At 44.8% G+C, this 57,671-nt stretch carries 55 protein-coding genes, 1 tRNA gene and 1 pseudogene (2 of these 57 cut by a window edge); 27 read left to right on the top strand and 30 right to left on the bottom strand.

Going from position 1 to position 57,671, the window contains the following annotated elements; all coding sequences use genetic code 11:
• From sufD to BLT07_RS17370, 4 genes are all read right to left on the bottom strand, one after another.
• Positions 1 to 114, bottom strand: partial view of a Fe-S cluster assembly protein SufD gene (sufD, locus tag BLT07_RS17355; protein ID WP_091872519.1) — the 5' portion only. The gene continues 1,203 nt to the left of window position 1, outside the view; the window shows 114 of its 1,317 coding nt (coding positions 1–114); the start codon lies at positions 112 to 114; its stop codon lies off the left edge, out of view.
• A gap of 235 nt (positions 115 to 349) precedes the next feature.
• Positions 350 to 1,102 carry a Fe-S cluster assembly ATPase SufC gene (gene sufC, locus BLT07_RS17360; RefSeq protein ID WP_091872522.1) on the bottom strand — a complete coding sequence of 251 codons (753 nt, stop codon included), beginning with the start codon at positions 1,100 to 1,102 and terminating at the stop codon, positions 350 to 352.
• Between the two features lie 73 nt (positions 1,103 to 1,175).
• Positions 1,176 to 2,621, bottom strand: a complete 1,446-nt coding sequence (gene sufB, locus BLT07_RS17365) for a Fe-S cluster assembly protein SufB (protein WP_091872526.1) — start codon at positions 2,619 to 2,621, stop codon at positions 1,176 to 1,178.
• Positions 2,622 to 2,684: 63 nt separating this feature from the next.
• The gene (locus BLT07_RS17370; protein WP_091872529.1) at positions 2,685 to 3,014 is read right to left on the bottom strand and encodes a HesB/IscA family protein; all 330 of its coding nucleotides are present in this window, start codon (positions 3,012 to 3,014) and stop codon (positions 2,685 to 2,687) included.
• 229 nt (positions 3,015 to 3,243) lie between these two features.
• Between BLT07_RS17370 and BLT07_RS17375 the strand changes: the two genes are divergently transcribed.
• From BLT07_RS17375 to BLT07_RS17385, 3 genes are all read left to right on the top strand, one after another.
• Positions 3,244 to 4,704, top strand: a complete 1,461-nt coding sequence (locus BLT07_RS17375; protein ID WP_091872534.1) for a Gfo/Idh/MocA family protein — start codon at positions 3,244 to 3,246, stop codon at positions 4,702 to 4,704.
• Positions 4,705 to 4,897: 193 nt separating this feature from the next.
• Positions 4,898 to 5,947 (top strand): thiamine-phosphate kinase, encoded by a 1,050-nt coding sequence (thiL, locus tag BLT07_RS17380; protein WP_091872539.1) that lies wholly within the window; start codon positions 4,898 to 4,900, stop codon positions 5,945 to 5,947.
• Between the two features lie 130 nt (positions 5,948 to 6,077).
• A complete protein-coding gene (locus BLT07_RS17385) occupies positions 6,078 to 7,121 on the top strand; it encodes an alpha/beta fold hydrolase (protein WP_091872543.1) in 1,044 nt (347 codons plus the stop codon).
• Between the two features lie 20 nt (positions 7,122 to 7,141).
• Here BLT07_RS17385 and BLT07_RS17390 read toward each other — a convergent pair whose 3' ends face one another.
• From BLT07_RS17390 to BLT07_RS17410, 5 genes are all read right to left on the bottom strand, one after another.
• Positions 7,142 to 9,397 carry a S9 family peptidase gene (locus BLT07_RS17390; RefSeq protein ID WP_091872547.1) on the bottom strand — a complete coding sequence of 752 codons (2,256 nt, stop codon included), beginning with the start codon at positions 9,395 to 9,397 and terminating at the stop codon, positions 7,142 to 7,144.
• A gap of 9 nt (positions 9,398 to 9,406) precedes the next feature.
• A complete protein-coding gene (locus BLT07_RS17395; protein WP_091872552.1) occupies positions 9,407 to 10,798 on the bottom strand; it encodes an aminopeptidase P family protein in 1,392 nt (463 codons plus the stop codon).
• Positions 10,799 to 11,134: 336 nt separating this feature from the next.
• Positions 11,135 to 12,232 carry a sulfatase-like hydrolase/transferase gene (locus tag BLT07_RS17400; protein WP_091872555.1) on the bottom strand — a complete coding sequence of 366 codons (1,098 nt, stop codon included), beginning with the start codon at positions 12,230 to 12,232 and terminating at the stop codon, positions 11,135 to 11,137.
• Positions 12,233 to 12,765: 533 nt separating this feature from the next.
• Positions 12,766 to 12,839, bottom strand: a tRNA-Ala gene (locus BLT07_RS17405).
• Positions 12,840 to 13,001: 162 nt separating this feature from the next.
• A complete protein-coding gene (locus BLT07_RS17410) occupies positions 13,002 to 13,802 on the bottom strand; it encodes a universal stress protein (protein ID WP_091873024.1) in 801 nt (266 codons plus the stop codon).
• 49 nt (positions 13,803 to 13,851) lie between these two features.
• Here BLT07_RS17410 and BLT07_RS17415 point away from each other — a divergent pair, with 49 nt between their 5' ends.
• The 5 genes from BLT07_RS17415 to BLT07_RS17440 all read left to right on the top strand — a co-directional run bounded on the left by BLT07_RS17415 (position 13,852) and on the right by BLT07_RS17440 (position 18,432).
• Positions 13,852 to 14,355 (top strand): GNAT family N-acetyltransferase, encoded by a 504-nt coding sequence (locus BLT07_RS17415; protein WP_091872558.1) that lies wholly within the window; start codon positions 13,852 to 13,854, stop codon positions 14,353 to 14,355.
• A 48-nt stretch (positions 14,356 to 14,403) separates the two neighbouring features.
• Positions 14,404 to 15,738: an MATE family efflux transporter gene (locus BLT07_RS17420; RefSeq protein WP_091873027.1), complete on the top strand. Its 1,335-nt coding sequence runs from the start codon at positions 14,404 to 14,406 to the stop codon at positions 15,736 to 15,738.
• Between the two features lie 174 nt (positions 15,739 to 15,912).
• Positions 15,913 to 16,680: an enoyl-CoA hydratase/isomerase family protein gene (locus BLT07_RS17425; protein ID WP_091872562.1), complete on the top strand. Its 768-nt coding sequence runs from the start codon at positions 15,913 to 15,915 to the stop codon at positions 16,678 to 16,680.
• A gap of 417 nt (positions 16,681 to 17,097) precedes the next feature.
• The gene (locus BLT07_RS17435; RefSeq protein WP_091873031.1) at positions 17,098 to 17,463 is read left to right on the top strand and encodes a DUF1801 domain-containing protein; all 366 of its coding nucleotides are present in this window, start codon (positions 17,098 to 17,100) and stop codon (positions 17,461 to 17,463) included.
• A gap of 45 nt (positions 17,464 to 17,508) precedes the next feature.
• Positions 17,509 to 18,432: an AraC family transcriptional regulator gene (locus tag BLT07_RS17440; protein WP_091872569.1), complete on the top strand. Its 924-nt coding sequence runs from the start codon at positions 17,509 to 17,511 to the stop codon at positions 18,430 to 18,432.
• A gap of 26 nt (positions 18,433 to 18,458) precedes the next feature.
• Here BLT07_RS17440 and BLT07_RS17445 read toward each other — a convergent pair whose 3' ends face one another.
• Complete coding sequence (locus BLT07_RS17445) at positions 18,459 to 19,364, bottom strand: Brp/Blh family beta-carotene 15,15'-dioxygenase (protein WP_091872572.1); 906 nt, start codon at positions 19,362 to 19,364, stop codon at positions 18,459 to 18,461.
• Between the two features lie 113 nt (positions 19,365 to 19,477).
• On the opposite strand from BLT07_RS17445, the gene BLT07_RS17450 reads away from it, so the two are divergent.
• From BLT07_RS17450 to BLT07_RS17465, 4 genes and pseudogenes are all read left to right on the top strand, one after another.
• A complete protein-coding gene (locus BLT07_RS17450) occupies positions 19,478 to 20,209 on the top strand; it encodes a bacteriorhodopsin-like (protein WP_091872576.1) in 732 nt (243 codons plus the stop codon).
• Positions 20,210 to 20,246: 37 nt separating this feature from the next.
• Positions 20,247 to 20,417 (top strand): annotated as a pseudogene (locus BLT07_RS17455) (GyrI-like domain-containing protein); the annotation flags it as partial.
• A 366-nt stretch (positions 20,418 to 20,783) separates the two neighbouring features.
• Complete coding sequence (locus BLT07_RS17460) at positions 20,784 to 21,242, top strand: 6-pyruvoyl trahydropterin synthase family protein (RefSeq protein ID WP_091872584.1); 459 nt, start codon at positions 20,784 to 20,786, stop codon at positions 21,240 to 21,242.
• An 84-nt stretch (positions 21,243 to 21,326) separates the two neighbouring features.
• On the top strand, positions 21,327 to 22,094 hold the full coding sequence (locus tag BLT07_RS17465; protein WP_091873035.1) for a UDP-2,3-diacylglucosamine diphosphatase: 768 nt from the start codon (positions 21,327 to 21,329) through the stop codon (positions 22,092 to 22,094).
• A 66-nt stretch (positions 22,095 to 22,160) separates the two neighbouring features.
• Here BLT07_RS17465 and BLT07_RS17470 read toward each other — a convergent pair whose 3' ends face one another.
• From BLT07_RS17470 to BLT07_RS17480, 3 genes are all read right to left on the bottom strand, one after another.
• A complete protein-coding gene (locus BLT07_RS17470) occupies positions 22,161 to 23,420 on the bottom strand; it encodes an MFS transporter (protein ID WP_091872589.1) in 1,260 nt (419 codons plus the stop codon).
• A gap of 126 nt (positions 23,421 to 23,546) precedes the next feature.
• Positions 23,547 to 25,235 carry a single-stranded-DNA-specific exonuclease RecJ gene (gene recJ / locus BLT07_RS17475; protein WP_091872593.1) on the bottom strand — a complete coding sequence of 563 codons (1,689 nt, stop codon included), beginning with the start codon at positions 25,233 to 25,235 and terminating at the stop codon, positions 23,547 to 23,549.
• A 436-nt stretch (positions 25,236 to 25,671) separates the two neighbouring features.
• The gene (locus BLT07_RS17480) at positions 25,672 to 26,100 is read right to left on the bottom strand and encodes an OsmC family protein (RefSeq protein ID WP_091873040.1); all 429 of its coding nucleotides are present in this window, start codon (positions 26,098 to 26,100) and stop codon (positions 25,672 to 25,674) included.
• Between the two features lie 263 nt (positions 26,101 to 26,363).
• On the opposite strand from BLT07_RS17480, the gene BLT07_RS17485 reads away from it, so the two are divergent.
• Positions 26,364 to 26,966, top strand: a complete 603-nt coding sequence (locus BLT07_RS17485) for a carboxymuconolactone decarboxylase family protein (protein WP_091872598.1) — start codon at positions 26,364 to 26,366, stop codon at positions 26,964 to 26,966.
• An 81-nt stretch (positions 26,967 to 27,047) separates the two neighbouring features.
• On the opposite strand, the gene BLT07_RS17490 is transcribed toward BLT07_RS17485, so the two are convergent.
• From BLT07_RS17490 to BLT07_RS17505, 4 genes are all read right to left on the bottom strand, one after another.
• Complete coding sequence (locus tag BLT07_RS17490) at positions 27,048 to 27,407, bottom strand: nuclear transport factor 2 family protein (RefSeq protein ID WP_091872603.1); 360 nt, start codon at positions 27,405 to 27,407, stop codon at positions 27,048 to 27,050.
• A 110-nt stretch (positions 27,408 to 27,517) separates the two neighbouring features.
• Positions 27,518 to 28,099, bottom strand: coding sequence for a uracil-DNA glycosylase family protein (locus BLT07_RS17495; RefSeq protein WP_091872608.1), 582 nt, complete (start codon positions 28,097 to 28,099; stop codon positions 27,518 to 27,520).
• Between the two features lie 128 nt (positions 28,100 to 28,227).
• The gene (gene rsmI, locus BLT07_RS17500) at positions 28,228 to 28,899 is read right to left on the bottom strand and encodes a 16S rRNA (cytidine(1402)-2'-O)-methyltransferase (protein WP_091872612.1); all 672 of its coding nucleotides are present in this window, start codon (positions 28,897 to 28,899) and stop codon (positions 28,228 to 28,230) included.
• 440 nt (positions 28,900 to 29,339) lie between these two features.
• The gene (locus BLT07_RS17505; protein WP_091872616.1) at positions 29,340 to 30,029 is read right to left on the bottom strand and encodes a hypothetical protein; all 690 of its coding nucleotides are present in this window, start codon (positions 30,027 to 30,029) and stop codon (positions 29,340 to 29,342) included.
• Positions 30,030 to 30,297: 268 nt separating this feature from the next.
• Here BLT07_RS17505 and BLT07_RS17510 point away from each other — a divergent pair, with 268 nt between their 5' ends.
• The 7 genes from BLT07_RS17510 (at position 30,298) to arfB (ending at position 37,896) form a co-directional block, all read left to right on the top strand.
• Positions 30,298 to 30,942 carry a thymidine kinase gene (locus tag BLT07_RS17510; RefSeq protein ID WP_091872620.1) on the top strand — a complete coding sequence of 215 codons (645 nt, stop codon included), beginning with the start codon at positions 30,298 to 30,300 and terminating at the stop codon, positions 30,940 to 30,942.
• Positions 30,935 to 32,044 carry an alanine racemase gene (gene alr, locus BLT07_RS17515; RefSeq protein ID WP_091872623.1) on the top strand — a complete coding sequence of 370 codons (1,110 nt, stop codon included), beginning with the start codon at positions 30,935 to 30,937 and terminating at the stop codon, positions 32,042 to 32,044. Before BLT07_RS17510 ends, alr begins: the two co-directional genes overlap by 8 nt.
• Positions 32,045 to 32,318: 274 nt before the next feature.
• Positions 32,319 to 32,726, top strand: a complete 408-nt coding sequence (gene mscL, locus BLT07_RS17520; RefSeq protein WP_091872627.1) for a large conductance mechanosensitive channel protein MscL — start codon at positions 32,319 to 32,321, stop codon at positions 32,724 to 32,726.
• A 340-nt stretch (positions 32,727 to 33,066) separates the two neighbouring features.
• On the top strand, positions 33,067 to 34,056 hold the full coding sequence (locus BLT07_RS17525; protein ID WP_091872632.1) for an aspartate-semialdehyde dehydrogenase: 990 nt from the start codon (positions 33,067 to 33,069) through the stop codon (positions 34,054 to 34,056).
• Between the two features lie 155 nt (positions 34,057 to 34,211).
• The gene (locus BLT07_RS17530; protein ID WP_091872635.1) at positions 34,212 to 36,362 is read left to right on the top strand and encodes a prolyl oligopeptidase family serine peptidase; all 2,151 of its coding nucleotides are present in this window, start codon (positions 34,212 to 34,214) and stop codon (positions 36,360 to 36,362) included.
• 146 nt (positions 36,363 to 36,508) lie between these two features.
• Entirely contained in the window at positions 36,509 to 37,492 is a 984-nt protein-coding gene (locus BLT07_RS17535) for an ABC transporter ATP-binding protein (RefSeq protein ID WP_091872639.1), read from the top strand.
• The gene (gene arfB, locus BLT07_RS17540) at positions 37,492 to 37,896 is read left to right on the top strand and encodes an alternative ribosome rescue aminoacyl-tRNA hydrolase ArfB (protein ID WP_091872644.1); all 405 of its coding nucleotides are present in this window, start codon (positions 37,492 to 37,494) and stop codon (positions 37,894 to 37,896) included. The genes BLT07_RS17535 and arfB overlap by 1 nt, the downstream gene beginning before the upstream one ends.
• 7 nt (positions 37,897 to 37,903) lie before the next feature.
• On the opposite strand, the gene dinB is transcribed toward arfB, so the two are convergent.
• Positions 37,904 to 39,004, bottom strand: coding sequence for a DNA polymerase IV (dinB, locus tag BLT07_RS17545; protein WP_091872647.1), 1,101 nt, complete (start codon positions 39,002 to 39,004; stop codon positions 37,904 to 37,906).
• 87 nt (positions 39,005 to 39,091) lie between these two features.
• Between dinB and BLT07_RS17550 the strand changes: the two genes are divergently transcribed.
• Positions 39,092 to 39,568: a CYTH domain-containing protein gene (locus BLT07_RS17550; protein WP_091872651.1), complete on the top strand. Its 477-nt coding sequence runs from the start codon at positions 39,092 to 39,094 to the stop codon at positions 39,566 to 39,568.
• Between the two features lie 48 nt (positions 39,569 to 39,616).
• On the opposite strand, the gene BLT07_RS17555 is transcribed toward BLT07_RS17550, so the two are convergent.
• The 8 genes from BLT07_RS17555 to purN form a co-directional block, all read right to left on the bottom strand.
• Complete coding sequence (locus tag BLT07_RS17555) at positions 39,617 to 41,014, bottom strand: efflux transporter outer membrane subunit (RefSeq protein ID WP_091872654.1); 1,398 nt, start codon at positions 41,012 to 41,014, stop codon at positions 39,617 to 39,619.
• Positions 41,015 to 41,043: 29 nt separating this feature from the next.
• A complete protein-coding gene (locus BLT07_RS17560) occupies positions 41,044 to 44,247 on the bottom strand; it encodes an efflux RND transporter permease subunit (protein ID WP_091872656.1) in 3,204 nt (1,067 codons plus the stop codon).
• A 21-nt stretch (positions 44,248 to 44,268) separates the two neighbouring features.
• Positions 44,269 to 45,411 carry an efflux RND transporter periplasmic adaptor subunit gene (locus BLT07_RS17565; protein WP_091872659.1) on the bottom strand — a complete coding sequence of 381 codons (1,143 nt, stop codon included), beginning with the start codon at positions 45,409 to 45,411 and terminating at the stop codon, positions 44,269 to 44,271.
• A gap of 13 nt (positions 45,412 to 45,424) precedes the next feature.
• Positions 45,425 to 45,925, bottom strand: a complete 501-nt coding sequence (locus BLT07_RS17570) for a GbsR/MarR family transcriptional regulator (RefSeq protein ID WP_091873043.1) — start codon at positions 45,923 to 45,925, stop codon at positions 45,425 to 45,427.
• 203 nt (positions 45,926 to 46,128) lie between these two features.
• Entirely contained in the window at positions 46,129 to 46,524 is a 396-nt protein-coding gene (locus tag BLT07_RS17575; protein ID WP_091872661.1) for a hypothetical protein, read from the bottom strand.
• 84 nt (positions 46,525 to 46,608) lie between these two features.
• Entirely contained in the window at positions 46,609 to 47,628 is a 1,020-nt protein-coding gene (pheS, locus tag BLT07_RS17580) for a phenylalanine--tRNA ligase subunit alpha (protein ID WP_091872665.1), read from the bottom strand.
• A 133-nt stretch (positions 47,629 to 47,761) separates the two neighbouring features.
• Complete coding sequence (locus BLT07_RS17585; protein WP_091872667.1) at positions 47,762 to 48,397, bottom strand: ribonuclease H1 domain-containing protein; 636 nt, start codon at positions 48,395 to 48,397, stop codon at positions 47,762 to 47,764.
• Positions 48,398 to 48,518: 121 nt separating this feature from the next.
• On the bottom strand, positions 48,519 to 49,103 hold the full coding sequence (gene purN, locus BLT07_RS17590; protein ID WP_091872671.1) for a phosphoribosylglycinamide formyltransferase: 585 nt from the start codon (positions 49,101 to 49,103) through the stop codon (positions 48,519 to 48,521).
• A gap of 370 nt (positions 49,104 to 49,473) precedes the next feature.
• Here purN and BLT07_RS17595 point away from each other — a divergent pair, with 370 nt between their 5' ends.
• From BLT07_RS17595 to pyk, 5 genes are all read left to right on the top strand, one after another.
• Positions 49,474 to 49,707, top strand: a complete 234-nt coding sequence (locus BLT07_RS17595) for an acyl carrier protein (protein ID WP_008269813.1) — start codon at positions 49,474 to 49,476, stop codon at positions 49,705 to 49,707.
• A gap of 93 nt (positions 49,708 to 49,800) precedes the next feature.
• Positions 49,801 to 51,054: a beta-ketoacyl-ACP synthase II gene (gene fabF, locus BLT07_RS17600; protein WP_091872674.1), complete on the top strand. Its 1,254-nt coding sequence runs from the start codon at positions 49,801 to 49,803 to the stop codon at positions 51,052 to 51,054.
• 5 nt (positions 51,055 to 51,059) lie between these two features.
• Positions 51,060 to 51,797 carry a ribonuclease III gene (gene rnc / locus BLT07_RS17605; RefSeq protein WP_091872678.1) on the top strand — a complete coding sequence of 246 codons (738 nt, stop codon included), beginning with the start codon at positions 51,060 to 51,062 and terminating at the stop codon, positions 51,795 to 51,797.
• Between the two features lie 15 nt (positions 51,798 to 51,812).
• Positions 51,813 to 52,349: an IPExxxVDY family protein gene (locus BLT07_RS17610; protein ID WP_245726585.1), complete on the top strand. Its 537-nt coding sequence runs from the start codon at positions 51,813 to 51,815 to the stop codon at positions 52,347 to 52,349.
• 4 nt (positions 52,350 to 52,353) lie between these two features.
• Positions 52,354 to 53,796 carry a pyruvate kinase gene (pyk, locus tag BLT07_RS17615; protein ID WP_091872682.1) on the top strand — a complete coding sequence of 481 codons (1,443 nt, stop codon included), beginning with the start codon at positions 52,354 to 52,356 and terminating at the stop codon, positions 53,794 to 53,796.
• A 126-nt stretch (positions 53,797 to 53,922) separates the two neighbouring features.
• On the opposite strand, the gene BLT07_RS17620 is transcribed toward pyk, so the two are convergent.
• On the bottom strand, positions 53,923 to 54,435 hold the full coding sequence (locus BLT07_RS17620) for a PAS domain-containing protein (RefSeq protein WP_091872687.1): 513 nt from the start codon (positions 54,433 to 54,435) through the stop codon (positions 53,923 to 53,925).
• Between the two features lie 198 nt (positions 54,436 to 54,633).
• Here BLT07_RS17620 and BLT07_RS17625 point away from each other — a divergent pair, with 198 nt between their 5' ends.
• On the top strand, positions 54,634 to 55,092 hold the full coding sequence (locus BLT07_RS17625) for a COG2426 family protein (protein WP_091872690.1): 459 nt from the start codon (positions 54,634 to 54,636) through the stop codon (positions 55,090 to 55,092).
• A 43-nt stretch (positions 55,093 to 55,135) separates the two neighbouring features.
• Here BLT07_RS17625 and BLT07_RS17630 read toward each other — a convergent pair whose 3' ends face one another.
• The 3 genes from BLT07_RS17630 to accC all read right to left on the bottom strand — a co-directional run.
• A complete protein-coding gene (locus BLT07_RS17630) occupies positions 55,136 to 55,585 on the bottom strand; it encodes a 3-oxoacyl-ACP synthase (protein WP_091872694.1) in 450 nt (149 codons plus the stop codon).
• A gap of 144 nt (positions 55,586 to 55,729) precedes the next feature.
• Complete coding sequence (locus tag BLT07_RS17635) at positions 55,730 to 56,842, bottom strand: NAD(P)/FAD-dependent oxidoreductase (protein WP_091872697.1); 1,113 nt, start codon at positions 56,840 to 56,842, stop codon at positions 55,730 to 55,732.
• A 9-nt stretch (positions 56,843 to 56,851) separates the two neighbouring features.
• Positions 56,852 to 57,671: the 3' portion of an acetyl-CoA carboxylase biotin carboxylase subunit gene (accC, locus tag BLT07_RS17640; RefSeq protein WP_091872701.1), read on the bottom strand. 533 nt of this gene lie beyond the right edge of the window; the window shows 820 of its 1,353 coding nt (coding positions 534–1,353); its start codon lies off the right edge, out of view — the gene reads right to left on this strand; the stop codon is at positions 56,852 to 56,854.

The raw sequence follows: 57,671 nt of genomic DNA on the forward strand, positions 1-57,671 counted from the left end.
CCTGGTCTCAAAATTCTTCATGGCCGCCGTACGGATATCGTGTACCGAGTGTTCGACGTCGATATTGTTTTCGAACGCCATAAAGGATGATATTAACTTGTCTTTTAAATCCATCTATAAGATAATTTATTGTCATTCACGCCCTTCGGCTCCACTGAGGACAAACTACAGCGGGAATCATTTTCAATTAGCCCTTAATTTTGTTCAACGGATTGCCCTATGGCTCCATTCAAGATAAAACAAGGCGGGAATCTTTATCAAATATTGTTAAATACCGTGTAGGTATTATGAAGTATTTTCAGGTTGACTACTATGATCTGTCTACCTTCACTTCGACTGCCCATTTCTTTTAAACTGCAGCTTCTTGTTTTAACCAATCGTAGCCTTTATCCTCTAATTCCAAGGCCAACTCTTTGCCGCCGGACTTAACGATTTTGCCATCGTGGATAACATGAACGAAATCGGGAATAATATATTCCAACAACCGCTGGTAGTGCGTGATTAGGATTGTAGCCTTATCATCACTGCGCAATTTATTGACGCCATTGGCCACAATTCGAAGCGCATCGATATCGAGTCCGGAATCGGTTTCGTCCAAAATGGAAAGCTTAGGTTCCAACATGGCCATCTGAAAAATTTCGTTCCTTTTTTTCTCGCCACCGGAAAAGCCTTCGTTAAGCGAACGGGAAAGAAACTTTCTATCGATGTCCAGCATTTCTGATTTCTCACGGATAAGTTTCAGCATTTCTTTAGCGGGCATATCTTCCAAGCCCTTAGCCTTCCGTGATTCGTTGATAGCCGTTTTCATGAAGTTAGTAACCGAAACCCCGGGGATTTCTACCGGATACTGAAAAGAAAGGAAAACACCTTTGTGCGCCCGCTCTTCGGGAGAAGCTTCGTCAATGTCTTCTCCTTCAAATTCGATGGAACCTTGGGTTACCTCAAACTCCTCCTTTCCGGCAATAACCGAGGCCAAAGTACTTTTACCTGAGCCATTCGGGCCCATAATGGCGTGTACCTCGCCAGCATTGACTTCAAGGTTGATTCCCTTTAATATTTTTTTACCTTCTACGCTTGCGTGTAGATTTCTGATTTTTAGCATGTTGTTACTTATTTACGTATTTTTTCAAAATTGAGTCAGTTTCCTCCGACCTATATCGGTCGTTCCGGACAACCTATCCGACGGATCCTTCTAAACTGATTTCCAATAATTTTTGCGCTTCCACGGCGAATTCCATAGGCAGTTTGTTCAATACCTCCTTGCTAAACCCATTTACAATAAGTGCGATAGCCTTTTCCGTATTGATGCCGCGCTGATTACAATAGAAAATCTGGTCCTCGCCGATTTTACTGGTCGTGGCCTCATGCTCTATCATCGCCGTTGGATTCTTTGCTTCGATGTAAGGAAAAGTATGCGCCCCGCATTCGTTACCCATTAACAGGGAATCGCATTGGGAGAAATTCCTGGCGTTGTCGGCACGGCTATGTACCTGAACAAGGCCTCGATAACTATTTTGGGATTTTCCTGCGGATATGCCTTTGGATATGATAGTACTACGGGTGTTTTTTCCCAAGTGCACCATTTTTGTACCGGTATCGGCTTGCTGAAAATTGTTGGTCACGGCAATGGAATAAAACTCGCCGATAGAATTGTCGCCTTTTAGGATGCAGGATGGATATTTCCACGTCACTGCGGATCCCGTCTCAACTTGCGTCCAAGAAATTTTGGCATTCTTCTCGCACAATCCTCTTTTAGTCACGAAATTGAACACTCCGCCTTTACCTTCCTTATTACCTGGGAACCAATTTTGTACCGTTGAGTATTTTATCTCGGCATCATCCATGGCGACCAGTTCGACTACGGCGGCGTGCAATTGGTTCTCGTCTCGCGATGGTGCGGTACATCCTTCCAAATAACTGACATAACTGCCTTCTTCGGCAATGACCAAGGTTCTTTCGAACTGGCCTGTACCCGCTTGGTTAATTCGGAAGTAGGTGGACAGTTCCATGGGGCAGCGCACGCCTTTCGGGATATAACAGAAACTACCATCGGAAAAAACAGCGGAATTCAATGCCGCATAAAAATTATCCCGCTTGGGCACGACTGAACCCATATATTTTTTCACCAATTCCGGATGCTCTCGTATCGCCTCTGAAATTGAGCAGAAAATAATACCCTTTTCCGCCAAGGTCTTTTTAAAGCTCGTCGCCACAGAAACGGAATCCATGACAATATCAACGGCAACACCGCTCAATTTCTTCTGCTCGTCTACCGAAATCCCAAGTCTTTTGAAGGTGTCCAGCAATTCTGGATCTACGTCATCGAGACTGTCGTATTTGGGCTTACTGTTCGGTGCGGAATAATAGGATATAGCTTGAAAATCGGGCTTTTCGTAATGTACGTTAGCCCATTCCGGCTCTTCCATTTCCTTCCAATACTTGAAGGCTTCCAAACGCCAAAGCGTCATCCATTCCGGCTCTTCCTTCTTTTTGGAAATGGCGATAACGACCTCTTCGTTCAGTCCCGGGGGGAAGGTATCCGATTCGATATCCGTGTAGAAACCGTATTCGTATTCCTTCGTCTCCAACTCTTTTTTAAGTTCTTCTTCTGTATATGCCATGTTTTTTGATTAATCGATTTAAACGGGTCAATTAACGAACGGATCCCGATTCAAATTTTCAAATTATAGGGAGAAACTTTCTCCGCAACCGCAAGTACGCTGCGCGTTGGGATTGTTGAACACAAAACCTTTTCCGTTCAGGCCCCCTGAATATTCCAAGACCGTACCTACCAGGTATAGGAAACTCTTCTTATCCACTAGAATCCGAACATCGTTGTCTTCAAACACCTTATCGGAGTCATCTTTCTTGTTGTCGAATTTCAATTCGTAGGAAAGTCCACTACACCCGCCGCTCTTTACACCCACGCGAACGTAGTCTTTAGTAGCATCGTAACCCTCTTCGGTCATGAGATTGACTACCCTTTTTTTAGCTGTTTCAGATACTTGAATCATAGTTCATTGATATTGCACGAAATAGTCTACAAATATACGTGTTTCATAGGGTTTAACCATAGATAGTAACATTATTATAACGTATGGGGCCATTGGAAGTTTTTATGATGTAATCGCCATCTGGCAGGTTGATATTAATAAACGGCACCAAGGTTTTTTTTATTGGCAGTAAAAAATAATTCAAGTACCTTGTTCGCTACTTTAGTTTTTCTAAAACCAAAATCATAGTATGTCAAAAAAGAAAAAAAGTTCGATTACGAGCAAATCGCGTAGAAATTTTGTAAAACACTCGGGGCTTGCCGCCGCAGGATTCATGATCGTACCTCGACATGTACTCGGCGGGCCGGGCTTTGTTGCGCCCAGTGACACGCTTAATATTGCCGGTATTGGCGTAGGAGGCAAAGGTGAGGGCGATCTGGCCGCATTTGCAGAAAGTCCGAACGTAAACATCGTGGGACTTTGTGATGTCGACGATCGGCAGGCCGTTAAATCCAGGGAATCTTTCCCCAAGGCCAAATATTACAGTGATTTCAGGGAAATGTTGGATAAGGAAAAGAACAATATCGATGCCGTTTCCGTTTCCATTCCCGACCATAACCATGCCGTTGCCGCCTACAAGGCCATGGAAATGGGGAAACATGTATACGTACAAAAACCCCTTACCCACGATATTTGGGAAGCTCGAATGCTTACCGAGGCGGCCAAAAAGTTCAAGGTCGTCACCCAAATGGGCAACCAAGGTGGGTCGGGAGACGGCGTACGCAAAATGAAGGAAATTTATGAGGCCGGATTAATCGGCGACGTTCATACCGTGCAATGCTGGACGAACCGTCCTATTTGGCCACAAGCACTGGAAACTCCTACCAAAAAGAATAAAATACCGAAAGGTTTGGACTGGAATCTTTGGTTGGGTACTGCGGAAACACGGGACTATAACGATGCTTATCTGCCTTTTGACTGGCGGGGCTGGTCGGACTTCGGTACGGGAGCCCTTGGTGATATGGCCTGCCATATCATGGATCCGGTGTATCGAATTCTTCCCATTCTCTATCCTACGACCGTTGAGTGTAGTGTTTCCAACTCTTTTAAAGGAAAATTCGAGACCGCCGACTACCCGAAAAGCTTTCCCAATTCCAGTACGATATACTTGAAATATCCAAGAACGGACGGTAAAGGCAGTATCGATGTCAGTTGGATGGACGGTGGCCTGCGTCCTGCTAGGCCCGATGAGCTCGGCGATGACGAAGCCTTCGGAAACTGGGACGGGGGTGTCCTTTTTATCGGTTCAAAAGGAAAGTTATTGGCAGATTGCTACGGTGCCGATCCCCGATTATTGCCCCTGTCGCTCAATGAGCAGATCAGCGTTAAAGAAACCATTCCACGTGTGCCCGAAGGCCATTACCTACAATGGGTGAACGCTTGTATGGCGGGATACGGCAATGCGGAAACCAGTTCGTCTTTTGATTATGCCGGGCCGTTTACCGAAAGTATTTTAATCGGAAACCTAGCATTGAAATCATATTTCGAAGTCGACCCCAATGCCGAAAATAAAGGGTTCTGGGGCGGCGGCGCCCAATTCCAGGGTAGAAAACGCCTGCAATGGGATGCCGACAACATGAAAATCACCAATTTCGAACCTGCGAACAAATATGTTAAGCGTACCTATCGGGATGGGTATTCCGTTGGATAACACCGAGATTTTAAATTCCAAGCATCAAATCCTCAAATTTTTTTGCGAGGTAAATGTGATAGACTGGAGCTTAACCGCTCCAGTTTTTTTGCGTTGATTTTTTCAAAGAAAACCCTAATTCTAGCAAAAGTCAACCTTTTTTTTGGAATTTGGAATTTAGAATTTGGTGCTTTTATTGCCTTACCTTTGCCCTATGCTAGAAGACAAAAACCAAGAACGTACCGCACTTGAACAATTGGGCGAGTTCGGACTGATCGACCATCTGACCCAAAATTTTGCGATTTCCCGTAAATCTACCCTAAAAGGCATTGGTGATGATGCCGCGGTGCTGGATTTCAAGGATAAAAAAACAATCGTCACCACAGATATGCTCATCGAGGGAGTACACTTCGACCTGAGCTATATGCCCTTGAAGCATTTGGGCTACAAGGCCGTCATGGCCAATCTTTCGGATGTCTACGCCATGAACGCCACCGCTACCCAAATCGCAGTTTCCGTAGCCGTCTCGAACCGATTCCCCTTGGAAGCCTTGGAGGAACTTTACGCGGGCATTGCCCTAGCCTGCCAAATTTTTAAGATAGATCTCATCGGGGGCGATACGACCTCGTCGACCACCGGAATGTTGATCAGCATCACCGCTTTGGGGGAGGCCGACGAAGCTGAAATCGTATATCGCAGCGGGGCCAAGCCGAACGATCTTTTGGTCGTCAGTGGCGATATCGGTGGCGCCTATATGGGATTACAAGTGCTGGAACGCGAAAAGGAAGTTTTCAAGGTGAACCCCAACACGCAGCCCGATCTATCGCCTTATTCCTATATCGTCGAGCGGCAACTAAAACCTGAAGCCCGAAAGGATATCGTCGAACTTCTGAAAAAACTAGAGGTGCAGCCAACGGCAATGATCGATGTCAGCGACGGATTATCCTCGGAAATTCTCCACCTTTGTAAAAACAGCGCCGTCGGCTGTAACCTTTTCGAAGAAAAGATTCCGCTAGACCCCACCGTAATATCCGCTTGTGAGGAATTTAAAATGGACAGCACTTTAGTAGCCCTCAGTGGCGGTGAAGATTACGAACTCTTGTTCACTATCGACCAAAAAGATTTCGATAAGATCAAGGGCAACCCCAATATGACCATTATCGGGCACATGACGGAGGAAAGTGAAGGTGCGCATTTAGTAACGCGGGGGAATACCAAGATTCCGCTGACGGCACAAGGATGGAATTCTTTTGGTAAGGAATAATCACCACTGACTTTCCTTATAAACGTTAGTTTGGCCGCAATTGGTGAAGTTAAATGGAAGTCATACGTAATGCAAGCCTCCGCATCGGGGGAATGCTATTTTTACAGAAAGCAATCCATCCAAAGAAAAAATGAAACCGTTACGAAAACTCCTTAGACTTTTAGGCATGGTATCGTTGACCCTCTGCGTCGGTGCCAGCATGTATTCCTGTGCCTCGGTACCCAAAGTATCGAAAGAAAACAAAGAAACAATTAAAGAGGTCATGCGGAGTCCTATTCTTGAAATGGTAAAAGGAAAAGCCGGCTTTGCCAACTCTCAAGATTGGAAAGTTTGGTACGAAGACATCGTCCCGAAAGATTCCGTAAAAGGCACTGTGGTATTGGTGATGGGTGCGGCCAACGATGCCCTGAGCTGGCCCTTAAATTTTATCGCCAACTTTACCGATGCTGGATATCGCGTCATCCGCTATGACCACCGCGGCACGGGGCTTACCGATTCGGAGGAGGGTTGGGACAGGAAAAACCCCTATTCCCTTGCCGATATGGCCCAAGACCCTATCGCCATATTGGATACACTGGGTATTCAAAAGGCACATTTTGTTGGTGCTTCTATGGGAGGGATGATTGCGCAGATCATGGCCATTGAACATCCCGAGCGCACGCTTAGCCTCACCTCGATTATGTCGACAGGAGATATTTTGGATAGCGAACTGCCCCAAACCGATCCGGAAATCCTTCCCAAGATGATAAGTGCCGTGATAAAGCATGGTATCCTTGGGGGCAAAAAGGGAAAGATCAAGCTTCAGTTGGTGCATAAGAAAATCTTGATGGGCGAGGCAACGGGCGACATTGCCGTAGAACCCATCGCCGAAGCAGCTTTTTACAACCTAAAAGAACGTAAGGGCTATCACTTTATAGCGGGCCGGCATCATCAAAAGGCCATTGAGGCGTCAGGTTCACGATATGAGGCCCTTGCCCAATTGAAAATTCCTGTTTTGATTATACATGGGGAGCAAGATCCTGTAATTCCTATCGCCCATGGGCGAAAAATGGCCGAGACCATTCCTTACGCCGATAGCCTTTGGTTGGACAATATGGGGCACGACCTTCCGGATGCGCTATTGGATACGATTGCGAAACGTAGCATTCGAAATTTCGAGAAAAGTGGGACGTAAAGGAATATGTTTCTCCCCCCTTACTCTTCCATCCCATTATGTTCCATCAAATAATCGGTAAGCAATGTATACAGATGGCGACTCGTATTCTCACCTTCATAAATACCGTGTGAACGGTTCGGGTAGGCCATCATCGTAAACTTTTTGTTCTGGCGGATAAGCTCATTGACCAGATACTCCATATTCTGGTAGTGGACGTTGTCATCGCCGGTGCCGTGCACTACCAAAAGGTCACCCTCGAGGTTCTTGGCATAGGTGACCGGTGAGCCCTCGACAAAATCTTCCTTATTCTCTTGGGGAAGGCCCATATATCGCTCCTGATAGACATTGTCATAAAAAAGCTGATTGGCCACTGCGGCCACGGCCATTCCGGTCTTGTAGATTTCGGGGTAGCGGAACATTAGGTTGAGGGTCATTGAGCCACCGCCGCTCCAGCCCCAGACGGAGACCCTTTCCTTGTCTAAATACTCCCATTTTAGGACTTCTTCCGCGGCCTGCGCTTGGTCCCGCGAGTTCAACACACCCACTTTTCGGTAAATGCTTTTGCGCCATTCGCTTCCTTTTAAGGAAGGTGTGCCGCGATTGTCCATGTTAATAACAACAAATCCCTTTTGGGCGAGGAATATCTCATAGAGTCCTACCCAAGTGTCCGTTGCTACTTGGCCCCAAGGCTCTCCGTAAACGTGAAAAAGCACGGGATACTTTTTGGAAGCGTCGAAGTCCAAAGGCTTGGTCATCCGGCCATCGATATCGATCCCATCAGCCGTGGTGACACTGAAAAATTCGGTTTTCGGCAGTTCAAGAGTCTTGAGTTTTGAGTTTAGTTCCGTATTGTCGACCAGTTCGGTAAGAATTTTATGGTCGGGCAGACTGACCAAACGCGTCGTTTTGGGCGATGCGACATCGGTATGGTGGTGTATCGCATACTTGCCGTTCGGGGAAATCTGATACGTATTTACCCCGCCAAAAGTTTCGGGGGTGATACGTTTTGCTTTGCCCTTGCCATTGATTTTTGCGCTATACAGATAGCGCTGGGTGGGGTTTTCGGGGGATGCGCTAAAATAGACCTCCTTGTCCGTAGCCGCATAAAAGGCGGCTACGTCATAATCACCAGGAGTCAAAAGTGTCTTTTTTCCGGATGCGATATCCACTTTATACAGATGCCGCAAGCCATCGGTCTCTGTCATGCGGATAAAGGCGGAATTGCCATCTACCAACAGCAGGCTATTTGAACCCCACTGATTGGATGAGATATCAGGATAACTCAAATCGACCCAAGTGTCCTCGGTCTCGATATACACTTTTTTCAGTTCTTCGCTCGATGGCCGATAGGTAAAAATGTTCAGGATATTCTGTTTTCGGTTAAGCTGTTGAATAAGCAACAGGTCTTCATCGACCCACTGCATAGCGGGAATATAATGCTGTACGGCATCCCCGGGCACCGGAATCCACTTCGTTTTATCGTTTCTTGCATCGACTAGTCCCACTTTGGCAGAGGAGGGGTCGTACCCCACTTTAGGATATTGCAGCGGCACCGGCTCGGAATACACCGAATCGGTGTTGTTGATCATATAAAAAGTTTTTATCTCGGAGGCATCCAACTGCCAATAGGCGATCTGTTGGGCATCGGGACTCCAGCTAAAACCATCCCGTGCCCCGAATTCTTCTTCGTAGACCCAATCGAAGGTTCCGTTGATGATGTTGCCATCGCCATCTTCGGTCAACTGTGTCATTTCGCCGGACTTAAAATCCTCTTTATACAGATTGAACCCAGATACATAGCCCACAAAGGTATTGTCGTCAGAGAACTTGGCGAACATCAGGGAAGATGAGGGCAATTCTTTTCCGATTTGGCTTAACCTGTTGGTATCAAAATCGTACACCCAATAATCGCCCTTGGTGTTCGAACGCCATACCCGGCTGGTATTGGTGAAGATCAGCACTTTGCTGCCGTCTTTCGACAGGCTGAAATCGGATACCGAGAGGGGTTTGCCGTTTTTTGGTGTAAGCTGCTCCGTGGAAAGAAAGCTGCTTTGGGTGTTGTCTCTACTGAGATATTTGACCAGTTCATCGACGCCCTCGCTGTTTTTTTCAATGGTGATAAAGGCGTTTCCGTTATCGACCCAAGATATCGGGCGTTGACTTTCGCCCCTGAACTCGTTTGAGTTAAAGATACGGTCAAGGGTTAGAAGCGATGTTTCGGTTTCTTGGCCCTGTAGGAGAAGGGACGAAACTAAAAGAAGGAGAACGAGTAAGGCGGTGGACTTTGTTTTCATTTTTGTGTATTACGAATTTTTCAGTTCTTCGATTGCTTCTGGCGTTTTCGCCAGTGGTTTTCCTAAAAGACGACTTCCAGACGCAGTGATGGCAAAATCTTCTTCAACCCGTATTCCGCCGAAATTTTTCATTTTTTCTAATTCGTCGTAATTTACAAAATCGGTGTATTTGCCTTCCGCCCGCCAAGCATCAATTAAAAAGGGATTGAAATAGAGTCCGGGTTCTACAGTAACCACGAAATTCTCTTTTAAAGCCTTGCCCAAACGCAGGGATTTTAATCCGAATTCGGTGCTTTTTTTTAAATCGGGAGTGTAGCCCACGTAGTGTTCCCCCAAGTTCTCCATATCGTGGATGTCAAGGCCCATCATATGGCCGAGTCCGCATTGGAAAAATAAAGTATGCGCCCCGGCCGCGACCGCGTCATCAGCATTACCTTTCATCATGCCCATGTCGGTCAGGCCTTCCACCAGTTTTTTAGCGGCTAGCAGATGCAAATCTTTGTAGTGAACGCCCGGCTTTAGAGCAGCGACGGCGCTGTTATGGGCATTAAGCACGATATCGTAAACGTTGCGCTGTAAGGCGTTGAACTTTTTACCAGCGGGAAAAGTGCGGGTCATGTCCCCTGTATAACCCATGGCATTCTCGGCACCGCAATCACAGAGTACCAGATCGCCTTCGGAAAGGGTGTTCTGGGTGGCGTGAACGTGCAAGTACTGTCCATTTTTGGTCAGAATTATGGGAAAGGCAATATTTCCGCCACCTCCTATGGCAATGGACTGCAGTTCACCCGCAATTTGGAGTTCGGTTCTGCCAGGCCGGGTGTTTTTTATCGCATGTGTATGCATGGCCACGGTAGTATTTACCGCCTTTTCGATTTCGACCAGCTCTTCATCGGACTTAATCTCGCGCTGGGCGACGATGGCCTTAATCAGATTGACGGATTTATTTTTATCCACCTCGGCCAGCTTTATGCCCAAGAGTTCGGCCAATCGTATTTTAGTATCCGCACGGTATGGGGACAAATAATGTATCTGTTGCCCCTTTTGCTTTTTCTGTCTTACATAAGCTTCAAGTTCATTCACCACCTTAACGGAAGTAATCCCAGATTTTGCGGCTAAATCCGCCATAGGTGCAGCGGCGCCCGTCCAGACCATTTCTTCGGGCGTGGCATCGTTGCCGAAAAGGATATCGCGATCGTTGTCGATATCGATTAAAAAATACAGATTGGGAATGCCGTTGATTCCGGTGTAATAAAGAAATGAACTATCCTGCATAAACGGATACCAATTGTCTGCATAGTTCATGGGGCTTTCCGCGTTTCCGGGAAAAATAACTAGTCCAGATTTTAAGGTTTTTTTGAGTTGATAGCGTCTTTCGATATATGTTTTTGATGGGAACATAAAGATGTTTTTGATTTCAGCAAATATAAAGAGTTTACCAAAGCCTCTTCAATAACAGCGCGAAAGGTTTACTATGGAGGTGGAAAATCCGATTGAACTCCTCTAAAATGAAGAACTTTTTCAACGCATGATGGCAGAATTTCAAACGCTTGTAAACTAAAAAAGGGGTAAAAATTTTGGATTAGAAGAGAACACTTGAAAACCATGAATAAAAAAACCGATGTACGAGACACATCGGTTTTATTAAACTAACTTAAATAATCAGTTGCTAAATTCGAGGTTTGATTCCGGTTACGGGTTAAGTGAACGTGAGGGTATCATTAGTAAAATCCACATTTAATTAGTGGATAGCTCTATCGATTCCCCCTTCATTTGGACCGGGTCGATCTTAAGACCAAGCCTCTTTAAAATCGTAGGTGCAATCTGGTTGCTGTAAAACTGTTCTTGATGATCTACTTCCCCCTTTGGGGATACATCTTTCCCAAAGAGAATCATCCAGACACTTCCGGCGCCTTTGACATCACTACCGTGGCCTTTCCAGCTTTTTAAAGGTTCGGTGCCACGACCATGATCGGTGGTGATTATAAAAAGAGTGTTGTTTTTATAGAAGGGGTCGCTCTGGGTAAAATACCATAGCTGCTCTATTAAAGCATCGGTAGTATGGGCCGATTTCAAATACGAATCATATTCTCCATCGTGCGCAAAATCATCGGTTTCACCATAGGAAATGTACACAAATTCCGGGTGGTCTTTCTTCATTTTTTCCAAGGCGTAGTAGTGCGTAAAGGCATCGAAACGAACGGAGGACCAAGGACTGGGGACTTTCGGCTGTAATTCGTTCAGGAACATTTCGCGATCGGTCAAATCCTTACCTTGAGCCAGTTCGAAACCGGCATTGACCGGCACGTCCGCGCGTTCTTCGTTGACGATGTACGGGAATACGTCCCAACTTCCGAAAGCGGCGACCTTACCTTTATATTTTGAATCTGTATTGGCAATTTCGAGAATAGTCGTGTTCGGATTTGGAATTTTATCATTGCTGTCGATGCGGGCATCATCCGCTTTACCGGTCAAAATTTCGTTGTAGCCGGGATAAGAAAACCACATTTTGTTGGTCAAGTCCACTTGGCTACCCAGCATCCTATTGCCGTGAATCTGTCCCATTTTTGAAACTTCCTTCCAAAAAAAGGGCATTAGGGCTTCCCGTCTTGCCTTGGGTGTTTCTTTCCAAAAGCGTTCCTTTAAATCGGTGGTATCGTTTACATATTCCGAATTGGCGATCAACAGCGAATCGGCGCCAGTAAAAAGATCTTGCCAACGGAAGCCATCCAAAGTAATCAGTATTATCTTGGTATCATCGGTTTTTTGGGCACTGCACAGCATTGGAATTGAAAATACCATGGTAAGAATCAGCTGTACCAATTTTCGTCGCATAGTTTTGTGTTTACGTATATTATACCAAATTACAATTTTCCCGCCTATTAAAAAAGTAGTTCACAACGTGCCGTATCTAGCATTGACAAGAACAGGACCGAATTTATCCGGACGGGTATCAAATACCCGTATTGACCAAAAAAAGAAATCTGAACTTTACCCCTGATTTTTAAAGCTCCAGCGCTACCAAGAACTACAGCGAAGATTCCCCGCTCAAATCGACATCAACACCCTAATCATCTACTAAGTTCACGAACAGCGCAGGAAAAACAGGGTCGAATAATGGGCAATCCATTTCATTGGCATCATCATCCGTACAGGAGAACAGCATACTGAATATTAATATAACCAGAAGAAATCTCTTCATCTTAAAAAGATACGTAAAACGCGAAACGGTTGCGTGGGTTCGCCTGTATTCTATTGCAGTGCCCCGACACTGCAAGGACAGTAACCGCCGCGCGTTACCGTACAAATTATAGAAACGAAAAACCCCAACAGTTTTATAATCAAACAGTTGAGGTTTTAATAATCTGTGGAGAATACCGGAGTCGAACCGGTGACCTCTTGCCTGCCAGGCAAGCGCTCTAGCCAGCTGAGCTAATCCCCCTTTTGGCTGCGCAAAGGAAATACATTTTGGGAAAGTATCAAAATACTTGTTAAAGTAATTAAACAATATACTCGTTATAGCCTAGAATCAATGCAAGCTGCAAGAATCAAGAACCAGCGCTTTATTTGGTTTTAAACGCTAGATCGGAAACTTGGCGCCTCCTTAATCCTTCTTAACGCTCAGCACCAATACGGGTATCCGCGCCGAAAATTCCGCTTTTGGTATCGTACTCTTTTCCCAAAGATTTTTAAAAAATCCTCTTTTTCTCCTGAACACACATAAAAGATCCGGCTGCTGTGCTTGCAGATGCTCCAGTACGCCCAAATAGGTGCTGGGCGCTTCGGTGAGTGTCAGTTGAGAACTGATATCCATCAAGGCTGTGTTGATTTTTAGGTCATCATCGGAATAACCCGGGGTCTTCACCATAAGCAGATTGACCTTGGCGTCGAACTTTTGTTTAATGGCTATCAGGGGATCCAGTATCCTTTTACGCTTTAAAATACCCGATTTAAATGCGGTCAAAATAGTTTTCATCGGCTTGAGGGTGGTGCCCTTGGGCACTATCAGCGTGGGAATATTGGTTCTTTTAACTATTCTTCCGGAAGTATATCCTAAATAAAGTTCTTCTTTGACATCGTTGCTTCTTGGGGCCATAATTATAAGGTCTATGCCCAGTTCTTTATCGATATCCTTTAAGCCGTCAACAAGATCTCCATTATAAGTAGCAATCTTAATTTTTATATTTTTGGAATCTATTTTATCGATGACCTCCTTTACATGTTCCTTACTGCTTTCGGCCACTTTTTGCTCGACGTTGGCCAAACTTTTACCTGCTCCGACCGAAACGTTGAACACTTCCATAACATAAATGTTGGCCGAAAACTCCGTGGCGAAATTCACGGCATACTGCAAAGTGTGAAAGGAATCGGGGGATGCACCTATGGGTACCAATATATTTTTTATCATAACGGTCAGGGTTAAAGCTTTAAATTTACAATAAAATCGTTCAAAGATGATTCGACAGGGAAAAATATTCGAAATACCTGAAATTCTTGCTATTACCGCGGCCTGTTCGAAGCACATGATCGAAAAGGATATTTTTCAATGGAATCAGCATTACCCGTCAAAGCAGATCTTTGAAAAAGATGTAGACCGTTCGGAACTGTATGTGCTGGAAATGGCTGGCCAGATTATCGGAACGATTGTGGTTTCTATACATAGGGATGACGAATATGCCCAAGTCGATTGGCTGACCCCTAACAAAGACAATATCTACGTCCACCGATTGGCGGTACATCCTGATTTTCAAGGCAAAGGTTTTGCACGGAAATTGATGGATTTCGCGGAAAAACACGCCCGTGAAAAAGGATGCCTCTCCGTTAGATTGGATACATTTAGCAAAAATCAACGCAATCAAAGGTTCTATGAGGCGAGAGGATACCAAAAGCTGGGCGATATCATCTTCCCGAAACAGAGCGAACATCCGTTTCATTGTTATGAGCTGGTGCTTCAATAGTGTCATCTCAACTTGACATGACACTAAATTCCGCATACCTTGCCGCCCTTGAAAACAACTATAAATTTTAAAGCCATCAACCGTTTGGCGATTCCTGCGACCATCGCGGGCATTGCCGAACCCCTCTTGTCGATTACCGATACGGCCATTGTGGGCAATATTCCGGTTGACGGGGTCGAATCGCTTGCCGCTGCAGGAATTGTCGGCTCGTTTCTATCGATGTTGATCTGGGTGCTGGGCCAGACCCGTAGCGCTATTTCAGCTATTATTTCCCAATACTTAGGAGCCGGAAGGATCGAAGATGTAAAAACCTTACCCGCACAGGCCATTTTTCTCAATATTTCCTTGAGCCTGCTTATTTTGGGTTCCACCATTTTTATCGTCGAGGATATTTTCAAGTTGTTCAATGCCTCCGGTAAAATTTTGGACTATTGTGTCTCGTATTATTCCATTCGTGTCTGGGGCTTTCCATTGACGCTCTTCGTTTTCGCCGTGATGGGTATCTTCAGGGGATTACAAAATACCTACTACCCCATGATTATCGCCATCACCGGGGCCGTGCTCAACATCGGACTCGATTTTCTTTTGGTCTATGGAGTAGAAGGATGGATTCCCGCCCTGTATCTCGATGGCGCCGCCTATGCCAGCTTGATTGCGCAGGGCAGTATGGCCGTTATGGCGTTTATTTTACTGTACACGAAAACCGATATTAGCCTAAAATTAAGATTCCCCTTCAACCCCGAGCTCGGGAGACTGATCGGTATGAGCCTCAATCTTTTTGTGCGTACCATCGCCCTGAATACGGCCATGCTCTTGGCTGTTCGGGAGGCTACCGATATGGGACCCAGATATATTGGCGCCCATACCATCGCCATTAACCTATGGCTGTTTTCATCATTTTTTATCGATGGATATGGTGCGGCGGCAAATATCATGGGCGGACGGCTTTTAGGTGCTAAGGATTATAACGGATTGTGGACCTTGGCCAAAAAGATAACCGGATACGGCTCCGTTGTCAGTTTAGTATTGATGCTGGCCGCTTTTCTATTCTACGACCCTATAGGGAATGTTTTCTCCAACGAGACCATCGTACTCGAAACTTTCTATGCCGTTTTCTTTATCTTGATTCTGGGATTGCCCATCAACACGGTAGCTTTTGTTTTAGATGGATTGTTCAAAGGATTGGGAGAAATGAAATATCTGCGGAACACACTACTAGCGGCCACATTTCTAGGATTTATCCCCGTACTTTATTTGGGGAAGTACATGGATTGGAAACTCTACGGCATCTGGATGGCATTCACGGTTTGGATGCTTATCCGCGGGGCCGCTTTGGTCTGGAAGTTTCGAAGAAAGTTTCGGCCGTTGTTGCAAAACGCTTAAATTTGATATAAAGGATTACATTATGTATTAATTACCGGTAATTTCTGGTCGAGCGTGGTCGAGATCTAAGTCGCAAATTGCCCAGAGGTCTAGACCGCGCTCGACCCGACACCGGAAACCCTCTAGTCTCCTAATTCACAAACTTCACCTTTACAACTTCTATAATTTCACCCTATGGCAACAGACAGACAAAACGGAAGCTTATACACCCATATCACTGGAAAGGTCGCTACCTTAGAATTCGGCCATCCTGCCGGCAATTCGTTCGTGCTTGAAATGTTGGATCGATTTGCGGCTGAAATCCAGAAACTTTCCATTAATGACACCATTTTGGTAATCGTTCTTAAATCAGAGGGCGATAGGGCCTTTTGCGGGGGAGCATCCTTTGACGAACTGATGGCCATATCAAATCTAGAGGAAGGCAAGGTCTTTTTCAGCGGATTTGCCAAGGTCATCAACGCCATGCGCAAATGCACAAAGGTCATCGTAGGCAGGGTTCAGGGCAAGACCGTTGGTGGCGGCATCGGGCTTGTATCCGCATGTGACTATGTCTTTGCTTCAGAAGCGGCATCCATTCGATTATCGGAACTTTCGATCGGTATCGCCCCACTGGTCATCGCCCCTGCGGTAGCACGAAAAATCGGAACCGCTGCCCTCTCCGAAATGTCGCTCTCCCCCACCGAATGGAAAAGTGCCTATTGGGCGCAGGAAAAAGGACTCTTTTCCAAAGTATTCGACAACATCAAGAAACTGGACAAGGAACTGGACTTTTTTGCAAACCAGCTCTCCAATTATAATCCAGATGCTTTAGCAGAATGGAAAGCCGTGCTGTGGGAAGGCACTTCGCATTGGGATGCCTTATTGACGGAGCGCGCCGCCGTCACCGGAAAATTGGTATTATCCAAATTCACAAAAAACGCACTTTCGAAATTTAAAAAATGAGCTCGTTTCAACTTTTTGTTTGGAACCGATATTTTCGGCTTTTGTTTCCTAATGTTGTCATTTTTTTATGGCATAGCCTTTGCCCCGGAACTCAAATATGAGGAAATTAGGGTGCAAAATGTGGAAATCGCAGGTAAAAGAAAATGTTTAAACGAGTTCAATAACTCAAATTCAATTAGAATGAACGGAAATATTATATTCCTACTTCTTGCAGTTATCGTAATCGTCATCTGGATCTTTAATCGTTGGCGGGGGAACAGGATGCACGGGAAGTGAGTTTGAAAAATGAACTTCAAATATCCATGCACCAAAACTGATTTAAAAATCGGTGACAATGAAAATAAATCGACATTTGCTCGAATGACTTGGTTACCAGTAAAAATTTCTTCACCAAACTGTTCGATTTCACTGAAGACCATGACAGAAAACGACAACTTCTACCTCAATCAAGAAGAACCAAATAAAAGCTGCCTGCTCGCCTTACGAAGAATCATTTTGGACCAAGACGCAGCGGTTGCCGAAACCAGAAAATGGGGCATGCCCTGCTTCTGTTATCAAAAAAAAATGTTCTGCTATCTGTGGACAGATAAAAAAACGAAGGAACCCTATCTACTTTTTGTGGAAGGCAAATACCTTGACCATCCTAAACTAGAACAAGGAAATCGTTCCCGGATGAAAATTTTTAGGATAGCGTCCCGTAAGGATTTACCCATTGAAACCATTGAATTGTTGCTGATTGAGGCTTTGGATTTGTATAGGAAGGGGAGGGTTAAAATCAAATAGAACACAAGTCCCCCTGAACAATTAAGCGTCTGATTTACCAAGCTTATGACATCCGAAGAAAACCGTATACATCCCGAATATCTACACCGCATAAATAAAGCCTTGGCATTTATTGACCAAAATCTCGACACCCATTTGACCTTGGAATCGGTCGCGAACATCGCCTGTTATTCCCCATATCATTTTCACAGGTTGTTCAAGGCCATTACGCGAGAAACCTTGAACGCTTATATTGCCCGCAGAAGCATTGAAAAAGCCGCATCCATTTTAATGCATAAAAAAGAAGTATCCGTCTCGGAGCTTTCGTTGCAATATGGTTTTTCCAGCAACTCATCCTTTACCCGGGCCTTCAAGAATTTTTATGGGGTGCCACCTACGGAATTCAGAAAAAAACACGTTGACCGACATAGCAAGATACGTCAAACGGAAAGCAAGAATGGACAAGAAAATCATCTCTTTGAAAAATACATTTGCAACATTGATAACCTAATACAATGGATTACAATGAACTCTAACATTGAAATCAAGGAAACGCCCGAACTACATCTGGCAAGTATTACCCAAATTGGGGTCAATGGTATCGAACAGGCCTTTGAACGCCTGATACGTTGGGCGACCCCTAGGGGTCTAATGAACAGCAACGAAGCAAAAATGGCCCGTATTTTTCATGACAGCTTTAAAGTTACCGGACCGGACAAGGTGCGCATGACTATTGGTTTACTTACCAATGCGCCTTTCAAAACCGCTGGTGAAATCCACAAAGCAACTATTGAAAAATCAAAATGTATCGTCGGCCACTTTGAAATAGCACCTGACGGATTCGAGAAAGCCTGGAGCGGACTTTTTATTTGGATGAACGAAAACGGCTATATAAAAGCGGAAGAACATCCCTTTGAAATTTATCAGAATGATTTTAGGGAACATCCTGAGGGAAAAGCTATGGTGGATATGTACATACCTATCGAGTAGAAGAAAATAACAAAGACAAAAAAGGATCAAATCCTATCGTTCTTGGAATTCCTAGTCTTGAACATTTTGTGAATCGCGATCGAATGTGGAAACGTAACTGCCGCTAAGAAGGAGAAAAACAATGCATAGAAAATCTCAAGGTCTTTGAATACATAGTATAGTGCTACAATCCCAATTACGGAAATCAGCCAAAATGGTAGCGCCATTTTCCAATAATCCCAAACTCCTTTTTTATCGACCCTATTATTAAGAAAATAAATTTGGTCATACAGTGACGGTAAGCTATGCCAAAAGACAAAATAGATGGCAAATCCCCATATGAGTGAAGAAACCTTGAAAATAATGGTAAAAATAACAAGATAAAATAGTTCGGCCAGTACTTGTTTCCTAACGATGTTGTCTCTTACTATTAAGAATAGCCACAGCGGTACCAATACAATCAAATCAGAGTAGAACACGTATGAAATGAACGCTTCCGAAACATCATACCCGCTGATAGCAACTACAACTTCATTGACCTCTTCATTTTTTAGCCAAAATAACAGGCTAAGTATAAACATCCCATAGAGTAAGTAAAAAAAACGCTTCCAGATACCCTCGACCAGCGTAAAATCATTTTCCCAGTGCTGTTCCCCAAAGTGGTAGGCACTGCATAGAATGAATATCGAAAGTGCAACAATCGGGGCAAAATAAAAAAGGCCCAAGGCCAAAAGGACAAATACAACATAAAAACTTAAAACGCGACCATAAGATGTGAGCGGACCGGATTCCCAAATTTTGGAAATTAAAAAAATATCATTGGACCCATGTAAAATACCAAAAGACAAAATGAGAAAAAAACTTAAGATAATCTCATATTCGCCATGAATGTAAGAAGTCAACCAGATACAAAAAAAACTGGCCAGAATAGCTATTTGTCTCAAATTTTTCAAAAAATCGGATTATTCATCAATTTATAATAATTCTTTTGAAGGTTTCATAAATATTTTGTTTAACTTTAAACGATTTTGGTTAAACAAACATATAACTTTAAAAAACAATTACTATGAATTCATTACTTATTTTCGCCGATGTAAGCAGCAAACTAGATCCTACCGATTACGTGGGATTTACTTTTTTTGTAGGCAGTATGGCCATGATGGCAGCCTCTGCTTTCTTTTTTCTTTCCTTAAGTCAATTTGATACCAAATGGAGAACCTCTATTCTGGTATCTGGTTTAATTACCTTTATAGCGGCCGTACACTACTTTTATATGCGGGACTATTGGTTTTCAAACTTAGAGTCGCCGACTTTTTTTAGGTATGTAGACTGGCTGCTGACCGTACCCTTAATGTGCGTGGAGTTTTATCTTATCCTGAAGGTGGCCGGTGCCAAAAAATCGCTGATGTGGAAATTGATTTTTGCCTCCGTTGTAATGTTGGTCACCGGGTATTTCGGTGAGGCCGTATTCATGAGCCAAGCAGCGCTGTGGGGTGGTATTTCAGGTCTAGCCTATTTTTATATTGTATATGAAATCTGGCTCGGAGGCGCCAAAAAACTTGCAATTGCCGAGGGTGGGGATGTATTGAAATCACATAAGATCTTATGCTGGTTCGTACTCGTCGGATGGGCCATATATCCGCTGGGATACATGCTCGGTACTGACGGTTGGTATACCAGTATTATAGGGACCGGTAGTGTTGATGTTGTCTACAATATTGCGGATGCTATCAATAAAATCGGTTTCGGACTTGTCATATACGCATTGGCCGTTAAAAAACAAGCGGTACATAGTTAAAAAAATCAGGCTGAAAAAGGCGTGATTCTCTTGGAATGGGGGTCACGCCTTTTGTTTTGAAGTTCGGAGAAAGCTTTTTATTTGGATGAACGAAAACGGCTATAAAAAAGCGGACGAGCATCCCTTTGAAATTTACCACAACGATTTTAGGAAACATCCCGAGAACAAATGTATTGCCGATTTCTATATTCCTATTGAGCGGAAATAGGTGGTACATAAGTTTGAAGAGGATGAAAAAGTATGTTAAATACTGAAAAACATAGTTCTGTTTGTCCTAATTTTGATGTCCGAATGTCACTAAATGATGTGAATTGCCGATAAGCACATCCTAAAAACCGATATTTTAGTACTAAAATATACTAATCGCTTTTCGGCCACGTTGTACCCTTTAAATTTATAAGATGACTATCCTAAATTTTCTGAACGGCAACCTTATCTTTCCGATTTTAGCCCTCTTTGTGCTGGTTATCTTCTTTATTAACCGCCAACGGATGCGGAGGAAATATAAGCGTTAGACGCAAAGTCGCCTATCTTCTTTCCAAGAATCGCTACCTTTGCCCTTTAACCGAAATACATGGGCAAAATACGCATTACCAAACAGTTCAATTTCGAGACGGGTCACGCCCTGTACGGCTATGACGGCAAGTGCCGCAATGTGCATGGGCATAGCTACAAGCTTTCCGTTACCGTTATCGGTACACCGATTTCGGACACCTCGAACGTGAAATTGGGTATGGTCATCGACTTCGGGGATCTCAAAAAAATCGTTAAGGAAGAGATTGTCGACCAGTTCGATCACGCCACTGTTTTCAATAAAAATACGCCCCATGTCGAATTGGCCAAAGAATTGATAGACCGAAACCATCAGGTCATCTTGGCCGATTATCAGCCTACAAGCGAAAATATGGTCATCGATTTTGCAGTGAAAATTAAAGCGAGATTGCCTGAAAACATACAATTGTATTCCCTCAAACTTCAGGAAACCGAGACGTCGTATGCGGAGTGGTACGCCGTTGATAATACGCCCCTTTAATCCTCACACGAGCACAAAAATCCGCTACGCCCCTTTCTTTTGGATTAAAAAATGCAACGGGGCTTTTTCCTATATTTGCCTTCCATGACTACGATTAACATTTCACAGGGCAAAAAGATCTATTTTGCCAGCGATAACCACTTGGGAGCCCCAAATCATGAGCAAAGTTTACCTCGGGAAAAAAAATTCGTGGCCTGGTTGGACGAAATTAAACACGATGCGGCCGCCATTTTTTTATTGGGCGATCTTTTCGATTTTTGGTTCGAATACAAAACGGTTGTCCCCAGAGGCTTCACGAGAACCCTTGGTAAGCTGGCAGAAATATCCGATTCCGGTATTCCTTTGTTCTATTTTGTAGGCAATCATGACCTTTGGATGCACGGGTATTTTGAGGAAGAGCTGAATATTCCTGTTTTTCACCAACCCGAGCAATTCGAAATTAACGGGGCCTCTTTTTTTATAGGGCATGGTGATGGCCTCGGCCCTGGCGACTTCGGTTTTAAACGAATGAAAAAGTTCTTCACCAATCCTGCTGCCAAATGGTTTTTTCGTTGGATTCATCCGGATATCGGAGTTCGGTTGGCGCAGTACTTCTCCGTAGAGAACAAATTGATTTCTGGTGACGACGACGCCAAATTTTTGGGAGAGGATAAAGAATGGCTGGTGCAATACGCCAAACGCAAACTGGAAACCCGGCACTACGACTATTTTGTGTTCGGCCATCGCCACCTTCCTTTGGAAATCGACCTAAATGGCAACTCAAAATATGTGAATCTGGGGGATTGGATCCAGTATTTTACGTATGCGGTTTTTGATGGCGAAAGGCTTCTGTTGGAAAAATTTAAAAGGTAATCGATAATACGCTATTTTTTGACTCCGCTCTAATCGCCACTTTCAAAAGATAAGAAAAAAGCAGCGCTAATTGCTCTCCTCATGTTCCTCGACATCTTTTTTCAAATCCAAATTCCTAAAGGTCGGCGAAACAAAGGCCGTAATTCCCACCGTTAATAAGGTCATCGTTCCCCCGAAAACTACTGCCGTTACCGTTCCCATAAGTTTAGCGGTCGCCCCACTTTCGAAGGCACCCAGTTCGTTCGAAGACCCCACGAACATCGAATTGACTGAGGCGACACGGCCCCGCATATTGTCCGGTGTTTTCAGCTGCAAAATAGTCTGGCGGATAATCATGGAAACACCATCGACCCCACCGCTTAAGAACAAAGCGACTACAGACAGCCAAAAAGAGGTCGAAAGTCCGAATACGATAATACAGATTCCGAAACCGAACACGGCCAATAGCAATTTTTTTCCAGCATTCCTATGCAATGGAAAACGGGTCGATGCGAACATAATCAATGCCGCCCCGACCGCTGGGGCCGCCCTTAAAATTCCAAAGCCTTCCGCACCAACCTGTAGGATATCTTGTGCGTAAATTGGCAATAGTGCTACGGCTCCACCAAAAAGTACGGCGATCATATCCAAGGTCAATGCGCCGAAAACAGCTTTAGAACCAAAAACGAACTTTAAACCTTCTTTTAAGCTCTGAAAAACAGGTTCGCCTATGTTCGGGTTCATAATCGGCTTCTTTGATATTTGAAAGAGGAAAATCAACGCCAAAACCGAAAACCCAAAAATTAGACACATCGACCAGTGCACACCGATCAAGCTGATTGAAAAGCCCGCTAAGGCAGGCCCTAGCACCGAGGCCATCTGCCAAGTGGTACTGCTCCAAGTGGCCGCGTTCGGATATATCTTTTTTGGAACAATCAGGGCAATCAACGAAAAAATGGTCGGGCCTAAAAATGCGCGCACGATTCCCCCTAAAAAGACCAAGAAATATATACCGTATAGCAGGTTTAGGGTCTCCGTTTGGGCCAGAACTGAAGGAAGGCTCAAAATAAAGAGTCCAAAACTAATGACCGAAAAACCTAAGATACATTTAACCAAAAGATTGCGCTTTTCCTTCTGGTCGACAATATGACCTGCGAAAAGGGCGGTCGAGACTGCTGGAATCACTTCCATCAAACCGATAATCCCTAATGAAAGTGGGTCTTTTGTCATAGAATACACCTGCCATTCGATAACGATAAACTGCATCGACCAGGCAAAGACCATGGCAAAGCGGACCAACAAAAAGATATTGAATTCTCTATAGCGGAGTGCGGCGTACGGGTCCATGGTTTACTTTCTCGTAAAAAATTGGCTGCAAAGATAACATTCCAGCCAATTGGAGTAGTTTGTAATAGCTTTAATTTTAGTCGTCCTGTTTTTTCGAAATCGATTGATTGGTCGATTTTAAAGTCCTCACCTCAGATCTCGCAACTTCAACTGTAAACTAAGATTCCCCTGCCATTCATTTTCATCCAAAGAAAAAACGGCACGGAACGATTTTCGTTGAGCGACCAAAGGCAGTTTGTCTCCAAGGTTGAAACCAATAGCGCTTATTGGGCCGATACCGTACTGGGTAATGGAGAGTTTCAAATGCGCCCCGTTTTCGCCAACCCCTTTGGCATATCCAGTATCCTTTAAATACTCGGCCATAAAAATTGGGGCCCGATTCCCAGGACCAAAGGGCGCGAACTGACCAATAATACGCAACAGCTTAGGCGTAATTTGTTGAAACTCGATTTGTGCGTCCACGGCAATTTCGGGTGTGAGCAAATGAGGGTCGATACTTTCGGAGACCACTTTTTCGAACTGCGCCTTGAAAGGTTCGAACTGTTCTTCAAGCATGGTCAGGCCCGCAGCATACTTATGGCCCCCGAACTGCTCGATACAATCGGCGCAGCCTTGAAGGGCATTATACACATCAAAACCTTTAACAGATCGGGCCGAGGCGGCCAGTTTATCTCCACTTTTGGTAAATACCAGCGTCGGCCGGTAATAGGTTTCCGTCAGGCGGGAGGCGACTATGCCGATGACCCCTTTGTGCCACGATTCGTGGTATACGACGGAAGTGAAACGTTCTTCCTCCTTGTTTTCCCGAATCTGAATCAAGGCTTCTTGGGTAATCTCTTTATCAAGACCACGGCGGTCGGTATTGAATTTTTCGATTGTGGACGCAAAGACCTTCGCCCGTTCCATATTGGTTTCTGTCAGCAGGTTTACGGCGTGTTGACCATGCTCCATACGCCCGGCGGCGTTGATGCGGGGGGCGATGATAAAGACCACATCGGTAATGGTCAGCCGTGGTTTTTTTATCTGTTCGATAATAGCCTTAAAACCGATTCGGGGGTTCGTATTGATAACTTGTAGCCCGTAATAGGCCAACACCCGATTTTCTCCCGTCATGGGAACAATATCAGCCCCAATGGCCGTAGCTACCAAATCGAGATAGGGAATCAAATCATCAATGGACTCGCCCCGAAGTGATGCCAGTGCCTGAATTAGTTTGAAACCGACCCCGCAGCCACATAGCTCGTCATAGGGATATAGACAATCTTCTCGTTTGGGGTCTAAAATGGCCACGGCATCCGGCAGATTTTCACCGGGTCGATGATGATCACAGATGATGAAATCAATACCCTTTTCCTTGGCATAAGCGACCTTATCGATAGCCTTTACGCCACAATCAAGTGCGATAATGAGGGTAAACCCATTGTCTTCTGCAAAATCTACACCTTGAAACGAGACACCATAACCTTCGGTATATCTGTCGGGAATATAGGTCGCCACATTGGGATAGTAGCTCAGTAAATAGGATGAGAGCAAGGCAACGGAGGTCGTGCCATCTACGTCATAATCACCATACACCAGAATATTCTCACCCTTCGCTATCGCCGTTTGGATGCGATTTACGGCGACATCCATATCCTTCATCAAGAATGGATCGTGCAGCTCGGATAGCTGCGGGCGGAAAAAACTTTTGGCATTGTCGTATGTTTTTATTCCGCGTTGTATCAGTAATTGCGCTATCAGGCCGTCAACGCCCAAAGCTTTTGAAAGGGTGTTGATGTCGGTCTCAGCTGATTTGGGTCTTATCGTCCAACGCATTTCGCAAATACAAATTCAAAAGTCAAACACAAATTCAAGTAGTGGTCTTAATCTTTATTTTTAATTCTTGTGGCAAATATCTTAATTAACAGTTCGACTTCACCTAAAAAGTCGTTTCATTTCAAACCTGCACCAAATTCAATCTTCGAAAGGATTTTCAAATTCATTCATAACTCTTTCACTACTTTCAAGAAAATAGTAGCCTTGTTCTAAAAATACTTTTCTGATTGCATCTCCTGCATTTCACCAAGATTAAATGTAGAACTACCACTCGAGCGCAATAATTGGTTTCCATAATACGGCCCGGTAAAATCATTCGGTATTGCGACAAAAGATAGAAGCGTTCGCTAAAGAGTTAACAGTCCTTTTTCAAGGTTATAAGGCCTATCTGACATCGGTTTAAATTTACGCTTGACTTTTTGTGTTCGTCTTTGTTTTAAACAGAGTGAAACACTGTTTTAATCTCCATTTCCGCAAACTGGCGAAACATCTCCATCACCCCACAGTACTTCTCAACCGATAGGTTTACGGCCCTTTGCAGTTTTTTCTCTTCGAGATTGTTCCCGTGAAAATGGTATTCGACAACGACCTTATCATAAAATTTCGGATGCTCGTCCGTAAGATGGGCAATCGTTTCGATATGGAAATCGTCGACCTCTAGTTGCATTTTTTTAATAAGTCCGGCAACGTCTAGGCCAGAGCATCCTGCCAGACCCGATAGCATCAGTGCTTTCGGTCGAAACCCCTTGCCTTCTCCGCCGTCATCGGGGCCTGCATCGATTTTCAGGTCTAAACCTGACGGATTATTGCTTTCAAAGGCCATTTTACCGAGCCATTTCGTAGTAATATGATTTGTGGTGGACATAATTTTTCGTTTCTTGTTAAGGTACAAAAGTATGATAATCCGGCTTGTCATTTCGAGCCTTTCGACTTTAGTCTGTGATGAGCGCGGGCAAAGTACTCAATATAGATACACTAAAGTCGAGAACTTAGGAACACGCATCTCGATTATACCTGCCCGCCGGCAATAAACCTTAGCTATGACGCCAATAACAAAGAAACTATGCCACCTATAAACCTAAACTCTGATTACGCATACAAACTCTTGACCCTTATAACAATGCAACTATGCCACTAGTAAACCCCCTATCCCCAGACCATAGTCCCGAGACCAAAAAACTCGCGGAATTCTTCAACGAAACGCTCGGATTTTGTCCTAATTCCGTGTTGACCATGCAGCACCGGCCTGCTATTTCAAAGGCCTTTATCAACCTCAACAAAGCGGTGATGGCCAACGAAGGCAAAGTCACCTCGGCCCTAAAGCGTATGATTGCCTGGGTAAGTAGCAATGCCACCGGCTGCCGGTACTGCCAGGCCCATGCCATTCGCGCCGCCGAACGCTATGGGGCGGAACAGGAGCAATTGGAAAATATTTGGGAATACCGCACCCACCCCGCCTTTTCGGAAGCGGAACGTGCCGCATTGGATTTTTCGCTTGCCGCGTCACAGGTACCTAACGCGGTCAACACCGAAATCAAATCGCGTTTGTACAAACACTGGAACGAAGGAGAAATTGTCGAAATGTTGGGTGTAATTTCTTTGTTCGGATATCTCAACCGCTGGAACGATTCTATGGGAACATCCATAGAGAATGGTGCTGTGGAAAGTGGGAATCAATATCTAGGAAAACATGGATGGGAAAAGGGGAAGCATGACGGATCAAGATACTAGACCTACTTCGCATGACTGTTTTATAAAAAAAGAACCTTGTCTTTCGGCAGGGTTCTATATATCATGATATCGAGCTGAAAACTACTGCTCGGTATTGTAATAAAATCGTTCGTGTACGATATGGTCACCTTTCCAGCGTTGAACGGCTACCTGTTCCATTTTAGCGCGTTGGCCTCCTTTGAAGGTAACGTCCATAACCGATTCGATAAATGTAACGCCCTCTTCTACATCAGACGCCAAATTCACGATTTCCAAAGAGTGGAATTCTCCTATACTAGCCAAAAATTGCTCTTCATACTGGCGGCATTCGGCCTTACCCGTTCTAGTACCCCGTGGTTCTGTCATGATGATATCATTTCCATAATACTGGTCGAAGGCATCCAAAAGTTTATCTTGTTGTAACTGATAGTAGATATCCTTTGCTTTTTCTTTATAATTCATGATGTTAATTTTTAAGTTCCTTCAAGCATACAAATATTATCCATACAACATTTGTATGTACAAGTTATTAATTTATGATTGATAGATTTCGTACTGATAGGCGACCTATTTCAAGCCCTAACCGATAAAAGTTCTGAAACGCGTTTTCGCAACTCCGGCACAACATCAGCCTCGAACCACGGATTCCTTATTGTCCAAAAACGGTTGACGGGCGACGGGTGCGGAAGTACAAAGTAATCAGGCAGGAATTCCGTATAATTCGTGACATTCTCGGTAAGGTTCTTTTTTGAGGTCTTCCCTAGGTATTGATCCTGCGCATATTTTCCGATCAAAAGAGTCAATTTTACCCCCTTCAACCTCTTCAAGACCGCATCGTGCCATAAGGGCGCACATTCTTTCCGGGGCGGCAGGTCTCCTGATTTTGCCTTTCCCGGATAGCAAAACCCCATCGGCAGTATCGCAAAATTATCAGGATTATAAAATTGCGCTTCGGTAACTCCGAGCCATTCCCTAAGTTTTCTTCCGCTGGGGTCTTTAAAAGGCAAGTTATGTTCGTGGGCTTTACGGCCCGGGGCCTGGCTGATTAGAACGATCTTTGAATTTTGGGTACCGGCCACGATTGGTCGCGGTCCTAGAGGCAGGTATGCCTTGCAGACCTCGCAGTTCCTGATTTCGGAGAGTAGTTTTTGCACATTGCTAATTTTGACGATGATAAAATGGTAAAGTCCATAGTTGTATCACGCCGGTTTATGAACATAGGTAATTGTACTAAAAATCGTTTATACCTATGAATATCTTAGTTTTTGAAACCACAAAACGACTACTTCCTACCTCCAACGACCACAACAATCTCCCCCTTCGGCGGTTTTTCAGTATAATGCCGCAAAACTTCCTCCGCGGTACCACGAACCGTTTCTTCATAGAGCTTGCTTAGTTCGCGTGAAACCGAAACAGGGCGATAAGCCCCAAAATACGTCACAAAATCAGTAAGGGTCTTGATTAGCTTATAGGGAGATTCATAAAATAGTATCGTCCGGGTCTCCTCGGCCAAAATTTTTAACCGCGTCTGCCGGCCTTTTTTGGGGGGAAGAAATCCCTCGAAAACGAATTTGTCGTTGGGAAGTCCGCTATTCACCAACGCGGGAACAAAGGCCGTAGCTCCAGGAAGGCAATCCACCTCGATATGTTGTTCTAAACAGGTGCGGACCAACAAAAATCCGGGGTCTGAGATGGCCGGGGTGCCCGCATCGGAAATCAGGGCCATGGTCTCCCCGGCCTGCATGCGTTTGACGAGACCGTCTACCGTCTTGTGCTCATTGTGCATGTGATGGGATTGCATCGGGGTCGCAATCTCAAAATACTGCAGAAGCTTCCCGCTGGTGCGGGTATCTTCGGCGAGAATGATATCGACTTCTTTTAGAATGCGGATGGCCCGTAAGGTCATATCCTCTAAATTGCCGATTGGGGTCGGCACCAAATACAATTTTCCCATTGAATTGATTTATACCTTTTGTATTTAAGCGAAAATTAGTGATTTTTTGACCATTTGAAGTCCTTTTTGAGTTACATAGCAGGGCTACGAACCGAAAAAAAAGCGAAAAAGGACAATTTTTTAGCGAATGAAAAAGATTTTAAATCAGTTCATGGGAAAAATGAGAAGCCGGAATTCGTTCAAGCGATTTCCGGTTACAATTTTTCAAAGGGATTGATAATTTAAGGGCAAGTTTAAAAACAATGTAAACTAGAAATCAAAAGTTTGAGGTGCTGGCTATACATTAAACCCAACAGAGATTAAGCCCAACAGAGATTAAATCGGTCGAATATCGATATACGGAACCCATTTAATTTGATGCCAAGGTTCTCGAAATACCGATTTTCAGGAAGCCAGATCATTAAATAAACGCCAAGGAAAACATACGCCAAGGGCAAACTTTACGAAAACCTCCGCTCGATCAAGAACATAAACCGTTCTTCATATTCTTCTTTGCCCGCCCAATGATTATAGTCGGGTTTGACCATATTTTCTATAAACGAAATCGAACGCTCATGGCTATCGATGGTGTTCAGTTGAGAGAGTACGCGATTGTAATCTTCGGTACTGCCGTTAAACAAATGTTTTACGAAAGCCAAGCGGTTGTTCAGGTCGACCTTGAGCAATTTGTTCGTGCCTTTATCATTAAGCGATTTCGTTCGAATCTCTTTTCTTGAGGTGATATCCTCCTGTGGCATAAAGAGTTCTTTATCGTTCTTCATGTATTCCGGTTTGGCCAGAAATTCCGCTAACACTTCATCTACGGGAATATTGCCGGGCATTTCCGAGACCATATCCTTGATGGTGTCGATACCGGGTATCATAATATCCTCTTCATGTGGATTGCTTTCGGGTACGGAAGAGTTTTCGCTGAGCACAGCATTGGCCATTTTTTCGAACTTGGCGGCGATGACGTTTTTGGACCCGTCCACTTCCACATGATTCAATTTTTCCTCGATAAAACGCAGTACAGCCAACTTTTCGTACAAATTTTTGGCCGCCTCATACAGCTCCCCAATATTTTTCATATCGCGCGAAGTGATGATGTCGGTGGATAACTTCCGTAGTTCTTCCTTCAATTTTTTCTTCATCGTTCCTTTTTTTTGGTATCTGTAATTAAGCTAGCGCTATCTTTTTTACCTTTATCCTTCTATAGTAACAACGGAAAACACTTTAATTTCGTGTTGAGAGACCGTTTTAAAATGGATCAATTGCTTTTTTATATCTCTTTTTGCACATAACTTCGTTAAAAAAATATACCGTAGCCCTGCTATTCTTGAAACTTTTGCCTTGTTCTTTACAAAAATAGTCAATAAAAAATTCAATCGTAGGCTTCAAAACGGTCTTTAAAATTACAAAATGTTTCTCGAAAACACGGTCAACCCCAAGGAACAATTCGGATGGATCGAGGTCATATCCGGCTCGATGTTCTCCGGAAAGACCGAAGAGCTCATCCGCAGATTGAAGCGAGCCAAGTTCGCCAAGCAAAACGTCGAGATTTTTAAACCCATTGTCGATAACCGCTATGATGAGGATAAGGTGATTTCTCACGATGCCAATGAAATCCGGTCTACCGCCGTTCCCGCTGCGGCCAACATCCGTATTTTGGGAGATACCTGCGATGTGGTCGGTATTGACGAGGCCCAGTTTTTCGATGATGAGATTGTAACCGTTTGCAACGATTTGGCCAACAAAGGCATTCGCGTCGTGGTGGCCGGCCTTGATATGGATTTTAAGGGAAACCCCTTCGGCCCCATGCCCGCCCTAATGGCGACTGCCGAATATGTAACAAAGGTTCACGCCATCTGCACCCGCACCGGTAATCTGGCCAATTATAGCTTCCGTAAATCGAATAACGACGCCCTGGTACTATTGGGGGAAACGGAATCGTATGAACCTTTGAGCCGGGGGGCCTTCTACAAGGCCATGTTGAAGGAAAGAGTAAGCCGGTTGGATGTTGATATAGAGGATGTTACTGCGAGTATAAAAAAATCGGATGTCTAAAGCGACCGAGACCGTTCTTGAAATCGACCTTCGGGCCTTGGAACATAATTATCTATATCTAAAAGGAAGGTTACGGCCGGAAACTGGCTTTTTAGGTGTTGTCAAGGCCTTTGCTTACGGAAGCGACTCGATTATCATAGCCAAAAAACTGGAAGCCCTAGGTGTGGACTATCTTGCCGTCGCCTATGCAAAGGAAGGCGTGGTATTACGGGATGCTGGCATCCGGACGCCAATTTTGGTGTTGCACCCGCTACCGGTCAACTTCGATGAAATGATAGAATGCTGTCTGGAACCCAGTCTGTATTCCCAGAAAATTCTAGAGGGATTTCTGGAAGCTGCGAAAAGAAAGGTCCAAAAGGATTATCCCGTACATTTGAAATTTAACACGGGGCTCAATCGGTTGGGATTTGTAGGCAGTGATGTTGATTATCTCGCCGCACAGCTGAACGGTCGGGAAGAACTTAAGGTGGCATCCATCCTTTCGCATTTAGCGGCCTCTGAAGATCTCAATGAAAAAGCGTTTACCCAGAACCAAATCGAAGCTTTTGAAAAAATATCCGTTAAAATCCATAAAAAACTGGATGCGCGTCCCTTTCGTCATTTACTGAATACTTCGGGCATTATCAACAACCCTGAGGCCCAATACGATATGGTGCGCAGCGGTATCGGCCTGTACGGGTTCGGCAACGATGTCAAAATTGATAAACAACTGAGGCCCGTAGCTACCCTTAAAACCGTGATTTCACAAATCCATAGTATTGCGCCCGGCGAAAGTATTGGCTATAACCGGGCCTTCGTCACCCATTCCCCCCGGGTCACCGCGACTCTGCCCATTGGCCATGCGGACGGAATCGGACGGCAGTATGGCAACGGAAAAGCACATGTGACCATACGGGGAAACAAAGCACCTATCGTTGGAAATGTCTGTATGGATATGATTATGGTAGATATCACCGATATCGATTGTCAAGAAGGGGATGAGGTCATTATCTTCGGGGGAAATCATACGGCAAACGAATTCGCCCGTGATGCCGCTACCATTTCCTATGAGCTTTTAACCGGAATTTCCCAACGTGTAAAAAGAAAGATTCTATCCGAATAATTATGAGTTAACATTTCGTTGTGAAATCTTTTTTTGTACTTTGCGCAAGTATTGCGTTAAGTTTCGTGTGTTGGCTAAGCGGTCGTCGTTTTTTGCCAGGTTAAGGCACGACATCGCGAAAGCTGTGGACGAGTCGAGGCGAAGGCAAGGCTTAGCCGTAGCTATGGAACGATTTTTTAACGCAGGGGTTTTAAAAAGGAACAAAGCATGTGCCGACCATAACAAGCTTAACATACCAATACTATAAACAGTTAACACCTAAAAACACAAGACCATGTGGAAAGAATTTAAGAATTTCATTATGACCGGCAATGTTATCGACTTGGCAGTTGCCGTAATTTTGGCAGGTGCCGTCGGACTCGTTGTCAACGGATTTGTAAATGATATCATGATGCCCATAGTTGGTTATTTTGCCGGAGGAATGGATTTCGCCGATATGAAAGTGATACTTTCCGAAGCTGTAATGGCCGCGGACGGGACAGTGGAAAAACCGGAGAGTGCCATCCGTTACGGAGCTTGGATCAATTCGATTATCAACTTGATCATTGTCGGATTTGTACTTTTCATGATCGTGAAATCGTACAACAAGGTACGTGCACCAAAGCCTGCACCTGCACCAAAAGGTCCAACCGCCGAAGAGTTGCTTGCTGAAATTCGCGATGAATTGAAAAAGCAGAACTAAAATAGCATCCGCGTTCCGGTTTAACCGGAATATCACCGCTACATTACATTTATAACCGTAAACCGTCAGTGGGAATTCGCAATTTCCATTGGCGGTTTTTATATTGGGATTTTACTTCAAAACTATGTGGTGGAACCGGATAGGCAGGTGGGTAAGCCTTTAGATGGCTACCAATTTTGGCGAAGTACCGCATGTAAGTTGAGTCTCATTGTGTGCCAATTACATCCGAATTCAAAATTGTTGCAAACACAACATTTTGTTGTAAAATTAATATTCTGATGAGGTATCTTGCCCAATAACCCGCATTGATTTACCTTTGTCCTTCAAAATTCAATACAAGATGAAAGTAGCCGTTGTAGGCGCCACCGGAATGGTAGGCGAAGTAATGTTGAAAGTACTGGCCGAACGTAATTTTCCGATTACGGAACTTTTATTGGTTGCCTCGGAACGTTCGGTGGGCAAAAAGTTGGCCTATAAAGGAAGGACTTATACCATTGTAGGCTTGGCAGATGCCGTTGCGGCTCATCCCGATATCGCCATTTTTTCCGCTGGTGGGGATACTTCGTTGGAGTGGGCTCCAAAATTCGCGGAGGCAGGCACGACCGTAATCGACAATTCCTCGGCCTGGCGCATGGATGCGGACAAGAAATTGGTGGTTCCCGAAATCAATGCGAATGCTTTGACCAAAGCCGATAAAATCATAGCCAATCCCAATTGTTCCACTATACAATTGGTTATGGTATTGGCACCACTGCATAAAAAGTATAAGATGAAGCGAGTCGTTATTTCAACATACCAATCGGTGTCCGGAACGGGCAGTAAGGCGGTAAAGCAACTTGAGAATGAAATGGCCGGTATACAAGGCGAAATGGCCTATCCCTATCCCATAAACCGGAACGCCCTGCCCCATTGCGATGTTTTCTTGGAAAATGGCTACACCAAGGAAGAAATGAAACTCGCCCGCGAACCACAAAAGATATTAGATGACCGCACTTTTTCTATCAGTGCTACCGCTGTGCGTATTCCTACGTCAGGAGGGCATTCGGAATCGGTCAACGTGGAATTTTTGGAAGATTTCGACCTGAACGATGTCCGTAAATTGTTAAATGATACGCCCGGTGTGACGGTTCAGGACAATCCGGATACCAATACCTACCCCATGCCCATTTACGCCCATGACAAAGATGATGTTTTTGTAGGCCGTATCCGCCGCGACGAGACCCAACGTAATACTTTGAATATGTGGATCGTAGCCGATAACCTTCGAAAAGGGGCGGCGACCAATGCGGTTCAGATTGCCGAGTATTTGGTAGAAAACGGATTGGTTTAGTTTCAAAATTTAAAATATTCCACAAGGTCTCTGACAAAATTCTAAAATGTCGAGGGGAAGCTCAGTGGCCAAACTACGTGTTCCAAAATTTAGGTTAAAACCTACCATCTGTCCATTTCATGATGGTATTTTTAGCGAATATCAATCCGTAGCCTATGCCAAAGACCCTAACTATAGTATTGGTAATAATTTTTTTGATACCCAATTCCTCCAAAGCCCAAAACGAAACTAGTAAAGTGAACTATCCCGATACCAAAAAAGTCGATACCGTTGATACTTATTTCAATACCGAGGTCAAAGATCCGTATCGCTGGCTAGAGGACGATCGTAGCTCAGAAACAGAGGCCTGGGTGAAAGCAGAAAACAAAGTCACCTTTGGATATCTGGAAAAAATTCCCTTTCGCACGGCTTTAAAAACCAGGTTGGAAAAACTTTGGAACTACGAAAAATTAGGAGCCCCGTTCAAAGAAGGCGATTACACCTATTTTTATAAAAACGACGGACTTCAAGACCAATATGTCGTTTATCGTCAAAAGGATGACACAGCGCCCGAGGTTTTTTTAGATCCAAATACATTCTCTGATGATGGTACGACCTCGCTTGCTGGATTGAGCTTCACCAAAGACGGGACTCTAGCCGGATATCTGATATCAGAGGGCGGTAGCGATTGGCGGAAGGCCATGGTTATCAATACGGAATCCATGGCAATCGTAGAGGATACCCTGATCGATATCAAATTTAGTGGATTGGCGTGGAAGGGCAACGAAGGCTTTTATTATTCAAGCTACGATAAACCTGAGGGCAGTGAACTCTCCGCCAAGACCGACCAGCACAAAGTATATTTTCACAAATTGGGAACATCTCAAAAAGAAGACCGATTGGTATATGGAGGACAATTTGAAGAAAAACACCGCTATATCGGAGCTTCGGTCAGCGAAGACCAACGTTTTTTGACCATTTCAGCAGCTACCTCTACTTCCGGAAACAAACTGTTCATTAAAGACCTACAAGATCCGAACGGGCTGCTAACTCCCATTGTATCCGATACGGATTCGGACAACTACCTTATTGACAATGTCGGTTCGAAACTTTACATTGTTACCAATAGAAACGCCCCGAATAAAAAAATAATAACAGTAGACGCTGCCGAACCGACCCCAGAAAACTGGAAGGATTTTATCCCGGAAACGGAAAACGTACTTTCCCCGGGCACAGGCGGGGGTTATTTTTTCACGGAATACATGGTCGATGCGGTCTCAAAAGTCATGCAATACGACTACGATGGTACGTTAATCCGAGAGATAAAGCTTCCGGGAGTCGGTAGTGCTTCCGGTTTTGGAGGGAAGAAAGAGGAGACCGATTTCTATTTTTCCTTTACCAATTATGTCACGCCCGGCTCATCCTATAAATATAATGTAGAAAGCGGTACATACGATTTGTATTGGAAACCTGAGATCGATTTTAAATCGGATGAATATGAATCGAAGCAAGTATTTTATTCTTCAAAAGACGGCACGAAAATCCCGATGATCATCACCCATAAAAAGGGATTAGATCTGAACGGTAAAAATCCGACCATCCTGTATGCCTATGGAGGCTTTAACATCAGTATTACTCCCGCGTTCAGCATAGCCAACACCGTTTGGATGGAGCAGGGCGGTATCTATGCGGTGCCGAATATCCGCGGAGGGGGCGAATACGGGGAAAAATGGCACAAAGCAGGTATTAAAATGAAGAAACAGAACGTTTTTGATGATTTTATAGCCGCGGCGGAATACCTTATCGACAAGAATTATACAGCTTCCGACCATCTGGCAATTCGTGGCGGCAGTAACGGCGGACTGTTGGTAGGCGCGACCATGACGCAAAGACCTGATTTGATGCAGGTAGCCCTTCCAGCGGTAGGCGTTATGGATATGCTGCGATATCATACTTTTACCGCCGGCGCGGGATGGGCCTACGATTATGGAACGGCAGAAGACAGTAAAGAAATGTTCGACTACCTTAAAGGCTATTCGCCCGTTCACAATATCAAAAAAGGCATCGAGTACCCCGCCACCTTAGTAACCACCGGCGACCACGACGACCGCGTCGTACCCGCGCACAGCTTTAAGTTCGCCGCCGAGTTGCAGGAAAAACAGACTGGCGAAAATCCTACCTTGATCCGTATCGAAACCAAAGCGGGGCATGGCGCGGGAACCCCCGTAAGCAAAATCATCGAGCAGTACGCCGATATCTTCGCCTTTACCTTGTATACTATGGGATTTGAGGAATTGCCGAATCAGGCCGTTTTGAACTCTCCTTGACTTTTGGTTTGGAACCCAAGGCTAAAGAATACGTCAAGGCGAGTGCCTTGAAAGCGTTCAAAGATTAATCTTTTGAACATCGGAAATGTACTGGAAAAACCGTTTCTTGTACTGACGGATTAATAATTGTTCCAGAACACCCTAGTATGCTACACGTTGACCATGTTTCCTTTGCCTATAATACCCATATTCCTGTATTGGAGAATATCAACCTCAAAGTGGCCAAGGGCGAACATGTTTCCATAATCGGAGAGAGCGGTTGCGGAAAAAGTACCCTGTTGAAGATTATTTATGGTTTGTTGCACCTCGAGGTAGGTGAAGTGTATTGGAACGATACACAAGTACTAGGTCCCCTGCACAATTTGGTGCCCGGGGAGACTTACATGAAATACCTCTCCCAAGATTTTGACCTGATGCCCTACACCACGGTCAAGGAGAACATCAGCGAATTTCTTTCCGTATTCGAACCCCAAGAAATGAAAGCGCGCAGCCTTGAACTTTTGGAGATGTTGGGAATGACGGATTTCGCCGACACCAAGGTCCGATATCTAAGTGGCGGCCAGCAGCAGCGGGTGGCCCTAGGTCGCGTACTTGCGCAAGAACCGGAAATTTTGTTGCTCGACGAACCCTTTAGCCACATCGATAATTTTCGTAAGAACGACCTACGGCGAAACCTTTTCGGATATCTGAAACGTAAAAAAATAACCGTGTTGACCGCCACCCACGACCACAACGATATGCTTCCCTTTGCCGACCGGGTCGTCGTGCTAAGGGATCGTTATATTATCGCCAAGGGTACGCCCAAGAATCTTTATGAACATCCCAAAGATCTATATATCGCCTCATTGTTCGGCGAGGCCAATAAAATTCCCATTAACATTGTAAAATCCTATGCCGATACCAAACGACGCATTATCGTATACGCTCATGAATTCAAGGTTTCAGGCCGATCAGGACTCGAAGTTGTGGTAAAAAGTGCCTACTACATGGGCAATTACTTTATGATTGTCGGTGTTTATGACGGACAGGATATCTATTTTCACCACCACACGCCCTTTGAAAGCGGCAAGGTGGTTTTTCTGAACATTTCCATCGAGACCATCAACCAAAGGATGACCGACACGTTATAATGAACAAAACGATAGTCATACAGGAGTTAGATTTTAAGGCCGTTAGAAGCGGAGGTGCGGGCGGGCAAAATGTGAACAAGGTTTCTACCAAGGTCGAACTAAGTTTCGACGTCGAAAATTCACTAGGCCTTTCCTCCAATGAAAAGGAACGCTGCTATCAAAAACTCGGCAGTAAACTGACCAAGGAAAATATACTGCTTTTATCTTGCGACGAGACCCGCAGCCAGCACAGAAACAAAGACCTGGTCATCAAACGGTTTATGGAAACGATGCGAACAGGGTTAGTTGTGCCTAAAATACGTAGAAAGACAAAACCCAAGAGATCTGCGATAGAGAAGCGGTTGAAATCGAAGAAGAAGAATGCGGAAAAGAAGGCGCGTCGGCAGCGACCGGATATACGATAAATTGTATTCAAAAATCAAATTTCAACTGCACCAAAACCGGTTCCTCCCTGCGTTTCTCCTTTTTATCCCCCGTATTCAGATTGGCCAATGAAATGCCTAACAGTCGCACGGAATTCTGAAGCTCTTCTTGGTACAGCAGCTCTTTGGCGGTTTCAAGAATCAGATTTTTATCGGCAATAAAATAGGATATCGTTTTGCTGCGGGTGTTCAGCGTAAAATCGCTGTACTTTATTTTTAGGGTAACGGTCTTGCCGGCGATTTTCGATTTTTTGAGCCGGCGCTCCAGTTCTTCGGCGATATGTTCCAAGCGTTCGAGCATAAAGATTTCGCTGCTCAAATTTTCGCTGAACGTTCGCTCCGCCCCCACCGATTTTGGAATGCGATGCGGTTTTACCTCGCTGTTATGTATCCCGCGAACGACTTGGTAATAGTAACTGCCGCTTTTTCCGAATTTCTCCGCGAGAAACTCCAATGGCCTTTCCTTCAAATCCTTCCCAGTAAAAATACCCAAGCCGTACATCTTTTCAGCGGTGACCTTCCCTACCCCATAGAATTTTCGGATATCCAAATCCTCTAAAAAACCAAGAACCTCTTCGGGATTGACGGTTTTCTGTCCGTTCGGTTTGTTGATATCACTGGCGACCTTGGCAATAAACTTGTTGACGGAAATGCCCGCGGATGCGTTTAGTCCCGTTTCCTCCAAAATCCTTTGGCGGATTTCCTTGGCGATCAAGGTTGCGGATGGATTTCCTTTCTTGTTGACGGTCACATCAAGATAGGCCTCGTCCAAAGAAAGGGGCTCCACCAAGTCGGTATACTCATAAAATACATTCCGGATCTGTTTCGAGATTTCCTTGTAGCGGTCGAATCGGGCCTTTACAAAAATCAATTCGGGACAATTGCGTTTCGCCAAAACGCTGCTCATGGCACTGCGCACCCCGAATTTTCTCGCTTCATAGCTTGCCGCTGCCACGACGCCGCGCTGCGAACTTCCACCAACGGCGATGGGCTTTCCCCGTAATTCAGGATTATCCAATTGTTCTACGGAGGCGTAGAAGGCATCCATATCGACATGGATGATCTTTCGCATCGGGAAATCGTTGTCCATATGCAAATTTAAGGCTTATCTTAGTGTTGATCGGTAAGGCCCCGTCCATTTTCAGCGAAAACGGATACTGAAACAAATTCAACACAAATGATTGAAATAGAGCGTAAATTTTTGGTGACCTCCGCAAAGTTCAAACAAAAGGCCACATCCAAAGAAAGAATAGAACAAGGTTTTTTAAATACCCATCCCGAACGGACGGTTCGAATACGAATCAAAGGCGATACCGGTTTTTTGACCGTCAAGGGAAAATCCAACGAATCGGGCACTTCACGTTTCGAATGGGAAAAAGAAATCACGGTAGCGGACGCTCAAGCGATGCTAGAACTCTGCGAGGAAGGTGTTCTGGAAAAAACTCGCTACGAAATCCCCGTAGGCAAGCATGTTTTTGAGGTGGACGAGTTTCATGGCCAAAACACAGGCTTGATCCTTGCCGAGGTGGAACTAACATCCGAGGAAGAAACTTTCGATAAACCCGGTTGGCTAGGCGACGAAGTTACCGGAGATGTCAAGTACTACAATTCGCAATTGAGCAAAAACCCTTTCCAGCTTTGGGACAAGGATTGACCTTCAAAACATTTTGAAATTTGGTGCTTGGAATTTGGAATTTTAACATCACTGCCATCCCCCGCCAACGGCCTCGTACAGGTTAACTATTGACTGTAATTGGCTGAAGCGCGCATCGATCAGGTCAAGGCTCGAACGCAGGGCATTTTCGCGTGCATTGAGCACTTCTAAATAGTTGGCCAGACCGTTGTTCAACAACTGCTCGGAATATTCTGTCGCGGTCGAATAGGCATCGTACTCCTTGTTCTTGACGTCAATTTTAGCCGTGGCCGCCTGATAACCGAACAAGGCGTCGGACACCTCTTTACTGGCGGTCAGAATAGCCCGCCTAAAACTCAACCGGGCTTCTTCCTGCTGGGCCTGAGAGACCTCGTATTGGGTACGAATTTTTCTACCGTTGAAAATGGGCTGGGTAAGACCTGACATGATACTGGCAAAAAGGGAGGTGGAATCAAAAAGATCGCTAAAATCGAGACTTTGTAATCCCCCCGTGGCGTCCAGGGTCAATGAGGGATAAAAATCGCTGCGGGCCACATTGGTCAGTTCGAACGCATTGACCAGATCGTATTCCGCCGCCATGACATCGGGGCGGTTTCGCACCAATTGAATTGGAACGCCCACGTTCAGTTCGGTCGTAATCTCCTGGGTATCCAAAGTGGTGCGTTGTATGTCGCCAGGCTCCTTTCCCAATAAAATGGACAAGGTATTTTCGACCAAACGGGACTGGTTGTTGAGATCGATCAGAATACCTTGGGCGGTGTAGTACTGTGCCTCGGTCTGCTTTACGGCCACTGCGGTAAGGGTTCCGGCTTCCTTGAGGGCCTGGGTAGTTTCTAGCGAGTTTTTACGGGTCCGGACGGTTTCTTCAGTGATCCGCACCTGTTCGTCCAATGACAACAACTGATAATATAGGGTTGCGATATTGGCGATGAGATCGGTCTTTACTGCCTGATGTGCCGCCACGCTCTGCAGGTAAGTGGCCTGGAAAGCCCGTTTATTACTGCGTATCTTTCCCCAGATATCGGCCTCCCATGATAGCCCCGCGCTTACCTGATATTGATCCAACGTATTGAACTGGCCCCCAAACTGGCTGTTACCCGAAAGTTCTTGATGGCTATATTGGGTAGAACCTTGCAAAGTAGGCAGAAATCCCGCTTTGCCCTGTTTGACATAGGCCTCGGCTGCCAAAATACGCTGTAGAGCGATGCGGATATCGATATTTTCCGCCAAACCCTCTTCGATATAGTCTTGTAAGGTAGGGTCGGTAAACATTGCTGTCCAAGGTACGGTAGCCATGGTCAGGCTATCCTGCGGCAAGTTGTCTGTTCGGAAATTGGCCTCGGTCACCACTTCCGGCCGTTCGTAGGTCTTGGCCGCAAAACAGGACACCAGCAATAGGGGGAGCACTGTTATAAAAAGGAATCGATACAGGCTGTTGATCTTCATACCGTATTATATTGATTTTGTATTATTTGTTACTCGGTCAAGCCTTTTGAACCGGACTCAACGGCAGGCAGATTTGAACTAGTGCTTGCACTTGAACTTTCGGTGGCCGCTTCAGGCGCCCCCGATATTTTTTCCTGCAGCCATTGGAAAAGTATAAATAGGATAGGGATTACGAATATGCCTAAAATCGTACCAATAAGTAATCCACCGACCGCGCCAGTCCCGATTGATCGGTTTCCTTTGGCGCCCACGCCACTGGCCAATACCAGAGGCATTAACCCAAGGATAAAAGCAAAGGAAGTCATGAGGATGGGCCGTAGCCGGGCTTCTGCGCCATTAATGGCCGCATCCAGTAAAGATTCGCCGTTACGGCGTCTTTGTATGGCAAATTCCACAATTAAGATAGCGTTCTTGGCCAACAGCCCGAGCAGCATAATCAGGGCGATCTGAAAATAAATGTTGTTCTGCAGTCCGGTAAGCTGTGTGGTAATGTAGGCCCCAAAAACACCCAGAGGCAAGGACAGCAGTATAGAAAAGGGCAGCAGGTAGCTCTCATACTGCGCTGCTAGTAAAAAATAGACGAATAAAATCGACAACATAAATATGGTCGTCGTCTGGTTACCGGCGTTCACCTCTTCACGGGTAAGTCCGGAATAAGCGGTGGAGTAATTACCAGGCAGCTCGCTGGCCACTTCTTGAACGGCCTTGATGGCATCACCGGAACTGTATCCGGGCTTGGTCGCGGCCGTGACGGTGGTAGAATTGAACAGGTTGAACCGGGTCACCGATTGTGGCCCGTATACCCGCTTTAGGTTGACAAACTGCGTTATGGGGGTCATCTCGCCACTTTGGGTGCGCACGTAGAGCTGGTCAAGCGCCGATTTGTCGGCACGATCCTGAGGAAGTGCCTGCACGTATACGCGATATTGTTTGCCGAAACGGGAAAAATCCGATGCAAAAATGCTACCGATATAGCCCTGTAGGGTCGAAAAGATACTACTAATGGAGACCCCCAGTTCTTTGGCAAGCGGTACATTAAGCTCCAGCTCATATTGTGGATATCTTGTATTGAAAGACGACTGGGCATATTGAATTTCCGGTCGTTGGCTCAATTTTCCTATAAATTCCTGATTGGTGGCATCGAGATCTTCGAAAGTACCTCCTGAACGGTCGAGCAAGTTCACTTCCACCCCCGCAGAACTACCGAAACCGGGGATACTGGGCGGCGCGAAAAAAACGATGTTCGCCTCGGGAATCTGCGCGGCGACACCGAACATTTTACTCGTTATCGTTTCAATGGAAAGGGAATCCGCATCGCGTTCGTCCCAATCCTCCAACCGAATGAACCCAAGGCCGAAGTTGCTGCCCGCACCACCCAGAAAACTCCTGCCCTCGACCACCGTACCGGCCTGAACACCAGGGATTTTTATAAGGCCTTCATAGAGTTTCTGGTTCACCTGATGCGTCCGATCAATAGAAGCACCCGCCGGAAGTTCGACGTTCAAGAAGATGATACCTCGGTCTTCATCGGGTACAAAACCCGTTTTCAAGGTCGATGACGACCACCAAATACCTGCACCTGCTACAATCAAAATAGCGGCGGTAATCCATTTGTGCCGGTACAGAAAATGTACCGACTTGCCGTACTTTTTTACCGTTGCATTAAAGCCGCGGTTAAATCCTGCAAAAAAACGCTGAACAAAACCGGGTTTTTTTCCTTTTGAGTTCTCCTTTTCATCGTGTCCTTTTAAAAACAGGGCACACAGGGCGGGACTCAACGTCAGCGCGTTCACCGCCGAAATTACGATAGCTACAATCAGCGTGACCCCGAACTGTTCATAGAAAACTCCCGTAGGCCCTTGTACGAAGGTAACCGGTATAAAAACAGCCGCCATCACCAAGGTGATAGAAATAATGGCCCCCGAAATTTCATTCATGGCATTTAAACTTGCCCTTTTCGGATTTTCTTCACCTTCATCGATCTTGGCATGTACGGCCTCGACCACCACGATGGCATCATCTACCACAATACCGATGGCCAAAACCAGCGCAAAGAGGGTCAATAAGTTAATAGAATATCCGAAAAGGTTCAAAAAGAAAAACGTGCCAATGATAGATACAGGCACTGCAATAGCGGGAATTAGGGTAGAACGAAAATCCTGTAAAAAGATAAAGACCACTAAAAACACCAATAAAAAAGCCTCCACAAGCGTAGTGACCACTTTTTCGATGGAAGCGTTCAAGAAATTGTTCGTATCATAAGGAATGAAGATGTCCATGCCTTTGGGTAACTCTTCCTTAACACCCTCCAGTACCTTTTTAACCTCTGTAATGATTTCACGCGCATTGGATCCCTTGGTCTGAAAAATACCCATACTTACCGCAGGATAGCCTTTGGTCACCGAACTTCCAGAATAGGATTGGGCACCTAATTCAATATCGGCAACATCACTAAGCCTAAGAAAATCACCGTCCCCCAAAGCCTTGATTACGATATCGCTATATTGGGCCTCGGTCTTGAACCTGCCCCCATATTTAATCGTATATGAGAAAGCTTCCCCATTGTTTTCCCCAAGGGCTCCAGCGGCCGCCTCAAGGCTCTGTTCGCGCAGGGCTGCCGTAACATCGGAGGGAATCAGGTTATAGGCAGCCAATTTTTCCGGTCGAAGCCAAATACGCATTGCATAATCCTTGCCCCCGAAAACATTGACGTCACCCACCCCATTTACACGTTGTAGCTCAGGTATAACATTGATTTTTAAGTAGTTTTGAATATAGGTATCGTCATAATCCTTGTTGCTGCTGTAAACGGACAAGAACATCAGTGCACTGCTCTGCTGTTTTTGGGTAGTGACCCCGGTCTGTAGTACGGCCTGTGGCAAAAGCGGATTGGCCCGTGCTACCCGGTTCTGCACATTTACCGCGGCAATATCCGCATCTACATCTTGATCGAAAAAAACCTGGATTGTAGCGGTACCGCTATTGGTAGCTGTTGAAGTAAGATAGGTCATCCCCTCGACCCCATTGATCTGTTCCTCTAAAGGAATGACCACACTTTCCAAAATCGTTTCCGCATTTGCACCAGGGTAGGTCGCACTTACCTGAATGGTCGGAGGTGCGATATCGGGATATTGGGTGATGGGCAAAGTCGTTACCCCTAAAATACCCAGAATGACGATTATGATGGATATAACCGTGGAGAGTACGGGCCGTTCTATAAATGTTTTTAGCATAGTTTTCTGATTCTGGGCCGGTTATCGGAATACGGTTTCTAAGGGTTTGGCAATGCTGTCAAAAGGGGTTTCTTGTGGATTGATTTTGGTCTCCCCCCTAAGTTTGGCCACGCCCTTTCCTACGATACGATCATCCTTTTTTAGTCCTGAACTAACGACATATAGGTTCTCTACTTCCTTTTCAATCTCTATTTGGGTCGCGGTCGCCAAACTATCTTCGCCCACTTTATAAACATATGTGCTTCCCTGACGTTCAAAAGTAGCCGTTTTGGGCACGACCACGGCATCGGTATAGGTCTTTGGTACTCGGATCTTTCCGCTGTTCCCATTGGTTAACAGTCGGTTCGGATTCTCGAAAATAGCTCGGAAGGAAATGGTGCCCGTTTGCGCGTTTACCTGGGAATTTATGGTTTCGACAGTCCCTTCCTTTTCATAGATACTACCGTCGGGCAAGACCAACTGTACCTTGGGTAATTTCTTTATAACTTCCGCAATACTCTCACCTTCGGTGCTCCGCAGAAATTCGATATAGTCTCTTTCGTTCATTGAAAAATATGCATACACCTTACTTATATCCGATACCCTGGTGAGGGGCGTTTGGTTGCCAGGACTCACCAACGAACCCTTGCGAAGGCGTATCTCGCCTACGTAACCGTCAACGGGGCTCTTGATATTCGCATAGTCGATATTGGCGGCAATACTGCTATACCCGCTTTTGGCCTGCTGAAGTTTGGCCTTTGCGGTCTCCATCTGTACTTCGCTGATAATATTCTTTTCGACCAAAGGCTTTAGCTTGTTTAACTCAACTTGGGCGGCGTTCACGTTCGCCTCAGCCGCTGCAGCATCTTGGCTGAGCGATTGGGTTTCCAACTTAAAAAGGGTCTGTCCACGTCGCACCTTTTGGCCTTCATCTACCAGAACGTCGGTAATGTAACCGCTGACCTTGGCCCTGACCTCACTGTTTATGATGCCCTCGATACTGGCCGGGTAAGTGTTGTAGGCAGTTAGTGTTTTTAACGGGATTTCGGTGACGGAAAAGGTGGGGGTCTGTTGGTTTTGCTCTGCTCCACCCGGTTTCTGTTCCTGAACTCCGTTTCCGCATCCGGTTAAAGATAAAATGGCAACCAGTAATAAGGCCAGACGGAAGTGTATAATTTTTTTCATTTCAATTTTAAGATTAATCGTTGTTGGCTTCGTTCGTATGATCCCTGCGGATGTCTTTCATAGAACTAATGGCCTGTTCTAAAAAAGTCAAATATTTTTTATGGAATGCTAAATCTAAAATAACTTCGTCGGTCGCATCCGAATGATCGGTTATTTCCTGTTTGTAATTAACCATCTCTACATGCAATTTTTTCTCGCGATCCCAATTTTCGATCATCTTATCCAGATAACGGACCAAATAGTCGAGACTCTTAATAAAATATTTCTTACGATCGCCCGCCTTGGTAAAATAGGTAACACGACCGGTGTGCTGTAAGTTGTTCAAATGTGTGGAGATGGTGCTTTTGCTGGCGCCAAGGTTAGCTACAAGTTCGTCAAAGGTGACCCCCTGTTTTCCCGTCAGTATCAAAGTAGCTACAATACGTGCGGCAAGTGGGGCCAATTGGTCCCTACATTCCAGATACACACCCAAGCGTTCTATCAACCGTTCTTTTTTTTGTAACAAATCTTTCATAATGACCAGGAAACCGCATTTTTCGGGAGGCAAATTTATTATTAGTTCGGTCAAAACCGAACTAATCTGACCCAATGTTGTGTTAATTGATACGGGAGTTTATACTTGCGCCATCAGTTCAGATTAATTTGGCAAAATTACGATGTGCAGAATGATGAATTTGCCCCTAGAAGTTAATTAATCGTTAAGGCCTTGAAGTATTGTCACTTTGGTAAAATACCGTCCTTTTCAATGACAGGTATGGATTTAATAGTGCTCTGTTTGACAGAATTCTTGGGAAATACGAACCGTTTTTCGTACAGCTTGTCATCAGCAAAGAAAGTAACAAAGAATTCATTATTCAGCGCAAGTACATCTTCCGGGACCAATTCTATCTTTTTAAAGGATTTTGGCCCAATTGATCCCATACCGTGGCGCATGGTGGAAGTTTTTCTATCCCTATCAAAACCTTTGGAAACTACCAGTACCATATCAATGGCCGCATTTCTGCCGTTGATGAGATAAGCATTCCAATCCTTTGAAAGAAATTCATCGTTACATTCATGGATGAGAGCCACATGAACGTCTTTGGCAATGGGTATCTCGATATCTTTTTTCATAATTCCTGTTTGCACTTACGATTTAAATGACAGCAAAAACTTCCGTTTAGCATAGGAATCCAGCCTTTCGCAGTTCAAATGGATTTACAATGCGCTCCTAAATTGCTCCAGAAACCGAACATCGTTCTCGCTGAGTAGACGGATATCCGAAATCTGGTGCAGCAAAAGGGCGATTCGGTCGATGCCCATACCAAAGGCAAATCCCGAATAGGTTTCGGAATCGATGCCACAGTTGTCAAGCACGTTGGGATCGACCATGCCACAGCCCATAATCTCAAGCCATCCGGTGCCCTTGGTCATGCGGTAATCGGTCTCGGTTTCCAAACCCCAATATACATCGACCTCTGCGCTGGGTTCTGTAAAAGGGAAATAGGAGGGGCGTAGGCGGATCTTGGATTTTCCAAAAAGTTCTGTCGTAAAGAACTGTAGCGTCTGTTTCAGGTCGGCAAAGGATACCTCTTTGTCAATATAAAGCCCCTCCACTTGATGGAAAAAACAGTGCGAACGCGCCGAAATGGCCTCGTTTCTATATACCCTTCCGGGAGATATGGTACGAATGGGCGGTTGGTTGTTCTCCATATATCGCACCTGAACGGACGAAGTATGCGTACGTAAGAGGATGTCGGGGTCGGTCTGCACGAAAAAAGTATCCTGCATATCCCTTGCCGGATGGTGCTCCGGAAGATTCAGCGCTGTAAAATTATGCCAGTCGTCTTCAATTTCAGGCCCTTCGGAAACGTTGAAGCCTATCCTTGAAAAAATTTCTATGATTTGGTTCTTTACTATGGAAATAGGATGCCGCGCCCCTAATTCTATGGGTTCGCCCGGCCGTGTCAGATCGCCGTAGATTGGGCTGAAATCGGTTTCATTCTCCAACGCCTCTTTGAGCGTATTGACCTTTTCGGCGGCCAAGGTCTTGAGTTCATTGATGGTCTGGCCGAACTCCTTTTTCTGGTCATTGGGCACGTTCTTGAATTCGGCGAAAAAATCGTTAAGGAGGCCCTTTTTACCCAAATATTTGATGCGGAAGGCTTCAACAGCTTCCTTCGAATCGGTCTTAAAAGCTTCTACTTCAACGATGTGTTTTTTTAGCGTATCGATCATGGTAGCTTGATATGATGGCAAATTTAGTTCTTTGCCGCAACTTTGACAAAGTTGATCCGCATGCTAGTAAGATTTAAAATCCATAGATTAAGGAAAACAATCTTAATATCCCGTAATCCTATAGATTCTAGAATTATTTACGGCCAAAATCCGCCGGAATCTCGCCCCAGGCTTTCGTCTCCCATTTAACAATAGGTGTATTGTACGAATTGTTCTTTAGCCATTCGAGGGCACGGCGAACCAATTCGAAGAGCGCCTTGTTCTTATCGGTTTCCTTAAGTTTCGTGTTGCATGTGCGTTTGCGTACCCAGCTCATGGCGGTGCGGGAATCGGTGTAGATGATGCGGTCACTGTTTTTTTGTTTGAGGAAGGCGAGACCATGTACGAGGGCCAAAAATTCACCGATGTTGTTGGTGCCGTGCGCGAAAGGACCTTGATGGAACAGTTTTTTTCCTGTTTTTGTGTCGACGCCTTGGTACTCCATCACCCCCGGGTTTCCACTGGAAGCGGCGTCAACGGAGATGGAATGGTAATTGGGGGCTCCGTATTTGAGCAGCTGCTCTGCGGTGAGCGAGGGTTCTCCCTTTTTCTTCCCCTTATAATCATCATAATTGCCATTGTAGGCCTTTTTGGCGGCGGCAAAAGTGGGGAATGATTTGTATTGCGCGCCTGCATAGCCGTTAATCGCCGCCTTGCAATCTTTCCAAGTATCATAGATGCCGGGGCGTTTGCCTTTCCAAACGGTATAGAATTTTTGTTTTTTGGCCATTGACATCTAAAAATCGTGTTTGTTTTCAAATGGATGTGGCAAGAAGAAAAAGCGACGGCTAAAGAGCTCGCAACAACACGTTCTGCCCACTTCCCGAATACATCCTTTCCACTTTACAACTTCATTCTATCGGATCTCCCACCAAAAGTTGCTCGATGACTTTTGGAAAATGGGCAAACTCCAATTCCCGGATTTTTTGGGTGATGCGCTCTACATCATCTTCTGCTTCTATCCTTGTTTTTGATTGATGAATGATGGCTCCCTCGTCATAGTTCTCGTTAACGTAATGAATGGTAATACCCGTTTCGGCATCCCCGTTCGCCTTCACGGCTTGATGAACTTTGTTGCCATACATCCCTTTACCCCCATATTTAGGTAACAGGGCAGGGTGGATATTGATGATTTTGTTCGGAAAAGCCCGGATAATTTTTTCCGGGATTTTCCAAAGAAATCCGGCGAGCACGATTAAATCGGGATGAAAAGCTTCTAAAACATCCAGTATGCAATCATTATCGTAAAAGGATGTCCTATTAAAATATAATCCACTGATTGCAAGGCTGTCACACCTATCCAGCACTTTCGCATCCTTTTTATTGGTCAAAACGGCAGAAATGGCAACCTCGGGCCTATCCTGAAAATAGCGTACAATATTTTCAACGTTAGAACCGGAACCGGAGGCGAGAAGAACGATGTTTTTAGTTTTCAAGAAAAATAGGGGATTAACGTCTGTGTTTAGGATGAAGGCAAAATACCTACAATTGGGTTAAAATTCCAAATTAAAAGTCCAACTTGTCCGCTAATCCGCCAGCAAGTAAGATTTCAAAAGAATCTAACGGTCAAAATTCATATAACCCCTATCACGATCTGTCGACTTGAACACTTCTCGAACCCAAGTCGAAGGGTTAAATCGCTTTAGGGCGACTACCAACCGTAAGCACTATCAATTTTTTTAAGCTTAAACCATCCATCATATCCTTTAATTCATTAAATTACCATACATTTTAACTGCAAATAGTATTATTACGTCAAAGTTTTTTACTTTTGCCATCAATTAAAATTTTAAAACCAATATTATTATGTCAGACATTGCATCAAGAGTAAAAGCTATCATCGTTGATAAATTGGGTGTTGATGAAAACGAAGTGGTAACCGAAGCTAGCTTTACGAACGACCTCGGGGCAGATTCTTTGGATACCGTGGAATTAATCATGGAATTCGAAAAGGAATTTGATATTCAGATCCCTGATGATCAAGCCGAGAATATCGCAACCGTAGGCCAAGCTATCAGTTATATAGAAGAAGCGAAGTAATTTTTATGATTTCTTGAAGAAATCCTAAAATATCCATGCGGTACCTCTATCGCATGGATATTTTTTTTTAATTTACAACCAAAACCAAGTCCAATGGAGTTAAAGCGAGTTGTGGTTACCGGGCTGGGCGCCTTAACGCCTATCGGCAACAATATCGATGAATATTGGGAAGCTTTAAAAAACGGCAAGAGCGGTTCTGCTCCCGTGACCTATTATGATACCGAAAAATTCAAGGTCAAATTCGCCTGTGAACTGAAAAATTTCAATCCTGAGGATCATTTTGATCGCAAGGAAGCACGGAAATTGGATCGTTTTGCACAATATGCGCTCGTTTCATCCGACGAAGCTATAGCAGATTCAAAATTAGACTTGAACGTAGTTGATAAATTCAGGGTCGGAGTCATCTGGGGCGCCGGTATCGGAGGTCTGGAAACCTTTCAGAACGAGGTAATGAACTTTGCCAACGGTGACGGTACGCCGCGTTTCAATCCTTTCTTTATCCCAAAAATGATTGCGGATATCGCTCCGGGCCATATTTCGATCAAGCACGGCTTCATGGGGCCGAACTATACTACGGTCTCCGCCTGCGCATCTGCCGCGAATGCCATGATCGACGCCCTGAACTATATTCGTTTGGGACATTGTGACGTGATTGTCACCGGTGGCAGCGAGGCAGCGGTAACTATTGCCGGCATGGGCGGTTTTGGAGCCATGCATGCCCTAAGTACCAGAAACGACAGTCCCGAAACGGCATCCAGGCCATTTGATGCAACCCGAGACGGCTTTGTTTTAGGAGAAGGGGCAGGAGCTCTGATCTTGGAAGAATTTGAACACGCCAAGGCCAGAGGTGCCAAAATATATGCCGAAGTAGCCGGCGGTGGACTTTCAAGCGATGCCTATCACATGACAGCACCCCACCCCGATGGCATCGGAGTAGTACAGGTCATGAAAAATTGCCTACGCGATGCGGGACTGAAACCTGAGGATGTCGATGCCATAAACACACACGGAACCTCAACCCCCTTAGGTGACGTTGCCGAACTAAAGGCCATTGTAGAGGTTTTCGGAGACCATGCACCGGATATCAATATTAATTCCACCAAATCGATGACCGGACATTTGTTGGGTGCCGCAGGTGCCATTGAGGCCATCGCCTCCATTTTGGCCATGAAACATAGTATCGTACCGCCGACCATCAACCATACAACGGTCGATGAAAATATTGACCCGAGGTTAAACCTAACCCTTAACGAAGCGCAAAAACGAGAGGTCAATGTAGCTTTGAGCAATACCTTCGGATTTGGCGGCCACAACGCGTGTGTGATATTTAAAAAAATTAGCCAGTAAATTCCATGGGGTTTTCATCCAAAATATTCGGTTCCCATTCTAAAAAGGATGGGGATTTTTTTATAGGGATGACCAAAATCCTCGGTTTTAAACCGAAAAAATTAGATTGCTACCAAAAGGCCTTCTTACATCGGTCCGCCAACGAAAAGGACGAGGATGGAATCCCTATGAACTACGAGCGTTTAGAGTTTCTGGGCGATTCGATGCTCGGCACCATTATCTCACGACATCTTTTCATCGAAGTTCCGGAAGGTGACGAAGGTTATCTGACGAAAATGCGGTCAAAAATCGTTAGCCGTAAACATTTGAACCAATTGGGTAAAGATCTGGGGCTTATCGATTTCGTGAAAAGCCGGATACCTAAATCGAATTTTGGTGACAACATACATGGTAATGTCTTCGAAGCACTGGTAGGGGCGATTTATATGGATCGGGGCTATAACTACTGCCAGAAATTCATTCATGAAAAAGTGATAGCCCCTTATGTAGATATCGAACAGCTTGAGGGCAAGGTCATCAGCTATAAAAGTTTGATTATTGAGTGGTGCCAGAAACAAAAAAAATCATTTGATTACGAGGTATACGACGACACGGGCAAAGACGCCCTGAAGCACTTTGCCGTTAAGCTGACCATAGAAGACCAGATTGTTGCAAAGGCACGGGCTACGTCAAAAAAGAAGGCCGAGGAGAAAGCGTCGAAACGGGCCTATTATGCGTTACAGGACAAGATGGGGAAATCGTGAGCAATATGGCGTTTGATGAAAAGCGATGTGGGCATTGCCTTAAAAAATCTTATATTTGCGGTTTCCACCCTGATGGCAGCAGTACACAAACTTACGGAAGATTTGTATGAAGATTCCTTCGACCTTATTGCCCTACATACCAGTCTTGAAGACTTCGCATTGGGGTATGCCCTCAACCTTGCGCTGAAATCCAACTTTAAAAGACGGCGGAGAGATCTCGATATTTCCGCTCGAGTAACGATTCCAATCTTTGAATGGAAGGATGACTTGAACGACCGATATTGGACTTTCTTTACCAACAAGGGAATAAGTCAAGACGTGGTGGCAGAAAATGGTTTTTTTAAGGAAGAACCATCCTACCGAAATTACCATATGATTTCGGAATATCGCGAAGTCGATTATTTTTTAAAGATAGAACAAGACGGTTCGGAAAGCCATCGCCAGGCAGAGAACGAAAAAATCACCACAAGGTTACTCACCATATCCAAAGTGATTACGGCCTATACTGTGGAAACCCAAAAACTGAAATCTAAAAATAATTTAATTTTTTAAAGCAATGCCAGTACAAAAAAAGACGAAGATAGTTGCCACCCTAGGGCCAGCTACCAGCACGAAAGAAGTGCTTCGCAAAATGATCGAAGCCGGTGTAGACGTATTCCGCATTAATTTTTCGCATGCCAATTACGATGATGTAACCGCCCGCATCAAGATGATTCGGGAACTTAACGAAGAATTAGGCAGCAATACTTCAATTTTGGCCGACTTGCAGGGTCCTAAGTTGCGAGTGGGCGTCATGGCCGGCGAAGTAGTCGTAGCACCGGGCGACGAGATAACCTTTGTGACCGGTAAACCCTTCGAGGGCAACTCCGAAAGGGTGTATATGAACTACGCCACCTTTCCTCAGGATGTGAAGTCGGGTGAACGTATCTTATTGGACGATGGAAAACTGATTTTCGAGGTGGTTTCTACGGATGGCAAGTCAGAGGTGAAGGCAAAAGTTGTTCAGGGCGGCCCGTTGAAATCAAAAAAAGGGGTCAATTTACCCAATACCAACATATCGCTACCGGCATTGACCGAAAAGGATATCAAAGATGCCGAATTCGCAGTTTCCCAGAACGTAGATTGGATGGCCCTTTCATTTGTACGCTTCAGTCAAGACCTTATCGATCTTCAAAATATCATAAGCCAACATTCGGAGCATAAGATTCCGATCATCGCAAAAATCGAAAAACCTGAGGCTGTCCAAAACATTGATAAGATTGTAGCCTATTGCGACGGATTGATGGTAGCTCGCGGCGATCTTGGTGTCGAAGTGCCCGCCCAAGAAGTTCCGCTTATTCAAAAACATTTGGTGCTCACGGCGAAAAAAGCCAGGATTCCCGTCATTATCGCCACCCAGATGATGGAAACTATGATTACAAGCCTTACGCCTACCAGAGCCGAGGTAAATGACGTAGCCAACTCTGTTATGGACGGTGCCGATGCCGTAATGTTATCGGGCGAGACTTCGGTTGGCAACTACCCAGTTGAAGTGATCGAGAAAATGACAAGCATTTTACAGAGTGTCGAAAATTCGGAGCTCATTCATGTACCTCATGACCCGCCACATATTCGTACGAAACGCTATATCACCAAATCAGTCTGCTATCACGCTGCCATCATGGCCAATGAAATCAAGGCCAAAGCGATATCTACACTTACCAATAGCGGATATACGGCATTTCAAATTTCCGCTTGGCGGCCTAGCGCCCATATCTTGGTCTTTACCTCCAACAAGCGGATATTGACGCAATTAAACCTACTATGGGGGGTAAAAGCCTTTTATTATGACCGATACGTCTCTACGGACGAGACCATCGAAGATGTGAATCGAATCGCCTGTCAAAAAGGATTTTTAGAAATCGGAGATATGCTCATCAGCTTAGCGGCAATGCCCATTAAGGACAAGGGAATGGTCAACACCTTGAGAGTTACCGAAATAGAGAGCGATGATTTTTAAAATCAGGGAAAAGAAATAAAAAAACCAAGTAAAGAAAGTTTGATATTACGCATAACGTAACTTCAATTTACACCAAGAGCTTAAAATTTCCAGTTTTGGAATTTGGAAATTGGTACTTGGGATTTCTTAAGCGACCTCTTTTTCGTAGGCAATGAAATTTACCAGTTCACCGCTAGTGTCGAATATAGGTTCGCCCGTAATCCAGCAATTATAGGCGCTTCCGTCTTTTCTATAATTTAGGATTACAGCCTCGAACGGTTTTCGGTTTTCTACCGCTTTTCGAATTTGTCCCGCGGTCTTTTCACTCGTTTCTTTGCCTTGGAACATTTTCGGTCTTTTGCCCAGAATTTCATGAGGAGAATAACCGTTCATGTGAACTATGTTATTTGTGGCATGTACAATATTCAGTTGGGTATCCGTAACCAGAATGACCTGCTCTTTCTGTAATAAGGCTTCATTGAACTTTGAGGTGTACGACCATTTGTTGTCTTCGGACAAACGCAGTAAAGCAATGACATCATCGTGATTTTTGCAAAGATTATCAAAATATAGTCCATAAATATCCCACGACATAAGGGGCAGACTCTTCAGATCCAATGCACTGTAATATCGATATGCAGCGTTATCATACTCTTTCATGAAATCTTCTTGGTTGGATTAATTGTAAAAATAGCTATAAATCCATCAATACTACGCAAACTAACTTTGTTTAACAAATATGAGACTTCGATTAACAGTATTATTGTCCGTTTAAACCCGTCCTTTTAATTCTTTTTTGTGATTTAACAGCGTATTTTGCCTGAGTGTAGTGGTATTTTTGCGTATTCTAAATTACCTATGCTAGTAGATTTGATCATTGCGGTACTTTGGAGCCTGTCTCCCTTTGGGGAGGCCAAGGTAGGTATCCCCTACGGTTTGCTGAAGGGTCATAACATTTATCTTGTGTTTATAGTCTGCTTTTTGGCCAATCTGTTGGTGTTCCCCATGATGATGTTCTTTCTTGAAAAGATAAATAGCTATTTTCTGCGCTGGGTCTTTTATAAAAAATCGGCCATCTTCGTTGCGAGAAGGGCAAAGACCGGATCGGGAGCGAAAATACAGCGTTTCGGGTTTTGGGGGCTCATTCTGTTCGTCATGATTCCTTTACCAGGTACCGGTGTCTATGCGGGTAGTATCGTCACCTATCTATTTAAAATTGAAAAGCAGAAAGCATTTTGGGCGAATGCCATAGGTATTTTCTTCTCTTCGGTCATTATTTGGTTGGCCACCTTGGCCTCGATTAAAGGCATGTCGTAAAATACACGATTGCCTTATGCTCTATTTCGGCTTTAACTCAACACTAGTGCACACTTAAAATCTCTGTGATAGTATTATGAAATAGGAAAGTATCACCAGCTGATTTTCCAAGCAATAAACGTCCTATAGGCGTATCGGCAGAAATACAGAATACGTTACTACTATCATCTTCAAATTGTCCTGCAGAAATAGCCAAAAAATAATCGGCTTTCGAGGTCTTGACCCAACTGCCCAAACCAGCGATTTGTGAAGCTTTTTCAAAAGGTACTTTCAACAGCACTTGTTTCGTTCTTTCGGCTTCCGCGAGCTGTTGCCCTAGCCTTTCACGTTCCAGTTGCAGCATCGCTCGAGCGGTTTCGTGCTTGTCGCCTGCACTACTCTTGGTTTCCGAGGCAAGGGATTCCTGTATATCGCGAATGTTTTTTTGGATACGGCTTATACGGCCCTCGATGAAGGTTTGGCAATAGTTGAAGAGGATTTGTTTTGATGGCATGTTTTGATTTTAATCTCACGGGTCTAATAGAGTTCCCGTTTCACATTTGACCCCGAGCCTCCAACGAGAAAGTAAAGGTCTGCACCCTTAAATACCATGACAACATACTTGTCGATTTCAAAATCAGTAGTATCGATGAAACGGTCAAACCAAATCTGCCAATTCCTTTCCGACCAAACTACCAATGGCAATGCCCATACCCCCCAATCGAACTCCACAAAACACATGTTCGGAAATTTGTTTTACAATAGGCCGCTTCTGGTCGCCCACCCCCATAATACCGCTCCACCTTCGATCAATTTGAAATGGCGTATCGGGCAGAATGACTTCCTTGAGCAATTTTTCCAACTCGGTTTGAATGTGTTCAGTTTGTTCGAATACTGTCGTTTCCTCGGTTTTGAGATCAAGATTTCTGCCGCCGCCGAGCAAAATACGGTCGTCGATATTTCTAAAGTAATAATAGCCCTCATCAAAATGAAAGGTGCCTTTAATGGAAAGGTTTTGGATAGGTTTAGTAATCAAGACCTGGGCCCTTGCGGGTTTTATGCGTTCGTTCAAAAGTTGGGACGCAAAGCCATTGGTGGCAATAAGCAGCTTTTTTGTCTTGAATTCGAAGCGGTCGGTGCTGACCGCAATATGCGATGTATCATCCGAAAAATCTTGTACGGAAATCCCGTTCAGAACGATAATGCCTTGATTTTGGACAAGCCGTAGTAGCTGGGCCATCATTTTACCGGTATCCAATTGAGCTTCTAAGGTATTCGTGATGTACTTGTCCTGAATGTTCTTGAAGTGAAATGTATTCGGATGTTCATGAAAGGCATCATTACCAAAAACGGGATGCAACAGCCTGTTGATTTCATCCCTTTTATTGCGGCAGGCCTGAAATAATGGCACATCTTTCTCCAAGAACAACTCATGCCCGCCAAGTTGTTGGAAATCGAGAACTTTGTCACCTAGTGTCCTCCGAAGCAATTGTATGCCGTTCCATCTTTTTTGAACTAGTCCGAAAACCTCTTCTTCAGAATGATGTTTCAGGTCCGATATGATTTCAGAAAGACTTCCAAAACAAGCGAAGCCCGCATTTTTGGTGCTAGCACCTTGCGGTAAAAATCCCTTTTCGAGAACAAGTATTTTAGCTTCCGGAAAGCGCTGTTTGAGGTGTAGCGCACAGTTGAGACCTACGATACCGCTGCCCACGATCGTGAAATCGGTGTTGGAGAGCCAGGTTTTGTATTCCCAGTAGCTGAGGTTCATGGACAACGATTACTCCTCCGCCTGTGGCTCCATCTTAAAGTCGTCCATAAACGCGGTCGTGTAGTTGCCCGCCAGATAATCGGGATGGTCCATCAACTGCCTGTGAAAGGGAATGGTCGTCTTTACGCCTTCGATTACAAATTCGTCCAAAGAGCGTCTCATTTTGTTGATGGCCTCCTCACGGGTCTGAGCCGTGGTTATGAGCTTGGCGATCATGCTATCGTAATTGGGCGGAATACTGTACCCGCTATAGACATGCGTATCCATTCGTACCCCGTGTCCTCCGGGGATATGTAAGGTCGTTATCCTTCCCGGGGATGGTCTGAAATTGTTATAGGGATCCTCGGCATTAATCCGGCATTCGATAGAGTGCAGTTTCGGAAGATAGTTTTTTCCGGAGATAGGGACTCCGCCGGCTACCAATATCTGTTCTCGAATCAAATCATAATCGATGACCTGCTCGGTAATCGGATGCTCGACCTGAATACGGGTGTTCATTTCCATAAAATAGAAATTCCGGTGTTTGTCGACCAAAAATTCAATAGTACCGGCGCCTTCGTATTTAATAAATTCCGCTGCTTTGACCGCTGCTTTTCCCATGGCTTCCCGTAGCTTGTCGGTCATAAAGGGAGAAGGCGTTTCTTCGGTCAATTTTTGATGGCGGCGCTGAATAGAACAATCCCGCTCTGATAGATGGCAGGCTTTTCCATATTGATCACCTACTATCTGAATCTCGATATGTCTTGGCTCTTCGATGAGTTTTTCCATGTACATATCGCCGTTGCCGAATGCAGCGGAGGCTTCTTTAACGGCACTTTCAAAAAGGGCA

This window comes from Pricia antarctica, assembly GCF_900101815.1.
Lineage (GTDB): Bacteria > Bacteroidota > Bacteroidia > Flavobacteriales > Flavobacteriaceae > Pricia > Pricia antarctica.

What these genes read in the sequence shown, in the direction of transcription:
- BLT07_RS17565 (WP_091872659.1), bottom strand. Translation starts at nt 45,411, where the DNA reads ATGAAAAAAATTATACACTTCCGTCTGGCCTTATTACTGGTTGCCATT.
- BLT07_RS17575 (WP_091872661.1), bottom strand. Translation starts at nt 46,524, where the DNA reads ATGAAAAAAGATATCGAGATACCCATTGCCAAAGACGTTCATGTGGCT.
- BLT07_RS17635 (WP_091872697.1), bottom strand. Translation starts at nt 56,842, where the DNA reads ATGAACCTCAGCTACTGGGAATACAAAACCTGGCTCTCCAACACCGAT.
- BLT07_RS17530 (WP_091872635.1), top strand. Translation starts at nt 34,212, where the DNA reads ATGCCAAAGACCCTAACTATAGTATTGGTAATAATTTTTTTGATACCC.
- BLT07_RS17395 (WP_091872552.1), bottom strand. Translation starts at nt 10,798, where the DNA reads ATGTTCCCATCAAAAACATATATCGAAAGACGCTATCAACTCAAAAAA.
- BLT07_RS17570 (WP_091873043.1), bottom strand. Translation starts at nt 45,925, where the DNA reads ATGAAAGATTTGTTACAAAAAAAAGAACGGTTGATAGAACGCTTGGGT.
- thiL (WP_091872539.1), top strand. Translation starts at nt 4,898, where the DNA reads ATGCTAGAAGACAAAAACCAAGAACGTACCGCACTTGAACAATTGGGC.
- mscL (WP_091872627.1), top strand. Translation starts at nt 32,319, where the DNA reads ATGTGGAAAGAATTTAAGAATTTCATTATGACCGGCAATGTTATCGAC.
- BLT07_RS17555 (WP_091872654.1), bottom strand. Translation starts at nt 41,014, where the DNA reads ATGAAGATCAACAGCCTGTATCGATTCCTTTTTATAACAGTGCTCCCC.
- pyk (WP_091872682.1), top strand. Translation starts at nt 52,354, where the DNA reads ATGCCAGTACAAAAAAAGACGAAGATAGTTGCCACCCTAGGGCCAGCT.
- BLT07_RS17610 (WP_245726585.1), top strand. Translation starts at nt 51,813, where the DNA reads ATGAAAAGCGATGTGGGCATTGCCTTAAAAAATCTTATATTTGCGGTT.
- sufC (WP_091872522.1), bottom strand. Translation starts at nt 1,102, where the DNA reads ATGCTAAAAATCAGAAATCTACACGCAAGCGTAGAAGGTAAAAAAATA.
- BLT07_RS17465 (WP_091873035.1), top strand. Translation starts at nt 21,327, where the DNA reads ATGACTACGATTAACATTTCACAGGGCAAAAAGATCTATTTTGCCAGC.
- pheS (WP_091872665.1), bottom strand. Translation starts at nt 47,628, where the DNA reads ATGATCGATACGCTAAAAAAACACATCGTTGAAGTAGAAGCTTTTAAG.
- BLT07_RS17625 (WP_091872690.1), top strand. Translation starts at nt 54,634, where the DNA reads ATGCTAGTAGATTTGATCATTGCGGTACTTTGGAGCCTGTCTCCCTTT.
- BLT07_RS17425 (WP_091872562.1), top strand. Translation starts at nt 15,913, where the DNA reads ATGGCAACAGACAGACAAAACGGAAGCTTATACACCCATATCACTGGA.
- BLT07_RS17490 (WP_091872603.1), bottom strand. Translation starts at nt 27,407, where the DNA reads ATGAATTATAAAGAAAAAGCAAAGGATATCTACTATCAGTTACAACAA.
- BLT07_RS17370 (WP_091872529.1), bottom strand. Translation starts at nt 3,014, where the DNA reads ATGATTCAAGTATCTGAAACAGCTAAAAAAAGGGTAGTCAATCTCATG.
- BLT07_RS17450 (WP_091872576.1), top strand. Translation starts at nt 19,478, where the DNA reads ATGAATTCATTACTTATTTTCGCCGATGTAAGCAGCAAACTAGATCCT.
- BLT07_RS17435 (WP_091873031.1), top strand. Translation starts at nt 17,098, where the DNA reads ATGACAGAAAACGACAACTTCTACCTCAATCAAGAAGAACCAAATAAA.
- BLT07_RS17385 (WP_091872543.1), top strand. Translation starts at nt 6,078, where the DNA reads ATGAAACCGTTACGAAAACTCCTTAGACTTTTAGGCATGGTATCGTTG.
- BLT07_RS17585 (WP_091872667.1), bottom strand. Translation starts at nt 48,397, where the DNA reads ATGGCCAAAAAACAAAAATTCTATACCGTTTGGAAAGGCAAACGCCCC.
- BLT07_RS17375 (WP_091872534.1), top strand. Translation starts at nt 3,244, where the DNA reads ATGTCAAAAAAGAAAAAAAGTTCGATTACGAGCAAATCGCGTAGAAAT.
- BLT07_RS17390 (WP_091872547.1), bottom strand. Translation starts at nt 9,397, where the DNA reads ATGAAAACAAAGTCCACCGCCTTACTCGTTCTCCTTCTTTTAGTTTCG.
- BLT07_RS17470 (WP_091872589.1), bottom strand. Translation starts at nt 23,420, where the DNA reads ATGGACCCGTACGCCGCACTCCGCTATAGAGAATTCAATATCTTTTTG.
- recJ (WP_091872593.1), bottom strand. Translation starts at nt 25,235, where the DNA reads ATGCGTTGGACGATAAGACCCAAATCAGCTGAGACCGACATCAACACC.
- BLT07_RS17440 (WP_091872569.1), top strand. Translation starts at nt 17,509, where the DNA reads ATGACATCCGAAGAAAACCGTATACATCCCGAATATCTACACCGCATA.
- BLT07_RS17485 (WP_091872598.1), top strand. Translation starts at nt 26,364, where the DNA reads ATGCCACTAGTAAACCCCCTATCCCCAGACCATAGTCCCGAGACCAAA.
- BLT07_RS17510 (WP_091872620.1), top strand. Translation starts at nt 30,298, where the DNA reads ATGTTTCTCGAAAACACGGTCAACCCCAAGGAACAATTCGGATGGATC.
- sufB (WP_091872526.1), bottom strand. Translation starts at nt 2,621, where the DNA reads ATGGCATATACAGAAGAAGAACTTAAAAAAGAGTTGGAGACGAAGGAA.
- BLT07_RS17560 (WP_091872656.1), bottom strand. Translation starts at nt 44,247, where the DNA reads ATGCTAAAAACATTTATAGAACGGCCCGTACTCTCCACGGTTATATCC.
- BLT07_RS17525 (WP_091872632.1), top strand. Translation starts at nt 33,067, where the DNA reads ATGAAAGTAGCCGTTGTAGGCGCCACCGGAATGGTAGGCGAAGTAATG.
- BLT07_RS17415 (WP_091872558.1), top strand. Translation starts at nt 13,852, where the DNA reads ATGATTCGACAGGGAAAAATATTCGAAATACCTGAAATTCTTGCTATT.
- BLT07_RS17400 (WP_091872555.1), bottom strand. Translation starts at nt 12,232, where the DNA reads ATGCGACGAAAATTGGTACAGCTGATTCTTACCATGGTATTTTCAATT.
- BLT07_RS17480 (WP_091873040.1), bottom strand. Translation starts at nt 26,100, where the DNA reads ATGTCCACCACAAATCATATTACTACGAAATGGCTCGGTAAAATGGCC.
- rsmI (WP_091872612.1), bottom strand. Translation starts at nt 28,899, where the DNA reads ATGGGAAAATTGTATTTGGTGCCGACCCCAATCGGCAATTTAGAGGAT.
- fabF (WP_091872674.1), top strand. Translation starts at nt 49,801, where the DNA reads ATGGAGTTAAAGCGAGTTGTGGTTACCGGGCTGGGCGCCTTAACGCCT.
- BLT07_RS17630 (WP_091872694.1), bottom strand. Translation starts at nt 55,585, where the DNA reads ATGCCATCAAAACAAATCCTCTTCAACTATTGCCAAACCTTCATCGAG.
- BLT07_RS17460 (WP_091872584.1), top strand. Translation starts at nt 20,784, where the DNA reads ATGGGCAAAATACGCATTACCAAACAGTTCAATTTCGAGACGGGTCAC.
- dinB (WP_091872647.1), bottom strand. Translation starts at nt 39,004, where the DNA reads ATGGACAACGATTTCCCGATGCGAAAGATCATCCATGTCGATATGGAT.
- BLT07_RS17620 (WP_091872687.1), bottom strand. Translation starts at nt 54,435, where the DNA reads ATGAAAGAGTATGATAACGCTGCATATCGATATTACAGTGCATTGGAT.
- BLT07_RS17550 (WP_091872651.1), top strand. Translation starts at nt 39,092, where the DNA reads ATGATTGAAATAGAGCGTAAATTTTTGGTGACCTCCGCAAAGTTCAAA.
- BLT07_RS17505 (WP_091872616.1), bottom strand. Translation starts at nt 30,029, where the DNA reads ATGAAGAAAAAATTGAAGGAAGAACTACGGAAGTTATCCACCGACATC.
- BLT07_RS17535 (WP_091872639.1), top strand. Translation starts at nt 36,509, where the DNA reads ATGCTACACGTTGACCATGTTTCCTTTGCCTATAATACCCATATTCCT.
- BLT07_RS17595 (WP_008269813.1), top strand. Translation starts at nt 49,474, where the DNA reads ATGTCAGACATTGCATCAAGAGTAAAAGCTATCATCGTTGATAAATTG.
- alr (WP_091872623.1), top strand. Translation starts at nt 30,935, where the DNA reads ATGTCTAAAGCGACCGAGACCGTTCTTGAAATCGACCTTCGGGCCTTG.
- rnc (WP_091872678.1), top strand. Translation starts at nt 51,060, where the DNA reads ATGGGGTTTTCATCCAAAATATTCGGTTCCCATTCTAAAAAGGATGGG.
- arfB (WP_091872644.1), top strand. Translation starts at nt 37,492, where the DNA reads ATGAACAAAACGATAGTCATACAGGAGTTAGATTTTAAGGCCGTTAGA.